Raw genomic sequence first — 46,918 nt, 5'->3', positions numbered from 1 at the left:
CGCGCACCCGATGCATCACTTGCGCGAAATCCAGCGTCTTGCCCTTGACCACTCCAGCCATGACAGCCTCTGTCAGAAGTCTCTACGCCTCCAGTTTGCTCTCGTTCGGCCAAATTGAGAATTGCTGGGAAACCCCCACGATACGCCGGTTGGCACACATGCTCCTCCCCTATTTCGGAGGGCAACTTCGGGCATCAGAAAGTTGCACATCGCGTGAAGCTCCGACCTCGGCCAGCGGCCTTCATCGGCCCTGGGCTGTCGACAACCCGGCTGCGGCCGGGTTCGTTTTTGGGGCGCGGCCGGCGTCGCGCAGGTCCTCTTTCGCGCGCTGGTGATAATCGGGCCATGAACACGAGATGGAAACCCAGCGTCACGGTCGCCGCGATCATCGAACGCGACGGCCGCTACCTGCTGGTCGAAGAACACACCCCGGAGGGCCTGCGGCTGAACAACCCGGCCGGCCACCTCGACCCTGGCGAAAGCCCGGTGCAGGGCTGCCGGCGCGAGACGCTGGAGGAAACCACGCACGCCTTCGAGCCCGAGGCGCTGGTCGGCATCTACCTGGCGCGCTCGGTGCTGCCAGGCGATGCCGGCGACGTGACCTATATGCGCTTCGCCTTCTGCGGCCAACTTGGCGACCCGGTTCCCGGCGCCGAGCTCGACTCGGGCATCGTGCGCACGCTCTGGCTGACGCCCGACGAGCTGCGCGCCAGCCGCGCGCGGCACCGCAGCCCGCTGGTGCTGCAGTGCATCGAGGACCACCTGGCAGGGCGCCGCTATCCGCTCGAACTGATCCACACCGACCCGTCGGTCACCGCATAAAGGAAACCCGATGGCCATCAAGTCCACCATCTTCAAGGCGAACCTGCAGATCGCCGACATCGACCACGGCTACTACGCCGACCACGGCCTGACGCTGGCGCGCCACCCGAGCGAGACCGACCAGCGCATGATGGTGCGGCTGGTCGCGCTCGCGCTCAACGCGCACGAGCTGCAGGATATCTGCGGCGGCGACGGCACCCTGGCCTTCGGCGCCGGCCTGTCCGACGTGACCGACCCGGACGTGCACCTGACCGACTTCACCGGCCGCAAGCGGCTCTGGATCGAGGTTGGCCAGCCCGAGGACAAGCCGCTGCTGAAGGCCTGCAGCCAGGCCGACGCGGTGCGGCTCTATGTCTACGCCCACCAGGCCGATATCTGGTGGAAGGGCATGGAGAGCAAGCTGAGCCGGCTCGACAAGCTGCAGGTCTGGCGCCTGCCGACCGAGGCGGCGCAGGAGCTCGAAGGTCTAGCCGAGCGCAGCATGCAACTGCAGGCCACGATCCACGACCAGGTGCTCACCTTGAGCAGCGACAAGGGCAGCGTCAGCCTGGAAGCTACGCGCTGGAAGTGAGTCGCCAACCAGGCGCTGAGCCTGGCGCCGGCTCAAGCGCCAGCCAGCGCGAGCGCGGCCAGCGCGGCGATCGCCGCGGTCTCGGCGCGCAGCACGCGCGGCCCCAGCGTCAGCGGCGCGTAGCCCTGCGCCAGCAGGGCCTGCTCCTCCTGCGGCGACAGGCCGCCCTCGGGGCCATGCACCAGCAGCAGCGGCGCGGCCGGATCGGTGGCCGCGACCTGCAGCAGCGGCCTGGAGCCCGGCGCCAGCGACAGCACGCCGCGCAGCAGGCCCTCGGGTGCTGGCTGGCACAGCCAGTCATCGAGCGTACGCACCGGATGGATCAGCGGCACGCGGTTGCCGCCGCACTGCTCGCAGGCCGCGACCGCGACCGCCTGCCAATGCGCCTGCTTCTTGTCGGCGCGCTCAGCCTTAAGACGCAGCACGCTGCGCTCGGTCATCAGCGGCTGGATGCTGGCGACACCGAGCTCGGTCGCCTTCTCGACCAGCCAGTCCATGCGATCGTTGGCCGGCATGCCGACCGCCAGATGCACGGCGCGCGCCGGTTCGCGCTCGAGCGCCTGGTGCGCGCCGACCTCGACCTCGACGCTGCTGCGGCCCATCCTGAGCACGGTGGCGTCCCACTCGCCGCCCGCGACCGGATCGCCGAACAGCGTGATGCCGTCGCCTGGCTGCAGGCGCAGCACCTGGACATGGCGCGCGCCCTCGGGCGTGAGTTCGAACCGCAGGTCGGCCTGCAGGGCCTGGGGCTGGTGGATGCGCGGCATCGTTGGACCTCTCAGACCCGACCGTAGGCGAAGCCGGTCGCGACTTCCCAGCCCTCGACCTTGTCGATCAGGCGCAGCAGGGGCCCAAGCTCGCGGTAGCGCAGCGCGGTGCTGCGGAGGTAGTGGATGAAGCGCGGCGCGTCGGCCAGGTACTGGGGCTTGCCGTCGCGCAGCGTCAGGCGCGCGAAGATGCCGGCGACCTTGAGGTGGCGCTGCAGCGCCATCCACTCGACCGCGCGGTAGAAGGCGCCGAAATCCTCGCTCCAGCCGTCGAAGTCGAGCAGGCCGGCCTTGCGCGCGCGCTCCCAGTAGCGGATCGTGATGTCGAGCACGAAATCCTCCTCCCAGCTCAGGAAGGCGTCGCGCGTCAGACAGGCGATGTCATAGGTGATCGGGCCCCAGACCGCGTCCTGGAAGTCGAGCACGCCGAGGCGCCGCGCCGGATCGGCCGGCTCGAAGCCCGCGCGCGGCAACATCAGGTTGCGCGGCATGAAGTCGCGGTGCACCAGCACCTGGGGCGCGGCCAGGTTGCGCTCGACCACCAGCGCGAAGGTCTTGTCCAGCGTCGCGCGCATCGCGTCATCGAGCGCAATGCCCTTGTGCCGGGTCAGGTACCAGTCGGGAAACAGCTGCAGCTCGCGCTGCAGCAGCGCGGCGTCGTAGGCCGGCAGCCAGTCCGGGCGCGCGATGCGCTGCAGGTCCAGCAGCGCGGTGGTCGCATCCTTGAAATAGGGCAAGGCGGCGTCCGGCTGCCTCGGGTCGAGCGCGCTCAGCAGGGTCCGGTCGCCGAGGTCGTCGAGCAGCATGAAACCCTGCGCCTGGTCCCAGTCCAGCACGGCTGGCACGCGCACGCCGGCCTCGCGCAGCAAGGCGGCGACCTGGACGAAGGGGCGGCAGTTTTCCTGCTCGGGCGGAGCGTCCATGATCACGCGCGTGCCACCCTCGGCCGCATCGATGCGGAAATAGCGCCGGAAGCTGGCATCGGCCGAGGCCAGGCGCAGGCTGACCGGCAACAGACCGTGCGCGGCGGCCGCGCGGTCCAGCCAGGCCTCGAAGGCGGCCTGGCGCCGCGGGTCGGTCCAGACAATGGAAGACGGATGGGCGGGATGGGCTTGTGACATGTATAAGCTGGAATCTGGCGCGCCGCAGGCCGGCGCTTGCGACAACGACCCGCGACGCGGGCCTCGTGGTTGACTACTCCCCGGCCTGAAGTGCCGGGGAGTTTATGCTCCCGACGGCGCTCCATTTCGGAGTTCCTTCTGCAAGACGCGCTAGTCCGCGCGCGAGGATGTTCTGGGCGGCGTTGGTATCCCGGTCGTGAACTGTTCCACACGCTTCGCACTGCCATCCCCTTATTCCAAGACCTGCGGCACCTTTCGGTCCCGTGCGGCTTGCACAGCACGAACAGGTCTGGGTGGTATACGCTTCGTTGACTTCCTCGAACCATACGCCTGCGTCATCGCACTTGTACTGCTGCATGGTTCTGAACTGGCTCCAGCCTGCGTCGAGCACGGATTTCGCCATCCGTGTCTGTGCCAGGCCTGAAGCGTTCACGTCGCCAACAAAGATCGCCCCATAGCTGTTGACCAGCCGGGTACTGAGTTTGTGCAAGGCATCTTTGCGACGGTTCGCGACCTTCGCGTGGAGTGCCTTGACACGGTGTTTCTTGCCTGCCCGCTGGGCAGTGGCAAGCTGGGGCTCCAGGTCGCGGTAGAAGCGATGCGCATCGACCGCCTCGCCGTCGCTGGTGGTCAGGAAAGCCTTGAGCCCCAGGTCAATGCCTACAGAGGTGATGGGTTTCGGGGCCGGCGGGCCGACGAGCTCAGGTGTTTTCACGGTCACGTTGAAGTACCAGCGACCGCGACTGTCCTCGCTGAAGGAGCCCGCGCCAAGCTCGTAGTGGCTCAAGCCGTGGGAGTCCCACAGCGACAGCGGCTGGCCGGCGTACCACACCTGCCCGACCTTGTAGCGCACCGCACTGGCCTTGAACGGGATCCAGCCCAGCGAGCGCCGAGCACCGCCTGAGACGCGCCAGCGCAGTTTCACTTTTTTGAACTGCTTGCGGCGCGTCACGTATTCTTCCTGAATGGTTTGCACCGTCTGCGAATGCAAGCCCAGCTCCTTGCCGGCGCCCTTGGTATAGGGCTGCATGTCGTGGGCCGACAGGAAGGCGCGCTGGCGCTCGAAGTGCTTGACCGACAGCTCGTTGCAGAAGCTCCACACGCAGTTGACCGCGCGCGCGTGTTCGAGCAGCAACGCGCTGTGCTTGTCTTTCAAGCGCAGGCGCAAGGTGCGAACCGTGTGCGAAACGTCGGGTTTCATGTTGATCCAAGTATAGTGAACGCCCAACGAACTGACCTCTTGACCCAAAGTATGGATCTGGAGCGCCTTATATCCTCCCCCAAGTCGGGCGCCTTCGGCTCCAGGGCTACCACCCGACCGACTTGGAAGAGGTCTTACGGCGCAGCGGATAATTGTCCAGCTATTCTACGAACGGCGCCGCGCGCCCCATCCAGTACGCCCATCCGTGCCACCAGAGTCCAACACCGCCGCCCCGCTGCAGATACCCCTGCGCCCCCTCAGCGCCGCTGCGCGCAGCGCCCTGCTGCTGGCGGCCGGCGGTGCGCTGCTGGGCCCGGCTGCCGCGCAGTCCAGTGGCGCCGAGCCCGGACTGGCGCTGCAGCCCAGCCTGCAATTGCAGGAGCGTCTGCCCGGCGGCCGCGAGCTGGCGGGACCGACCTTCCTGCTCGGCGACCGCATCGAGGGCCAGACCGACGTGCAGACCCGGGTCGAGGGTCATGCCGAACTGCGCCGCCACGACCTGGTGCTCAAGGCGGATCGGCTCGAACACCAGGTCGCCAACGATACCGTGCACGCCAGCGGCGGGGTGCGCGTCAACCGGCTTGGCAACATCTACCAGGGCAGCGAGCTCAAGCTCAAGCTCGACAGCAACGAAGGGTATTTCCTCCAGCCCCGCTTCACGCTGCTCAAGAACGGCGGGCAGGGCGAGGCGAGCCGGCTGGACTTCCTGGGGCCGAACCAGTCCAGCGCCGAACGCGCCGTCTACTCGACCTGCTCGCGCCCCGATTCGGGCCCCTGGAAGCCCGACTGGTGGCTGTCGGCCAGCCGGATGGAGTTCGACACCGCGACCGATACCGGGACCGCGCACGGCGGCGTGCTGCATTTCAAGGGACTGCCGATACTGGGGGCGCCCTATGTGGAGTTCCCGCTGTCCGACCAGCGGCGCTCGGGACTGCTGCCGCCCAGCCTCAACATCGCGACCCAGAGCGGAATCGAAGTCGCGCTGCCCTACTACCTGAACCTCGCGCCGCGGCGCGACGCGACGCTCACGCCCACGCTGATGAGCAAGCGCGGGGTCGACCTGGGCGGCGAGTTCCGCTACCTCGAATCCGACTTCAGCGGCGAGCTGAGTGGCGCCTACATGCCAGGCGACAAGCTGCGTGACGCCGATCGCTGGAGCGCCTCGATCCAGCACCGGCAAGGCTTTTCCAGCGTACCGGGCATCGACCATCTGGGCTTGAGGTTGAACCTGAACCGGGTCAGCGACGACAACTACTGGCGCGATTTTCCGCGCGCGGGCAAGGGCTTGGGGCTGACACAGCGCCTGCTGCCGAGCGAGGCGGTGCTGAACTGGGGCCGCGGCGACTGGTCGTTCTCGGCCGGCAGCTACAGCTGGCAGACGCTGCAGGATCCCGCTCCGGCGGCCCAGATCGTCGCGCCCTATGACCGCGTGCCTTCGCTGGCGGCGCGCCTGGCTCCGGCCCCCTTCAGTCTGGCCGGCAACCCGGACTGGGAAGGATCGCTGCAGACCGAGCTGACGCGCTTCGCGACCGACCGTACCATCCAGATCGGCGACGGCAAGAGCGCGACGGTGCTCGGTGGCGATCGTGCGCTCGTGCTGGCCCAGCTGAGCAAGACCTGGCAAGCGCCGGGCTGGTTCGTCAAGCCCGGGCTGCAGCTGCACGCACGCCAGTACCAGTTCGACCAGGCGATCGGCAGTGGCCAGTCCAGCCAGGGGCTGGCGTTGCCGACGCTCAGCCTGGACAGCGGCCTGTTCTTCGAACGCGACGCGCGCTTCTTCGGTCGCGATCTGGTGCAGACGCTGGAGCCGCGGCTCTACTACTCGCGCACGCCCTACCGTGAGCAGGGCTACCTGCCGAGCTACGACAACGCCCCGTTCGGCTTCAGCCTGGCGACCGTATACCTGCCCAACCCCTACGCCGGCAACGACCGCATCGCCGACCTCGACGCGCTGACGCTGGGCGCCACCACCCGGCTGCTACAGCCCGAAACCGGCGCCGAGCTGCTGAGCCTGGGGATCGCACAGCGCTACCGCTTCCGCGAACAGCGGGTCACGCTACCCGGCGAATCGACTGTTGCATCCGGCCTGACCGACCTGCTGCTGGGCGCACGCGTGCAATGGACACCGCAATGGTCGGCCAGCGCGGAACTGCAGTACAACCCGGAATCCGGCGAATCGACCCGCAGCACGCTGGGCCTGCGCTATCTGCCGGGACCCTACCGGGTGCTCAACGCCGGCTACCGCGTCAAGCAGCAGTCGCAGCAATCGGCCAGCGATGCCAGCCGCCAGCTCGACCTGGGCTGGCAATGGCCGCTGCAGGCCCTGTTCGGTACGACGCCGGCCGGCGTGGCGGGCCGCGGCCTCGGGCCGCAACAGTGGTACAGCGTGGGCCGGATCAACTACAGTCTGCCCGAAAGCCGGATCGTCGATCTGCTGGCGGGCTTCGAATACGATGCGGGCTGCTGGATCGGCCGGGTCGTGGTCGAGCGGCTGCAAAACAGCACCAGCAGTGCCAACCAGCGCATCATGTTCCAGCTCGAGTTCTCGGATTTCACCCGCATCGGATCGAGCCCGCTGCAGTCCCTGCGCAACAATGTGCCCCGCTATCAATACCTGCGTGAAGAAATCAACCCGCCCAGCCGGTTCGAGCGTTATGAATAAATCCCTTGCACTGGCGACCGCGCTGCTGCTGTCCGGCGGCCTGGCTGTTGCGGCGACCAAGCCACCGGCCAAGACCGTTGCCCAGCCTGCGGTGGTCCCCCAGCCGGTCCAACCCGTCGTGGCTGCCGGCCCGTCGGCGCCTGCGGCAGAGGCCATGCCGGCCGACCATGTCGTCGCGCTGGTCAATTCCGAGCCGATCACCAACCACGAGGTGCACGCCCGCCTCGCGCGACTGCAGCCTCCCACCGGCGGCGCCCAGCAGCCACCACGCGCCGAACTGCTGCCCCAGGTCATGGAGCGGCTGATCCTGGAGCGCGCCATGCTGCAGGCCGCGGCCGAGCAGGGGCTCAGGATCGACGCCGCCACACTGACGCAGGCCGAAGAGAACATCGCGCGCCAGAACGGTCTGAGCGTCGAACAACTGCACGTGCGCCTCAAGGCCACGGGACAGGATGCCGAGGCTTTCCGTGCCGACCTGCGCAACGAGATGCTGCTGCAGCGCTTGCGCGAGCGCGAGGTCGACAACCGGATCAGGATCGGTGAGCCGGAAATCGATGCCTACCTGGCCGAACACCAGAGCCCCGAGCTGGCCGAGATCAACCTGGCCCAGTTGCTGGTCCGGGTGCCCGAGGACTCTGACGACGCCACGGTCGAGCGCCTGCGCCAACGCGCCGAGCAGCTGGCCCAGCGCGCCCGTTCCGGCGCCGACTTCGCCGCGCTGGTGCGCGAGTCCTCCGACGCGGCCGACAAGGCCCGGGGCGGCGAGCTCGGCCTGCGCGGCATCGACCGCTACCCCGGCCTGTTCGTCGACGCCACGCGCTCGCTGCTGCCCGGCCAGGTCGCCGAGGTCGTGCGCAGCGGCGCCGGCTTCCATGTGCTCAAGCTGCTCGACAAGCACAGCGGCGGCCTGTCCGACGCGGTGGTCACCCAGACGCGCGTGCGCCACATCCTGCTGCGCCCGGGTGCCCAGCTGAGCCAGGACGCGGCACTGGCCCGGCTCCAGGAGATGCGCCAGCACATTGCCGCCGGATCGGCCCGCTTCGAGGAGCTGGCACGCCAGCACAGCCAGGACGGTTCGGCCAGCGCCGGCGGTGACCTCGGCTGGGCCCAGCCCGGCATGTTCGTGCCCGAGTTCGAGCAGGTCATGAACCAGCTTGCGCCGGGCCAGCTGTCCGAGCCGCTGGTGTCGCGCTTCGGCGTGCACCTGATCCAGGTGCAGGAACGCCGCCAGGTGCCCCTGAGCGCGCGCGAGCTGCGCGAATGGGTGCGCAACATCCTGCGCGAACAGAAATCCGAACAAGCCTACGAGACCTGGGCGCGCGAGTTGCGCGGCCGGGCTTACATCGAATACCGCGAGCCTCCCCAGTGAACGCACCCCACAAGGCGCGCAAGCGCTTCGGCCAGCATTTCCTGTCCGACCAGTCCATCATCGAAGCCATCGTCGACGCGATCGCCCCCAGGCCCGGCCAGTTCGTGGTCGAGATCGGCCCCGGCCTGGCCGCGCTGACCCAGCCACTGGTCGAACGCCTCGGCCAGCTGACCGTGGTCGAGCTCGACCGCGACCTCGCGGTGCGGCTGCGCGCGCACCCGCAGCTGACCGTGATCGAGTCCGACGTGCTCAAGGTCGACTTCCGCGCGCTGGCGGCCAGCCGGGCGGAACCGATGCGCGTGGTCGGCAACCTGCCCTACAACATCTCGACGCCGATCCTGTTCCACCTGCTCGGCGTCGCCGACGTGGTGCAGGACCAGCATTTCATGCTGCAAAAGGAAGTGATAGACCGGATGGTGGGCCGGCCCTGCACGGCCGACTACAGCCGCCTGAGCGTGATGCTGCAGTGGCGCTACGAGATGGAAAACGTGCTGTTCGTGCCGCCCGAGAGCTTCGACCCGCCGCCGCGCGTCGACAGCGCGATCGTGCGCATGGTGCCGCTGGCGACGCCGCCGCTGCTCGATGCCAGGCTGCTGGAGGAGCTGGTGCAGGTCGCGTTCTCGATGCGGCGCAAGCTGCTGCGCCACAGCCTGGGCCGCTGGCTGGAAGCGCGCGGCTTTGCCGGCCAATTCGACCTGCAGCGCCGCGCCGAGGAGGTGCCGGTGGCCGAGTACGTGGCGCTGGCCCAGGCCTGTGAAGCCGGCCAGAGCAGCTGATCCGGCCTTGGTGCGCAGGTGCGACTTTTCCGGCCCGCCAGACGGACCAAAGGCCCGCTTGCGACGGGCCTTTGGCTGGCGGGATCAGAAGTGGATCGGCCGGGGGGCGACTGAACGAGGCCCTGGCTGCCCGCCAGGAGCCTGGCCGTCAGGCCGCGCTGAGCCAGTAGCCGGCGTTGAAGGGGCTGCTCATGCGCAGCGCCTGCGGGCTGACGTCGACCAGCTTGTCGGTCAGGGTCGGCTCGTCGCTGGCGCCGAGCTCGGCCCCCTTGGTCGCGCGCGCCACCGAGAAGCTGTAGAAGCAGCGGAACGGCACCTTGCGGTCGTTCCAGTAGTCGGCGATGTCGCGGAAGATGTCGAGCAGCAGCTCGCGCGCTTCCTTGTCGAACTTGGGGCTGGTCGGGATATGCTCGAGCACGACGATGAAGCCGGTCTGCTGGCCCGACTTGTGCACCACGTCGGTCATGCAGTCGTAGAGCGCATCGAAGTTCTTGCCGAAGGTCGACGGCAGCGTGTACTGCTGGGCGATCAGGTCGAGCACGTCCTGCTTGTTGGTGGCGGTCGCCAGGTTGGCGTAGAGGAAATGGTGGCCGAGTTGCTCGGCCGCTGCCTGCAGGTCCTTGACCGTGAAAGCCCGGATCGATTGAACGATATTGCTGCGCACGTTACGAAGTGGCTGGTCCATCCGCAAGTCTCTTTCCAATTCAATGTTGTCGATGATGCGACCGCTCGCCCTATGCTGCGGCTCAGGCTCGCGCCGGCGGTCGGAGATGTGGCGACAGGATCGGGTATATTCGCGTTGCAGCGGTCTGTCGCGGGCTTCCTGCCCGCTTGATCGGGCGCAACCAAGCCCAGCTCAAGGGCTGCGCCCGAACCTCGATGCCTCTCGCTCACGGGCCAACCCGCACGAAAATCGTGAGGGTAAACCCTGAAATTCAAGCGCGCTAGTGTGCCTGAAGCGGCCCCAAAAAGCAAGAACCCTGGTGCAGCGCAACATGGCACCGCACCAGGGTCGGACCGGGAAATCGCGCGTCAGGCCTGCGCGGCAGCACCCACGGCACGCGAGCCGATGTTGGCCTCGGCCACCGTCAGCGCGGTCATGTTGACGATGCGGCGCACCGTCGCGCTCGCGGTCAGGATATGCACCGGCTTGGCCACGCCCAGCAGCATCGGGCCGATCGCGATGCCGCCACCGGCCGCCGTCTTGAGCAGGTTGTAGGCGATGTTGGCCGCATCGACGTTGGGGCAGACCAGCAGATTGGCATCGCCCGCCAGCGTGCTGTTGGGCATGATGGCGGCGCGCGCCTGCGCGTCGAGCGCCACGTCGCCATGCATCTCGCCGTCGACCTCGAGCCAGGGCGCCTGTTCGCGCAGCAGTTCGAGCGTCTGGCGCATCTTGACCGCCGACGGCTGATCGGAACTGCCGAAGTTCGAGTGCGACAGCAGCGCCGCCTTGGGCGTGATGCCGAAGCGCATGATCTTGCGCGCCGCCATCATCGTGATCTCGGCCAGCTGCTCGGCGCTCGGGTCGTAGTTGACATGGGTGTCGACGATGAAGACCGAGCGGCCCGGCAGCATCAGCGCGTTCATCGCGGCGTAGCAATGCGCGCCGGGACGCTTGCCGATCACCTGGTCGATGTAGTTCAGGTGCATCGAGCTAGTGCCCCAGGTGCCGCAGATCAGGCCATCGACATCGCCATTGCGCAGCAGCATCGCGCCGATCAGCGACAGGCGGCGGCGCATCTCGATCTTGGCCAGCTGCTCGGTCACGCCCTTGCGCGCCGCCAGCTGGTGATAGGTCTGCCAGAAGTCGCGGTAGCGGTCATCCTGCTCGACGTTGACGACGTCATAGTCCAGGCCCTCCTGGAGGCGCAGGCCGAACTTCTCGACCCGCTGCGCGATGACGGCCGGGCGACCGATCAGCGTCGGACGCGCCAGGCCCTCGTCGACCATCACCTGGCAGGCGCGCAGCACGCGCTCTTCCTCGCCCTCGGCGTAGGCGACGCGCTTGTGCAGCGCCTTCTTGGCGATCGCGTAGACCGGCTTCATCATGGTGCCCGACGCGAACACGAAGCTCTGCAGCTTCTCGCGGTAGGCGTCCATGTCCTGCACCGGGCGCTGCGCGACGCCGCTGTCGACGGCGGCCTGCGCCACCGCCGGCGCGATCTTCATCATCAGGCGCGGGTCGAACGGCTTGGGGATCAGGTATTCGGGACCGAAGGCCAGCGTCTCGCCCGAATAGGCCGCCGCCACCACGTCGCTCTGCTCGGCCTGCGCGAGGTCGGCAATGGCGCGCACCGCGGCCACTTCCATCTCGTCGGTGATGGTCGAGGCGCCGGCATCGAGCGCACCCCGGAAGATGTAGGGGAAGCACAGGACGTTGTTGACCTGGTTCGGGTAGTCGGTGCGGCCGGTCGCCATGATCGCGTCGTCGCGCACGGCCTTGACTTCCTCGGGCAGGATCTCGGGCGTGGGGTTGGCCAGCGCGAAGATCAGCGGGCGCTCGGCCATGCTCGCCACCATGTCGGGCTTGAGCACGCCACCGGCCGACAGGCCCAGGAAGATGTCGGCGCCGGCGATGATTTCGCGCAGCGTGCGCGCGTCGGTCGGCTGCGCGTACTGCGCCTTGTCGGCGTCCATCAGCTCGGTGCGGCCCTGGTAGACCACGCCGGCCAGGTCGGTGACATAGATGTTCTCGCGCGGCAGGCCGAGCTTGACCAGCAGGCCCAGGCAGGCCAGCGCGGCGGCGCCAGCGCCCGAGGTCACCAGCTTGACGCTCTTGATGTCCTTGCCGACCACCTTGATGCCGTTGAGCAGCGCCGCGCCGACCACGATCGCGGTGCCGTGCTGGTCATCGTGGAAGACCGGGATCTTCATGCGTTCCTTGAGCTTCTTCTCGATGTAGAAGCACTCGGGCGCCTTGATGTCCTCCAGGTTGATGCCACCGAAGGTCGGTTCGAGCGCGGCGATGATCTCGATCAGCTTGTCCGGGTCCTTCTCGTTGATCTCGATGTCGAACACATCGATGCCGGCGAACTTCTTGAACAGCACGCCCTTGCCTTCCATCACCGGCTTGGCCGCCAGCGGGCCGATGTCGCCCAGGCCGAGCACCGCGGTGCCGTTGGTGATGACACCGACCAGGTTGCCACGGCTGGTGTACTTGAAGGCGTTGTTGGGGTCGGCGACGATTTCCTCGCAGGGCGCCGCGACGCCGGGCGAGTAGGCCAGCGCCAGATCGCGCTGGTTGGTCAGCTGCTTGGTGGCGGCGATCGCCACCTTGCCCGGGGTCGGGAACTCGTGATATTCGAGGGCGGCGCGGCGCAGTTCGTTGCGCTTGTCTTCCTGTTGCGGCATGGGAATCGTCTCCATCTGATGAAATGAGCTGCCGCATGGTGCGGTCAGCTCCATGGCGCATTATTGCAGCAGCGCAAGCCCCTACAGCGAGGCGGCACCTGAGGCTGACCACAGGTGCGCGACGAAAGGCACGGCTTCACCAGCGCCCGGAAGCACCGCCGCCGCCGAAGTTGCCGCCGCCGCCCGAGGAGAAGCCACCGCCGCCGCCTCGGCCGCCCGATCCGCCACCCCAGCCACCGCCCGGCCCCCCTGGTCCGGAACCGCCGCCACGGGTTGGCAGGCGGGCCATCAGCAGACCCATGACACCGGCCAGCAAGGCCGCCGCCAGGGCGATGAAGAGCGAGCCGGTGAAGGACCAGACGATGCCGCCCACGATGCCGGTCGCCACCAGGCTGCCCAGGGTCCGGCCCAGGATGCCGCGCAACACGCGGGTGATGACGGGCGCCGCCAGTCCGATGAAGATCAGCAGTTCCTCCCAGTTGGTGCCCGGTCCGGCCTTGGCCTGGGCCGAGGGCAGCGGCAACGCCTCGCCCTTGAGCCGGGCCAGGATCTGGTCCACCCCGGCGTCGAGCCCCCCGGCAAAATCGCCCTGCTTGAAGCGCGGCGTGATGACCGCTTCGATGATGCGGCTGGCCATCAGGTCGGGGATCGCGCCCTCGACCGCCTTGGCGGTGGCGATGCGCAGGGTACGGTCATCCTTGGCGACCACCAGCAGCACGCCGTCGCCGACCTCCTTGCGGCCGATCTTCCAGGCGTCGCCCAGGCGCTGGGTGTAGCTGAAGATGTCCTCGGGCGCGGTCGTGCGCAGCAGCAGGACGACGACCTGGCTGCCACGCTCGCGCTCGAAGGCGGCCAGCTTGTCCTCCAGCGCCCGGCGCTGCGGCTCGGTCAGCGTGGCGGTCTGGTCGATCACGCGCGCGCTCAGCGGCGGAATGGCTTGCAGCGGCTGTGCCAAACCCGGCAGCGGCCAAGCCAGCAGGCTGCACAGCAGCCAGGCCCAGAGCCAGCGCAGGGTTGACATCACCTGGTGCCGAAATCGACCTTGGGCGGCACCTTGATCGCCGCCTCGTCGGCGACCGTGAAACCGGCCTTGGGGTGGTAGCCGAAGACCATCGCGGTCAGGTTGCTCGGGAAGCTGCGCGCGAGCACGTTGTACTCCTGCACCGTCTGGATGTAGCGGTTGCGCGCGACGGTGATGCGGTTCTCGGTGCCTTCGAGCTGCACGCGCAGGTCGCCAAAGGCCTGGTTGGCCTTCAGGGTGGGGTATTGCTCGGACACCGCCAGCAGCCGGCTCAGCGCGCTGCCGAGCTGGCCCTGCGCGGCCTGGAAGCGCTGCATGGCCTGCGGATCTTCGAGCATCTGCGGCGTGAGCTGGATCGCGGTCGCCCTGGAGCGCGCCTCGATCACGCGCGTGAGCGTTTCCTGCTCGAAGTTCGCCTCGCCCTTGACGGTCGCGACCAGATTGGGCACCAGGTCGGCGCGGCGCTGGTACTGGTTGAGCACCTCGGCCCAGGCCGAGCCGGTCTGCTCGTCGAGCCGCTGGAAGTCGTTGTAGCCGCAGCCGCTCAATGCGGCCGTCAATGTCAGGGCCAAGGCCCCGCGCCGCCATGCCAGAAATCTCATCGTGCTCTCCCCGGTTGAGCCGCCATTCTAGGCCGATGCGGGAGCTGGCGCGATGCGATCGAACCAACAGCAACGGACCCGCGAGAGCAAACGACTCCTACAATTGGCCGGTCAAACAGCTGTTGCACCAACATCATGAAATTCCTGCGTTTCTCCGACATTTGCGCCAGCGGCCAGGCCGCCGGCAAGCGAGTCTTCATCCGCGCCGACCTCAACGTGCCCCAGGACGATGACGGCAACATCACCGAGGACACCCGCATCCGCGCCTCGCTGCCCGCGATCCAGATGGCGCTTGACGCCGGCGCCGCCGTGATGGTGACCTCGCACCTGGGCCGCCCGACCGAGGGCGAGTTCAAGCCCGAGGACAGCCTGGCCCCGGTGGCCAAGCGCCTGGGCGAGCTGCTCGGACGCGAGGTGCCGCTGATCTCGAACTGGGTCGACGGCGGCTTCGACCTCGCGCCGGGCCAGCTGGTGCTGCTGGAGAACTGCCGCCTCAACGTCGGCGAGAAGAAGAACAAGCCCGAGCTGGCCGCCAAGCTCGGCAAGCTGTGCGACATCTTCGTGCACGACGCCTTCGGCACCGCGCACCGCGCCGAGGGCACGACCTACGGCATCGCCGAGACCGCGCCGATCGCCTGTGCCGGCCCGCTGCTGGCGGCCGAGATGGACGCGCTGACCCAGGCCCTGCTGGAGCCCAAGCGCCCGCTGGTGGCGATCGTGGGCGGCTCCAAGGTCTCGTCCAAGCTGAGCATCCTCAAGACGCTGGCCTCCAAGGTCGACCAGCTGATCGTCGGCGGCGGCATCGCCAACACCTTCCTGCTGGCCGCCGGCAAGCGCATCGGCGACTCGCTGGCCGAGCCCGAGATGGTGCGCGAGGCGCAGCAGGTGATGGACATCATGAAGGAGCGCGGCGCCGAAGTGCCGCTGCCGGTCGACGTCGTCGTGGCCGACGAGGTCTCGGCGCTGGCGCGCGCCAACCGCATCCCGGTCGAGGAGGTCGGTCCGCACGACCGCATCCTGGACGTCGGCCCCAAGACCTCGGCCAAGCTGACCGAGATCATCGCGCACGCCGGCACCATCGTCTGGAACGGCCCGGTCGGCGTGTTCGAGTACCCGCAGTTCGCGGGCGGCACCAAGATGATGGCTTCGGCGATCGCGCACTCGGAGGCGTTCTCGATCGCCGGCGGCGGCGACACGCTGGCGGCCATCGCCAAGTACCACATCACCGACGATGTGGGCTATATCTCGACCGGCGGCGGCGCCTTCCTCGAAGTGCTGGAAGGCAAGACCCTGCCGGCCTTCGAGGTGCTGGCCAAGCGCGCCTGAGCGCGAACGGGCGGGGCCGATGCGGCCCCGCCCGCGTCAGGCAAGAGCCGGCCGCGCGCCGGCTTTTTCGGCGGTCAATTCTTGCTATATTGCCAACGGAGAATTCAAGTTTGCTTGAGTAAGGAGCGCCATGACCCATACCAGTTTGCTGCCACCGGCAGGGGATCCGTTCTGGATCGACTCCCCCCTGGAGATCCGCCAGATCATGCGGGATCTGGCCAGGCGGGGGCCGATCGTGCAATGCTGGGGCAGTCTGCTGGCCGAGCCGGTGACGGCCACGATCCTTGAGGTCAGGGAGTCCGACGACATGGTGTTGCGCTTTGCCGCGGGACCGCTGCTGCGAGCCGGCCAGTCGGTCGCGGTGCTGGCCAATCTGCGCAGCGCGCGGACCTGCTTTCTGGTCGAAAACCTGCGGCCTGATGACTCCGGCGAAGCGCTGGCTCATGCGGCCAGGCTGCCGCTGCGCGTGCACCGGCTGCAGCGGCGCGAGTTCTTTCGGGTGCCGAGTCCAGCCTCACTGCTGTGCGAGCTGCCGCTGCGCCGCGCCATGACGGATGAAGGCGCCGCCAAGTTCGGCCGACTGATGCTGCGGCTGATCGACATTTCCGCAGGCGGGGTATGCCTGGCCCTGCCCGCGGGGACCCGCCTGCCGCTGGAACGGGAGACGGTGCTGCAGGGTTGCTCGCTCGAACTGCCCGGCTTCGGGTTGATCCGCTTCGGCCTCCAGTTGCTGAGCCGGCTGGAGGCCGAAGAAAAGAGCGGCGAGCAACTGCTGGGCGCGCGCTTCGTCGAAATGGACCCGCTTGACCAGATGCTGTTGCAGCGCTTTCTCTACCAGTTGCAGATCAGCGCGTGCGATTGAGCGCTCGGCGGCATCCCTTTCAAAAGCAACAGGCAAAAAAAACCCCGGTCTAAAGGACCGGGGCTGGGAAGCCTTTTTGCTGTCACACACTAAGGCGCCCGCTCAGGGAGGAAAAGCGGGAGGTTGTCGCAAAACAACCTGAAATAAATTATAGGCAAGCTGGCGCCATTGTCAACATATCTGACAAAAAAAATATTTCGGAAGCATTTATGCCGAATCGAAGGCTTCAAGGCCAATGCGGCTGCACCGCGATGCCGAGCGCCTGCAGACGCTTGCGGCAGGCCAGCACGGCCTTGTCCTTGCTCAACAGGGTCGCGCCCTGCTGCAAGGCCAGGTCGATGAAGCCCTGGTCGTCCGGATCGGCGCAGCGCACCGGCGCGCGCGGCGCGGGCTCGGCCCACTCGACCCGGCGCTCGAATTCGGCCAGCAAGGCGGCCGGCTCGCGGCCGCCAGCCTGCAAGCGTCTGGCCACCAGGGGATAACCGAGCACGCGCTCGAACTCGACGCGCATCGGCGGCGTGGCCAGCCAGCGCAGTGCGCCGGCTTCCAGCGCGGCACGCAGCGGCCGCGCGCGCGGGTCGTCGAACACCCAGAGGTCGAGCAGCCAGTTGGTGTCGATGACCAGGCGCGGCTGCGCGCTCATGCCCGGCCTGCAGCGTCGTCAGTGCCAGCGCCTGAGCCAGCCGCCGGGTTGCCGCGCGCCGAGCCGGCCAGCAGGTCGAAGCGGAACAGGCGACATTCGATCGGGCCGTTCCACATCGGCACCCGGCGCGATTCCTTGAAGCGCATCTTGCCCGGCAGCTTGAGGTCGGGCGTCAGCAGCCAGGCACTCCAGCCGGCGTAATGCTTCTTCCAATGCGAGGCGAGCTGGGCGAAGAAGTCGTTGTTCTCCAGTCCGTCGGCGGTCTGCGCGGTCTCGCGCCCGCGCAGCGTGGTCTCGACCGGGGCGCCGGCGCTGAAGACGCGCGCGCCGCCACGGCCGGCCGCGCGGCTCTCGGCGCGCTGGCCGGCGACGCCGGCGGCCGCGATGCGCTCGCCATAGGGCGGGTTCAGCAGCAGCACGCCCGGGGTCGGGGTCGGCGGCATGCGCTGCAGCGCGTCGCCGCCGCGCAGCTCGAGCACCTGCATGACGCCGGCGCGCTCGGCGTTGCGGCGCGCGAAGTCGACCATGCGGAAGGCGATGTCGCTGCCAAAGATGAAGGGCTGGGCCGGCAGCGGACGCTCGGCGTCCCGCGCCTCCTGCTTCAGCGCCTGCCAGACATGGGGCTGGAAGGGCAGCAGCTTCTCGAAGCCGAAGCGGCGCTGCCGGCCGGGCGCGATGTTCAGCGCCATCTGCGCCGCCTCGATCAGCACCGTGCCGCTGCCGCAGCAGGGGTCGTAGAGCGGCACCGGCTGGCCGTCCGGACCCGGCTCGCCGGTCCAGCCGGTGGCGGCGATCATGGCGGCGGCCAGCGTCTCCTTGAGCGGCGCGTCGCCCTTGTCCTCGCGCCAGCCGCGCTTGAACAGCGGCTCGCCCGAGGTGTCGATGTAGACCGTGCAGGCGTCATGGGTCAGGTGGGTGAAGACGCGCACATCGGGGCGCAGCGTGTCGACGCTCGGGCGCTCGCCGCGCTTGTCGCGCAGGCGGTCGCAGATCGCGTCCTTGACCCGCAGCGCGGCGAAGTTCAGGCTCTGCAGCGGGCTGTGCTGGGCCGTGATCTCGACCTTGATGGTCTGGCGCGGCGTGAACCAGATCTCCCAGGCCACCTCGTTCGCGATGTCGTAGACATCATGCTCGCTGCGGTAGGGCTGGTAGGCGAGCCGCACCAGCACGCGCTGGCTCAGGCGACTGTGCAGGTTGAGCTTCATCGCGTCGCGCCAGCTGCCGGGCAGCTCGACGCCGCCGCGCGAAGCCAGCATGCTGGCCTGCGGCAGGCCGGTGATGCGCTCGATCTCGGCGGCCAGATAGCCCTCGACGCCGGCGGCGCAAGGCAGGAACAGGGTCAAAGCATTCATGGCGGATCTCGGTGCTCGGGTGGACGGGGGCGGGCCGGGGAGTGTAAGCGCAACGGTCGGCTCAGAGCGCCTTGCGCAGGTTGGCCGGAGCGATGCGCAGCGCCTCGCGGTACTTGGCGACGGTGCGGCGCGCGCATTCGATGCCCTGCGCCTTGAGCAGCTCGGCGAGCTGGCTGTCGCTCAGGGGTTTGCTCGGGTTCTCGGCCGCGACCAGCTGCTTGATCAGCGCGCGCACCGCCGTGCTCGACGCACTGACGCCGGTCTCGGTGCCCAGGCCGGAGCCGAAGAAATACTTCAGCTCGTAGGTGCCGAAGGGCGTCGCCATGTACTTGGCGGTCGTCACGCGGCTGATGGTGGACTCGTGCAGGCCGAGCTCGTCGGCGATCTCGCGCAGCACCAGCGGGCGCATCGCGAGCTCGCCTTGCTGGAAGAAGCGGCGCTGGCGCTCGACGATCGCGGTCGAGACGCGCAGGATGGTATCGAAGCGCTGCTGGATGTTCTTGATGAACCAGCGCGCTTCCTGCAGCCGCTGCTGCATGCCCTGGGCCGCCTCGCCCTTGTGACCACGCATCGCGCGGGCGTAGATGTCGTGCACGCGCAGGCGCGGCATGACGTCGGGATTGAGCCGGATCTCGAAGCCCTGCCCCTCGGCGCTCACGATCACATCGGGCACGATGATGTTGCGCTGCACATCGGCGAAGCGCCGGCCGGGCTTGGGTTCGAGCCGCATGATCAGCGCCAGCGCCTCGCGGGCCAACGCCTCGTCGATGCCGCATTGCGCGACCAGGCGCTTGAGATCGCGCCTGGCCATCAGTTCGAGCGGCTGCTCGCAGATCGCCAGCGCCGCGCGCGCCACCGGGCTGTTGCGCAGCTCGAGGATCTGCAGTTTCAGGCATTCGGCCAGGTCGCGCGCGCCGACACCGGTCGGCTCCATGTGCTGCAGCCAGTGCAAGGCGGTCTGCAGCAGCTGCCGCAAGGCCTCCTGGCGTTCGAAACGCAGCGCCTCGGGCCAGGGCTGGCCGCGCGCCCGTTCCTCCTGCAGCAGCAGGGCCTCGACCAGCTCGGGCAGCGGATCGGCCAGGTAGCCATCGTCATCGAGCGACTCGATCAGGAAATGGAGCGCGGCGCCCTCCTCCTCGTTCAGGCGCAGCGACAGCGACTGCTGATGCAGGTGGGACTGCAGCGTGATCCACTCGCTCGCGAGGTCGATGGCGCTCGCCCCTTCCTCGTCGCTGCCCGAGCCCTGACGGGCCGGCGCCTCGCCGCCCCAATCGCCGTCGTCCGGGCTGAATTCGACCGTGCCGTCGCCCTCCCAGTCGGGCTCGGGTTCGAGCGCGCCGGACTCCTCGCCGCCGTCGAGGCCGGACTCGGCGGCCGGAGCAGCCGCCGCATCGGGCTCCGCGGCCGCGCCCGAGCTCGCGCCAGGCGGGGCGGACGCAAAGTCCGCCACCTCGGCCGAGGGGTCGCCCAGGCTGGACGCTGCCTCGGCCTGGGCCAGGTCTTGCTCCTCGCGCTCGGTGGCCTCGGCTTCGAGCTCCAGGAAGGGGTTTTCGTCGAGCATCTGCTCGACCTCCTGCGCCATCTCGAGCGTGGACAGCTGCAGCAGGCGGATCGACTGCTGCAGCTGTGGCGTCAGCGCCAGCTGCTGCGAGGTGCGCAGCGACAAGCCGGGTTTCATTGACATGGGTGCATCACATCCGGAAATGTTCGCCGAGATAGACCCGGCGCACGTCGGCGTTCTCGACGATCTCGGCCGGCGTGCCCTGGGCCAGCACCCGGCCCTCGCTGATGATGCAGGCGTGGTCGCAGATGCCCAGCGTCTCGCGCACGTTGTGGTCGGTGATCAGCACACCGATGCCGCGCGCGGTCAGGAAGCCGATGATGCGCTGGATCTCGATCACGGCGATCGGGTCCACGCCCGCGAAGGGCTCGTCGAGCAGGATGAAGCGCGGGTCGGTCGCGAGCGCGCGCGCGACCTCGACCCGGCGCCGCTCGCCGCCCGACAGCGCGGGCGCCGGCGTGGCGCGCAGGTGCTCGATGTGCAGTTCCTGCAACAGGGCCTCAAGCCGGCGCTCGATCTCGGCCTTGGACAGCGGCTTGCCGGCCGGGTCGGCCTGCAGTTCGAGCACGGCGCGGATGTTGTCCTCGACGCTGAGCTTGCGAAAGATCGATGCCTCCTGCGGCAGGTAGCCGAGCCCGAGCCGGGCGCGGCGATGCATCGGCAGGTCCTCGATCGGCTGACCGTCGAGCAGGATCTGGCCGGCGTCGACCCGCACCAGGCCCACGATCATGTAGAAGGAGGTGGTCTTGCCGGCGCCGTTGGGGCCGAGCAGGCCGACCACCTCGCCGCACTCGACCGAGAGCGAGACGTCCTTGACCACCATCCGGCTGCCGTAGGACTTCTGCAGCCCGCGCACCTCGAGCCGGCTGGCGCAGGACGCGCTCACGGCTTGCTCCTCAAGCCGGTGCTGGGCTGCAGGGGCACGGGCTTGGCCGGTTGCTCCTGGACCTGCGACCTGGGCGCGAGGGTCGCGCGCACTCGGCCCGAGGGGTTGCTGGCGGATGCGCTCGCCGGCCCGCCATCGACGCGGAACACCTCGGTCTGGTTGTCGTAGACGATCACGGCGCCAGCGGTCTCGTCGCTCAAGGTCGTGCCCCGGTAGCGGCGCAGCACCGCCTGGCCGATGAACTTGACCTGGTCGGCGCGGCCGTCATATTCGATCCGCTGCGCCTCGCCCTCGATATGCTCGTCGACGTTGTCGCGCTTCTGGCGGTAGCTGGCCGGCTGGCCGGGGCCGGCCAGCACGAGGCCGAACTGGTGACCCTGCGGGTCCTGCCTGACCTCGACCTGGGCGCCGCGAATCTGGATCGTGCCCTTGGTGATCACGACCCGGCCGCTGAAGACGCTGGTCTGGCGCGCATCGTCGTAGCGCAGCGCATCGGCCTCGGCGTTCATGGGCTTTTCACGGTCGGCGCGCTCGGCCAGCGCGGCGGGCGCGCCGCAGGCACAGACCAGCGCCAGCAGGGCGGTCAGCAGAGGGCGTGGGAATGAGGTCTGGGGCATGGTCAAAAGCGGCACGAAACTTGCATTCATTGTAGCGACAGGGTGCGATCCCGTCACGCGCCGCAAGCGCTCTGGCGTGAAACAGACACGAAAAAGCCTGCGCGACGGCAGGCCCCGAGTGTCAGACTCCCCCGCCTCAGCCCTTGCGGACTTCGGCGATCAGCGCATTGACGATCGGCAGCGTGCGCTCGGCCTGTCCCGGCACCAGGAAGCGACCGGCGACGCCGACCGCCGGCGTGCCCTCGACCTGGTACAGGTCGGCCAGCTGGGTGGCGCGCCTGACCTTGCCGGCGACGCCGAAGGACTGGTAGGCCTGCAGGAACTTGACGCGGTCGACGCCGGCCTTGGCCACCCAGTCGGCCACCGCCTCGGGCTTGTTGCTGGCCGGTCGCACCGAGTCGGTGAAGAACAGCGCGAACAGCTTGTCGTGCGCCGCCTCCAGCTGGCCCATGGCCTCGAGCGCATAGTAGGCGCGCTGCAGTGGCTCGGCGAACACCGGCACGCGCCGGAACGCCACATGGGCCGGCTTCTGCTTGAGCCAGGCCTTGACCAGGGGCTCGAACTGGAAGCAGTGGATGCAGCCGTAGGAGAAGAACTCCAGCACCTCGACCTGGCCGGCCGGGGCATCGACGGCCACGGGCTGCTTGAGGCGCTGGAAGTCCTTGCCCTCCTTGAAAGCGGACTGCGCCCGGGCGGGCAGACCCAGCAGGCCGGTACCGGCCAGGACAGAGCCCGCCAGCAGGGTGCGGTTGAATGATCGACGTGGTATCACGGTAAGACTCCTGATCCGGTGGGGAATTCAGCGCTGGCTGCGCACCAGCGTGACCTCGACGCCATGGTCCACGAGGCGCTCCTGCGCCTGATCGACCTCGGCCTTGCTGCGGAAGGGCCCGAGGCGCAGGCGGTAGACCAGCCGGCCGGCCTGCTCGCGCTCGCTGACCTTGAAGTCGAAGCCCTGCATCGCGAGCTTGGCGCGCTGGGACTCGGCCTCCTCGGGGGCGCGGAAGGCACCAGCCTGCAGGAAATAGATGAAGGAATCGGTCTTGGCCGCGTTCGCGGCATTGGCCTCGACGCGGGACTCGATCAGCTCGCCAAGCGAATCCTTGGCCTGGGGCTTGGCGACCGGCGCCGACTTGCCAGGTTCGACGACGGAAACGGGAGCCGATGCAGGTACGGATGCCGGTGCGGGCGTGGCGGTAGCCTCGATCGGCTTGGGCTGGGGCACGCTCTTGCTCGCCAGGCCCGCGTTCGGGTTCCAGTCCCGGTTGCGCTCCTGCTCCTTCGCGTCCTGCACGGCGCCGGGCGGCGGGACATACTTGACCAGCGTGTCCTGCCCCTTGTAGACATAGACCGCGACCGCGAGCGCGGCCCCGAGACCGACCAGCAGACCCAGGACGAATCCGAGCAGGGTTCCCCCCCTGTGCTTTTTCATGATTTACATTTTCCGTGGCGCGCTGACACCGAGCACGGCCAGTCCATTGTGCAACACCTGCGCCGTTGCTGCCACCAGGGCGAGACGGGCCCGTTTGACCGCCTCGTCATCGACCAGGATGCGCTCGGCGTCGTAGTAGCTGTGGTAGCTCGACGCGAGCTCGCGCAGGTAGAAGGTCACGTCGTGCGGCGCGAAGTCCTGCGCGGCGGCGCTCAGCATCTCGGGGTACTTGGCCAGCTGCAGCATCAGCGCCTGGGCCTGCGGACCTTCCAGCGCGGACAGGTCGACGTCCTTGAGGGTCGCGACATCGCCACCCCAGGCCGCCAGCACCGAGCAGATGCGCGCGTGGGCGTACTGCACGTAGAACACCGGGTTGTCGTTGTTCTGCTGGATCGCGAGGTCGACGTCGAAGGTGTATTCGGTATCGGGCTTGCGGCTCAGCAGGAAGAAGCGCACCGCGTCCTTGCTGGTCCACTCGATCAGGTCGCGCAGCGTGACATAGCTGCCGGCGCGCTTGGAGATCTTGACCTCCTCGCCGCCCTTGACCACGCGCACCATGGTGTGCAGCACATAGTCGGGATAGCCCTCGGGGATGCCGACATTGGCCGCCTGCAGGCCGGCGCGCACGCGCGCGATGGTGCCGTGGTGGTCGGTGCCCTGGATGTTGATCACCTTGCCGAAGCCGCGCTCGAACTTGGTGATGTGGTAGGCGACGTCGGGCACGAAGTAGGTGTAGCCGCCGTCGGACTTGCGCATCACGCGGTCCTTGTCGTCGCCGTAATCGGTCGAGCGCAGCCAGAGCGCGCCGTCCTGCTCGTAGGTCTTGCCGGCGGCCTGCAGCTTTTGCACGGCGGCCTCCACCTTGCCGCTGGTGTAGAGGCTGGATTCCAGGTAGTAATGGTCGAACTTGACCTCGAACGCCTTCAGGTCGAGATCCTGCTCGTGGCGCAGGTAGGCGACCGCGAACTGGCGGATGCCGTCGAGGTCCTCGACATCGCCGCTGGCGGTGAACTCGCGGTCGTCGGCCTTGACGGTCTTCCTGGCCAGGAAGTCGTCGGCGATGTCCTGGATGTAGTCGCCGTTGTAGGCGGCATCCGGCCATTCGGCGTCACCGGGCTTGAAGCCGCGGGCGCGCAGCTGGGTCGAGTTGGCCAGGGTCTGGATCTGCACGCCGGCGTCGTTGTAATAGAACTCGCGGTGCACGTTCCAGCCCTGGGTCTGGAACAGGTTGCAGATCGCGTCGCCCAGCGCGGCCTGGCGGCCATGGCCGACATGCAGCGGGCCGGTCGGGTTGGCCGAGACGAACTCGACCAGCACGCGCTCGTCGCGCGCGGCTCGCCGGCCAAAGGCGGCACCCGCTTCGAGCACCTCGCGCACCACCTGCTGCTTGGCGGCGGCTTTCAGCTTGACGTTGATGAAGCCCGGACCGGCGATCTCGAGCGCATCCACCCACTGCTGGTAGGGGGCGGTGGCCAGCAGGGCATCGACCAACTGCTGCGCGAGCTGACGCGGGTTGGACTTGAGCGCCTTGGCCAGCTGCATCGCGGCGGTGCAGGCATAGTCGCCGTGCGCGGCCACTTTCGGGTTTTCAAAAGCGGCTTTCGCGCCGGCGCCGGGGGAGAGTTGTTCCAGCTCGGCGGCCAGGGCGGCGAGCAGTTCGTTTTTGACGGTGAGCATGGAGCAGGATTCTACGGTTGCCACCGCCCTGACCTTACAGTTACGGTTTCAAGGCCCATCGCCACGCCTCCAGAAGGATCCCCATGAAAATCGCCATCGCCGGCACCGGCTACGTCGGTCTGTCCAATGCCGTGCTGCTCGCGCAGCAGCACGAGGTCGTCGCGCTCGACATCATCCCGGCCAAGGTCGAGCTGCTCAACGCCCGCCAGTCCACCATCGAGGACGCCGACATCGAGCATTACCTCGCGACCAAGCCGCTCAATCTGCGCGCCACGCTCGACAAGCGCGAGGCCTACCAGGGCGCCGACTACGTCATCATCGCGACCCCGACCGACTACGACCCGGCGACCAACTACTTCAACACCGGATCGGTCGAGGCCGTGATCCGCGACGTGATCGCGATCAACCCGGACGCGGTGATGGTGATCAAGTCGACCATTCCGGTCGGCTTCACCGAAAAGGCGCGCGCCCGGTACGGCACGGACAAGCTGATCTTCAGCCCCGAGTTCCTGCGCGAGGGCAAGGCGCTGCACGACAACCTGTATCCGAGCCGGATCGTGGTGGGCGAGGAGTCCGAGCGCGCGCGCGTCTTCGCCGGCCTGCTGCAGGCCGCCGCCCTCAAGCCCGACGTGCCGGTGCTGTTCACCGGCAGCACCGAGGCCGAGGCGATCAAGCTGTTCGCCAACACCTACCTCGCGCTGCGCGTGGCCTATTTCAACGAGCTCGACAGCTACGCCGCCAGCCACGGCCTGGACACGCGCCAGATCATCGACGGCGTCTGCCTGGACCCGCGCATCGGCGCGCACTACAACAACCCGAGCTTCGGCTACGGCGGCTACTGCCTGCCCAAGGACACCAAGCAGCTGCTGGCCAACTACCAGGACGTGCCGCAGACGCTGATCAGCGCCATCGTGAGCGCCAACAGCACGCGCAAGGACTTCATCGCCGATGACATCCTGCGCCGCCGCCCGAAGGTGGTGGGCGTCTATCGCCTGGTCATGAAGGCCGGCAGCGACAACTTCCGCGCCAGCAGCGTGCAGGGCGTGATGAAGCGACTCAAGGCCAAGGGCGTCAAGGTGGTGGTGTACGAGCCGGTACTGGAAGCCGACGACTTCTTCGGCTCCGAGATCATGCGCGACCTGGCAAGTTTCAAGCAGCAGTGCGACGTCATCGTCGCGAACCGCCAGACCGCCGATCTCGCCGACGTGAGCCAGAAGGTCTACACGCGCGATCTGTTCGGCAGCGACTGAGGCGATCCGCCCCAAACTGATACAGCTGGCAGGGGATAAAATCGGTTCCCCTCGTTTTCCGGCCCGCCTTGCCATGCCCGCTCCCTCGAAACCGGCGCCCAGCGCTTGCCCTGGCCAGGCGCCGCAGGCCATCCCCCGTCGCTGGTGGCTGGTGGCGCTGGCACTGATCGTGGCCGGCGCGCTGCTGCACGGCTCGCCCTGGAACCAGGCCGCCATGCTGTGGGGCAACGGCCTGGGACTGCTGCCCGATGGCGTCTGGGCCGGGCTGACGCTGCTGGCCTTCGGCTGGTCGGCCTTGATCCTGGTCAGCGTGGCCGACCGCGGGGTCGAAGGCGGCCGTGCCGTGCTGCTGGCCTTCCTGCTCGGCGGCGGACTGGCGCAGGCGCTCAAGCTGTGGTTCGCGCAGCCACGCCCGGGGCTGGTGCTGCCCGAGGGCGCGCTGCATTTCATCGGCAGCCCGGTGCTCAACAGCCCCGCCATGCCGTCGGGCCACGCGCTGGCCGCGTTCAGCATCGCGACGCTCTGGGTCTGCCTGCTGCGCCGCGACGGCAGGCCGCTCTGGCTGCGGGCGCTGGCCTGGGCGCTGGGCGCGCTGATGGCGCTCTCGCGCGTCGCGGTCGGCGCGCACTGGCCGGCCGACATCCTGGTCGGCGCCGGCCTCGGGGTCGCGGTCGCCGCGCTGGGCTGGCAGCTGCAATCCCGCTGGCTGCGCCAGGGCATCTGGATGTCGGTCTGGGTTGCGCTGGCGGTCGAGCTGCTCGGCGCGCTGGCCGCCTTCACGGCCCGCGAAGGTTACCCCCAGGCGGAAGCGCTGCAATGGGCGCTCGGTCTGGCCGCGCTGGCCAGCGCCGGCTGGCGGCTGGCGACCTGGCTGGGTCAACGCCGCGCCCGCGGCTGATGGCGGCTGATAGCTGAACAAGGCAGCGATGAGCAAGAAACACAAGCCATCAGGCAAGAAATTCTGGATCACCGTCCTGGTCACGCTGGCGGCCGTCGTCGCGCTGGGCTGGATGCTGCGCCAGGTCGACTGGCGGCAGGCGGCGCTGGCCGGGGCACGCGTACCGGTCCATGTCTGGCTGCTCTCGACGCTGGGGCTGGCCTCCAGCCACCTGCTGCGCGCCGGCCGGGTGCGCGCCGAATGGCGCGGCCCGCTGCGCATGGGCTGGCGCGAGGCCTGGGGCCTGATGGTGCGCCACAGCGCCTGGGTGGTGCTCGTTCCCATGCGCGGCGGCGAGGCGATCTATGTCTGGGCGCTGCACCGCCAGGGTGGCGTGCCGCTGCGCCAGGCGGGCTTGAGCCTGCTGCGCCTGCGCTTGCAGGACATGGCGGTGCTCGCGGTGCTCGCGCTCGCGCTCTTCGCGCCCTTCGGCTGGCCCTGGCGCCTGCTGCTGCTGGCGGCCATGCTGGTGACGGCGATCTGGCTGCTGCCCGCGGTCTGGTTCATCGTGCAGGAGCGCGCCGCGCGCCGCAGCGGCGAGAGCGGTCGCCAACTGCCGCCGCCGGCCTGGGCCAGCTGGGCCTATGCGGTCTCGAACTGGATCGTTAAACTCGCGGCCATCGGCTGGCCATTGCCGAGCCTGCTGCCGATCGACTTCGACGCCGCGCTCAAGGGCGCGACCGGCGGCGAGCTGGCCGCCGCGCTGCCGGTACAGCCGCCAGCCGGCTTCGGCCCCTACGAGGCCGGTGTCATCGCCGCCATCCGCAGCGCGGCCGAAGCGCCCTGGAGCGAGATCGCGCTGGCCGCGCTGGTCGTGCACCTGCTGGCGCTGGCCGTCACGGTCGGCTCCTCCATCGTCGCACGCCTGCTGGGCTGGAGCCACCGCGACCTGCGCCGCCACCCGTCCGGACCAGGTCCGGCCTGAAACCCAACAAGATCACCACATGTCCGAGCCGACCTTTCCCCTGCCGCCGCACCGCCTGTCGGTGGTGGTACCGATGTACAACGAAAAAGACAACGCCCGGCTGCAGATCGATGCGGTGCAGGAGGCGCTGCGGGACTACCCGCAACCCTGGGAGCTGATCGTGGTCGACGACGGCAGCACCGACGGCACGCCGCGCGAGTTGCGCCAGCGTGCCGCCGAGCTCGGCAACCATGTCCATGTGGTCGAGCTGCGCCGCAACTTCCGCCAGACCGCCGCGATGCAGGCCGGCATCGACACCGCGCGCGGCGACGTGATCGTGACCATGGACGGCGACCTGCAGAACGACCCGCGCGACATCCCCAGGCTGGTGTCGCGCCTGCTGACCGAGGACCTCGACATGGTCGCGGGCTGGCGCCAGAAGCGCCAGGACGGTTTCCTGCTGCGCAAGCTGCCCTCGATGATCGCCAACCGGCTGATCCGCAAGGTCTCGGGACTGGAATTCAAGGACCTGGGCTGCAGCCTGAAGGCCTTCCGTGGCGACGTGCTGCGCCAGGTCCGGCTCTACGGCGAGATGCACCGCTTCATCCCGGCCTGGCTGGCGACGGTGACCTCGCCGGGCCGCATGGCCGAGGAGCCGGTGCGGCATCACGCGCGCCGCATGGGCGAGTCCAAGTACGGCATCTCGCGCACCTTCCGCGTCATCGTCGACCTGCTGGCGATGCATTATTTCCTGCGCTTCGGCACCCGCCCGGGCCATTTCTTCGGCGGCTTCGGCCTGATCCTGTCCGCGATCGGCGGCCTGATGCTGGCCTATCTCGGCGTGCTCAAGCTGCTCGGGCAGGATGTCGGCGGCCGGCCGCTGCTCTGGCTGGGCTTCTTCTCGGTGCTGGCCGGGGTGCAGATGCTGACCACCGGCGTGCTGGCCGAGATCCTGATGCGCAGCTACTTCGACCAGAGCGGGGCGCGTTCCTACCAGGTGATGCGACCCGACCCGCGCGCTGTTCAAGAGGGCTGGCATGGCCAGGGCAAGACCGATGCCGCCGTCTGAGCGGGCAGCGCCCCGGCTCTGGGCCGTGGCGCTCGCGCTGGTGCTGCTTTACCTGTGGCGGCTCGGCGCGGCGCCGTTGTTCGACGTCGACGAGGGCGCCTTCTCGGAGGCCACGCGCGAGCTGCTGAGCTCGGGCGACTGGGGCCACACCACCCTCAACGGCACCGACCGCTTCGACAAGCCGATCCTGGTCTACTGGTTGCAGGCGGCGTCGATGGCGGTCTTTGGCGTCAACGAATGGGCGACGCGACTGCCATCGGCGCTGTGCGTGCTGGCCGCCACGCTGGCGGCGGGCCGCTTTGCCACCCGGCGCTGGGGTCAGCAGACCGGTGCGCTGGCCGCGCTGGTGCTCGGCAGCGGCCTGGGCCTGCTGGCGATCGGGCGCGCCTCGACCGCCGACGGCCTGCTCAACGCGCTGCTGGTGGCGATCTCGCTCTCGCTCTGGCGGTTCGCCGAAAGCGGCCAGCGCAAGCCGCTGCGCTGGGCCTATTTCTGGTGCGGCCTCGGGCTGCTGGCCAAGGGGCCGGTCGCGGTGGTGGTGCCGGGTGGGGCGCTGGTGCTGTGGTCGCTGTTCAGCGACCGGGGCCGCACCGCGCTGCGCGCGGCCTGGGATCCGCTGGGCTGGCTGATCGCGCTGATCGTAGCCCTGCCCTGGTACCTCTACGCGCTCCAGCGCCACGGCCAGGCCTTCATCGACGGCTTCTTCCTGAAGCACAACGTCGAGCGCTTCACCGGCACCCTCGAAGGCCATGGCGGCGGCTTCGTCTATTACCTGATCGCACTGCCGCTGCTGCTGCTGCCCTGGTCACCGCTGCTGATCGCGGTGCTGGCAAGGGCGCGCGTGCTGTGGCGCGATCCGCTGTCACGCTTCCTGCTGCTGTGGGCCGGCTTCGTGTTCGCGCTGTTCTCGGCCTCGGGCACCAAGCTGCCGCATTACATGCTGTATGGCGTGGCGCCGCTGGCGCTGCTGATGGCGCGCCAGCTCTGGGCGATCGGCCGCTTCGGCCGCGCCGCGCTCTGGACCGTGCTGGCCTTGCAGCTGGCGCTGGCCGCCGCGCTGCCGACCCTGCTGCCCGCGCTGGCGCCCCAGGTCAAGGATGTCTGGGTGCGTGGCCTGTTCGAGACCGCGCCCGGCGCCGGCCCGCTGCCACTCTGGACCGGGCTGGCTGGCGCGCTGGCCCTGGCGGCGCTGCTGCTGCGCCGCTTCGACTTCGGCCCACGCTTTGGCGCGGCCGTGCTGGCGGTCGCGCTGCTGTGGGTCGGCGCCGTCATCCCCTGGCTGTCCGACACGCTGCAGGGGCCGTTCAAGGCGGCCGGACTGTGGGCACAGGGACGCTCTGAGACCGTGGTCCAGTGGCGCATGCACCAGCCCAGCTTCGCCTATTACCGAGGCATCCCAGCCGTGCAGCGCGATCCCGCTGTCGGCGAACTGGCACTGGTCAAGCGGCATCGGCTGGGCGATTTCCCCTATCCGCATGAAGTCGTCTTCGAGCAGCGCGGCCTGCTGATCGTGCGCCGGCTCGCGGAGCCGCGACCATGATCGGCGGCAAGCTCCGGCCCGCGCTGGCGGTTCCGCTGGCGCTGGCACTGCTGCTGGCCTGGCGACTCTGGCAGGTTGCGCACAACGGCGCCGGCCTGCATGTCGACGAGGCCCAGTACTGGTACTGGTCGCAGGCGCTCGAATGGGGCTATTTCTCCAAGCCGCCGCTGCTGGTCGGGCTGATCCGGCTCTCGACCGGGCTGTTCGGCGACGGCCTGCTCGGCGTCAAGGCGCTGGCGATGGTCGCCTGGCTGCTGGCCTCGGCGGTGCTCTGGCGCCTCGGCAAGGCCATGGGCAGCGAGCGCGCCGGCGTGGCCGCCGCCGCGCTGCTGGCCGCGACACCGGCCTCCGGGCTGCTGGGCTTGAGCGTGACCACCGACTCGGTGCTGATGCTGTTCTGGTCGCTCGTCATGCTGGGAGCCTGGCGCGCGGCGCACGCCGAGGGCGCGGCGGCCTGGTGCTGGTGGACGCTGACCGGGGTCGCGCTCGGGCTGGCGGTGCTGTCCAAATACACCGCCGGCGCCTTGAGCCTGTCGGCGCTCTGGCTGCTGTGGCGCTGCCCACCGGCCCGGCGTGGCCGGCTGCTGGCCGGCCTGGCGCTGGCCGGTGGCATCGCGGCGCTGCTGCTGCTGCCGCACCTGTTCTGGAACATGCACAACGGCTGGCCGACGCTGCACCACACGCTCGACATCACGGTGCACGGCGGCGCCGCGAGCGCCACGGACCGCGCCGCTGGCCTGGGCCACAAGCTGGGCTCGGCGCTGGAATTCGGCCTCGGTCAGCTGCTGCTGCTCGGCCCGGCCGGACTGGCCATGCTGGCGCTGGCCTGGAAGCGCCGCCGCCAGCCAATCGATCAGCCCGCCGCAGGGAATCCCACGCTCTGGGCCGCTCTATCCTACGCCTGGGCTTTCGCCTGGCCGCTGCTCGCGCTCGGCCTGCTGCAGGCCTTGCGCGCCAAGGCCCAGGTCAACTGGGCGCTGCCGGCCCTGCTGGGTGTCTGCCTGGCGGCCGGCTGGCTGACCTGGCGCAGCAAGATCTCGTGCAAGACGCTGGCGACCTGGGTACTGGCCGGCCTGGCGCTGTCGGCGGCGATCGCGCTCGGCGGCGACCTCAGGCGCTGGATCGGCGCGCCGGTGGCGGCCGGCAAGCCGGCCTGGGACATCTGGAGCCGCATGCGCGGCTGGCACGAGGCGCTGGGCGCGCTGCGGCCGGTGCTGGCACCACAGCGCGATCTGCCCTGGGTGCTGGACGACCGCACCCTGCTGGTGCAGACCGGCTACGAACTGCGCGCGCTGCAGCCGACCCTGCGGTCCTGGAGCGCCGACGGCCAGGTGCGCCACCATTTCGACTGGAAGCAGCCCTTCCGGCCCGATCGGAACCCGCAAGGCGCGATCTTCCTCGGCCAGGGCGAGCCACCCGCCGGACTGCTGGCCCGCTACCCCGGCTCACGCTTGCTGGCCCAGTCGGATTCAGGCCGGCTACACCTGCAGGCCTGGCTGCTGCAAGGCAGACCGGCCGCCCAGGCGGGCCGCGAGGCAATCAGCCGATGAACGCGACCCGACGCGAAACCCGAGCCTGGCTGTCGCTCTTCATCGCGCTGCTGCTGATCTACCTCGCCTGGCCGGCACTCGACCTGCCGGTCAGCGCCTGGTTCTACCGCCCTGACAGCGGCTTCTGGATCGACGACCAGCCCTGGGTGCAGGTGGTACACCACACCGTGCCCTGGGTCGGCCGGCTGCTGCTGGTCGGCTCGCTGGCTGGCTGGCTGCTGGGGCGTTACACGCGCCAGCCCGGACCGCGCCGGCTGACCCGGCCCGCCGCCGCCCTGTTCCTCGGCCTGGTGTTCGGCCTCGGCCTGCTGGCCCATGGCGTGCTGAAGGAGCACTGGGGCCGCGCGCGCCCGGTGCAGGTGACCCAGTTCGGTGGCTCGACCAGCTTCACCCCGCCCTGGCAACCGGCTGCGCAATGCCGGCGCAACTGCTCCTTCGTCAGCGGCCACGCCGGCACCGGCTTCGCGCTGATCGCGCTCGGGGCGCTGGCCGCACCGCGCCGCCGCCGCTTCTGGCTGGTGACCGGCTGGAGCGCCGGCCTGCTGCTGGGCGCGCTGCGCATCGCGCAGGGTGGGCATTTCCTGTCCGACGTGCTGTTCTGCGGGCTGCTGCTGTGGGGCACCAGCCTGGCCATCCGCGCGTGCTGGACCCGCTGGCGCCTGCGGCGCTGGCACAAGTTGCGGCAGCAAGCCGCCTGAAAGGCTAGACATGAGAATTCTGCTCACCGGCTGCGCCGGCTTCATCGGCATGCACGCCGCGCTGCGCCTGCTCGAGCGCGGCGACGAGGTGGTCGGCATCGACAACCTGACGCCCTATTACGACGTCCAGCTCAAGCGCGACCGCCTGGCGCAGCTGATCGGCTACCCCAACTTCCGCCTCATCGAGCAGGACCTGGCCGACCTCGCGGGCGTGCAGGCCGCCCTGGGCGACTGGAAGCCACAGCGCGTGTTGCACCTGGCCGCGCAGCCCGGCGTGCGCTACTCGATCGACCACCCGCACAGCTACGCCCAGGCCAACCTGGTCGCCTTCCTCAACGTGCTGGAGCTGTGCCGGCATTGGCAGGTCGAGCACCTGGCCTACGCCAGCAGCTCCAGCGTCTACGGCGCCAACGCCAAGCTGCCGTTCAGCGAGGACCATTCCGTGGACCACCCGGTCAGCCTCTACGCCGCGACCAAGAAGGCCAACGAGCTGATGGCGCATACCTACAGCCACCTGTACGGCATCCCGACCAGCGGCCTGCGCTTCTTCACCGTCTACGGTCCCTGGGGTCGGCCCGACATGGCGCCGTTCAAGTTCGTCAAGGCGATCTCGGAAGGCCAGGGCATCGACATCTACAACCACGGCCGCCAGATGCGCGACTTCACCTATGTCGACGACATCGTCGAGTCGACGCTGCGGGTGCTCGGCAAGCCCGCGACGGCCGATGCGGACTTCGACCGCCAGCACCCGCGCGGCTCGACCAGCTTCGCGCCCTACCGCGTCTTCAACATCGGCAACTCCGACCCGGTGCAGCTGATGGACTTCGTCAGCACGATCGAGCAGGCGGTGGGCCACGAGGCCGACAAGCGCATGCTGCCGGCGCAGCCCGGCGATGTCGAGGCGACCTACGCCGACACCAGCGCGCTGCGCGACTGGGTCGGCTTCCAGCCCGCCACGCCGCTCAAGGATGGGGTCGATCGCTTCGTGGCCTGGTACCGGGACTACTACCGCCGCGGATCTGCCGCATAATTTTCCCCATAACCGAGGAAAAAATCATGAGCAGCATAAGTGGCGTGGGCGGTGGAAGCGCCTGGATGACGCAGGACATGCGCGGGATGCACAAGATGCCGCCCCCGAACGTGACCGAGATGGCGGACAAGGTCTTCTCCCGGCTCGACAGCAGCGGAAAAGGCTATATCGACCAGGCCGACCTGCAAGCGGCGACCCAGCAGCTGACATCCGCTGCCGCGTCCCAGGATGCTTCGTCGGATGTGGGCAAGCTGTTTTCGGCGCTCGACCCCGACAGCAGCGGCCAGGTCAGCAAGCAGGAATTCAGCGACTCGCTGCAGAAGATGGCCGATCAGCTCGACCAGCAGCGGCAAAGCAGCCGGATGGAGAACGCGATCGCAGAAGCGGGTCTGGGCGGACAAGCTGGCGCGGCAGGGGCGCAAGGCATGGGTGGCGGCAGCAAACCGTCGAACGGGGTGCGGAGCTTCGAGGCCGCCGACCTCAACCAGGACGGCAAGGTCAGCGCCGAGGAGGCACGGGCCTACCAGCAGACCCAGGCCAGCCAATCGATGGAGCAGGCCGGCGGCAGCACCAGCAACCAGGCTGGAACGGCCGCCACGGACTCCAGCCTGTCGCCGGCCCAGGTGTTGATGCAGGTCAGCAGACTGTTCCAGGCCTATGTCGTCAACCACGACAGTGGCAGCCAGGCTTCCCTGTCGGTCAGCGCCTGACCCCTCCGGCGGCGGCCCGGCCTGTTATCAGCCCGTCATGTCCGCCCCGGATAATGACATCGCATCGTCACTGAAACGACACGCGATCCGACCAACGTTTTTCTCCCGGAACCACCCCATGCCCCAGCGCGCCACCAAGATCGTCGCCACCCTCGGCCCCGCCTCCAGCGACCCCGCCCTGCTCGAACAGATGATCCGTGCCGGCGTCAACGTCGTGCGGCTGAACTTCTCGCACGGCAAGGCCCAGGACCACATCGACCGCGCCGAGATGGTGCGGGCGGCGGCGCGCCGCGCCGGCGTCGAGGTCGCGATCATGGCCGACCTGCAAGGCCCCAAGATCCGGGTCGGCAAGTTCGCCGACGGCAAGGTGATGCTGGAGGACGGCGCGGCCTTCGTGCTCGACGCCGCGCGCACCGAACCGGGCGACCTCGAAGGCGTGGGCCTGGACTACAAGGACCTGCCGCGTGACGTCAAGGCCGGCGACCGGCTGCTGCTCAACGACGGCCTGATCGTGCTCGAGGTCACCCGCGTGGCTGGCGAGGCGGTGCACACCGTGGTGGTGATAGGTGGCGAGCTGTCCAACAACAAGGGCATCAACAAGCAGGGCGGCGGCCTGACCGCGCCGGCGCTGACCGGCAAGGACATGGACGACATCAAGACCGCGATGGGCCTGAAGGCCGACTATGTCGCGGTCAGCTTCCCCAAGAACGCGACCGACATGGAACTGGCGCGCCAGCTCTGCCAGGTCGCGGCGCCGGCCGGCCACAAGCCGGGCCTGATCGCCAAGATCGAGCGCGCCGAGGCCATCCCCGAGCTGGAGAACATCCTGCGCGTCTCGGACGGCATCATGGTCGCGCGCGGCGACCTGGCGGTCGAGGTCGGCAACGCCACGGTGCCGGCGCTGCAAAAGCGCATGATCAAGCTCGCGCTGGCCAACGACAAGGTCGTGATCACCGCGACCCAGATGATGGAGAGCATGATCACCAACCCGGTGCCGACCCGCGCCGAGGTCAGCGACGTCGCCAACGCCGTGCTCGACGGCACCGACGCCGTGATGCTGAGCGCCGAGACCGCCGCCGGCAAGTACCCGCTGCAGACCATCCAGGAGATGGCCAAGATCTGCCTGGCGGCGGAAAAGGCCGACAGCTACGAGCTCGAATCCGACTTCACCGGCAAGACCTTCGACCGCATCGACCACACCATCGCGATGGGCGCGCTGTTCACCGCCAGCCACCTCGGCGCCAAGGCCATCGTGGCGCTGACCGACTCGGGCTCGACCGCGCTCTGGATGAGCCGGCACAAGGTCGCGATGCCGATCTACGCCGTCACCTCCAAGCTGTCGGCACAGCGCAAGATGGCGCTCTACCGCAACGTGCGCCCGCTGCTGATGGACACCAGCGCCGACCGCGACACCGCGCTGCAGCAGGCCGAGCAGCATCTGAAGGAACGCGGCATCGTGCAAAGCGGCGATGTCTACGCCATCACCTGCGGCGAACCGATGGGCACGCCGGGCGGCACCAACATGCTCAAGATCTGCCGCGCGCAGTGATCCTCTGGCTCGCCATGCTTCAGGCGTGAACCCCCACAGCTCAAGGGCTGCTGGGGATCATTGCCCTGATGTCCTTCAGCAGCAGGAAAAGATGCAAGGAATCCGTGGCGCTGGGCTCGAATTCCCACTGCAGGTACCAGTCTCTGGCGGCCTCGTCCTTCGCATGGACCAGCAGCGCCCGGATGCCCGCGATGTCGGCCGCGCGGGCGGTCCGGATCAAGGCATCCTTGAGCAAAGCCCGGCCGAGACCGATGCCCTTGTGCCCGGCATCGACGGCGAGTCTGGCCAGCAGCATGACAGGTATCGGGTGTTGCGGCATGCCCTTGACGACCCGGGGTGCTGCAGCGCCGGGTTCGACGCTCCCCACGGCCAGGCTGTAAAAGCCGGCCACGGCACCCTCGCAGCAGGCCACATAGGTCTGTGAACTGTTGGCTTTCTGGTTGCCCAGCGCAAAGCGCCGCAGGTACTGGTTCAGGGCCGGCTGCCCGCAGTCGAAACTGTCGAGTTGATCGGAAGCCTGCAGCTTGCAGATCGGCTCGTATGCCCGCGCCATCAACCCAGCAACCCCGGCTCGCTGAGCAGCTTGTTGAGCTTGGGTTTGGCCGTCACGGGTTGATCAAGCGCGGCCTGGAACGCGTCCCACTGCTCTGGTGACAACTCGAAGCGCAGACGATCGGCCAGCATCTGGTTCGCGGCCAGGATGCCGGCGTCGAGCAGGAACTCACTGACGTTCTTGTGCGCGGCGCGAGCCGCCTCCTGCAGCAACTGCTTGACTGGAAGGGTAGCTCGAACGTCGATACGCTCGGATTTTGACAGGATGGCTGCTGGCATGACGATGACCTCTATGCTTGGTACCTTGAATCATACCGTCCGGACAATGTACTGACAAGTGATCCATACCTGGAGCTTTCGCGCCAGGCACCGTCGCCTTGGGCGTGGACAATGTCGGTCTGACTGAAGATGGCATAAGCAAGGGGTAGTGGTTTGAGCTGGATTTTGCAATGCGCCGCCTGGTGTAAACAGGTGAAGTTCCTGAACGATGAGTTGATATGGACGGAGAAACCCAGTCGCAGCACCTACCTGCAGGCGAGCAGCGCCCTCCTCGACGCGCAGAAACAGGCGATCCCCTACCTGAGCTTCAAGGGCGAATACCGGCCTGGCAAGCACGGAGACCAGATGTCCTACGGCCTGATGTATCGGCACGGGCGCGAATCCCGACGCGTCTTCATGCTTGAGGTCTATCCTGATCACGTCCGGTCACATATCGAGCCCGACAGGACCGAGATGTTCGGCCCTCACATCCATCTTGGCGATGAACGCCTGGAGCAAGTCACGCGGGAAGTCATCACCCAGATCGGGATGGCCACGGCTCAGAAGTGGGTTGAACGATTCAGGCGCCACGCTAGAATCAAGGACTACTTGAACGCCAAGTTGCTTTCGCCTGTCGGTGATGATCTTTTCAGGTGACCGAGGGATGGATACTTTGCACTGCTGCAGTGACTACTTCAAGCAGGCCGGCTGGCACTGCTCGATGCTCGGCGATGCCCACGGTAGTGGTGCGCTCTACATCAGTACGCCCATCGTGCTGAGTGGAGGCAAGCCACTGGACTTCTACGTCCAGCAACAAGGTTCCAAGGTCTTGCTGACGGACGACGGCATCACCCTGTTCGCGTTGCGCAGCCTGGGCTTTGACTTCAGCGACAAGCGCCACTGGAAGGGCTTGGAGAAAATCGCCAGGCGTCACCACTTCACGCTCAGCGACGATGGGGCCTTCCAAGCCGAGTTCGATGCCAAGCAGGACGCGGCATGGGGCAGCGAAATGCTGCTGCTCTGCGCCGAGATCCACGCCTGGGAAAAAGAACATTCGAGCCAGGGGGACATGGACTTCTCTCTGTCCGATCATGTCGAATCCATTCTCAAGAAAATGAGCCCGGACCGGGAACTGCAGCATCCCGTCACGGTAGAGGTAGGCCGCGCCCTACTGGAGTTCGACTTCAAGTGGGGAGACCTCTTCATCGATGCGATCCGCCCGAGCAATCAGGCGGTCAATGCCAGGCTGAGAAAAGGCATCCTGATGCAGCGCATCGGGGAAGACGCGAACGTCCTGTTCATCGTGGATGACCGCTTCAACGCCGAGAAGGCTCGACAAGAGCTGTCCGTTCTCGGAGGGGTTGCCCCAGCCATCGCGCTGACAGACTTCGAGCAGCGGGAAGACTACGCAGCCTGAAGTCACCTAACCCAAGAGTCCAGACTTTCAGCAGCCCGGCGCACGCTGGGGGGGGTCATTCAGTTACCGTAAAACCTGCTCAATTCTTCTCTTTCATGTTCATACCTGCTCACGCACTGTGACGGCATGACGGGAAGAACTGCAGGCCTGTTCAAGCCGTGCGGGTTCGTGCCAGAATCATGCCGCCATGCTGATCGCGCACAAAATCGCCCTCGATCCGAACAACGCGCAGGCTACCTATCTGGCCCGCGCGGCGGGCGTGGCGCGCTTCGCCTACAACTGGGCGTTGGCCGAGTGGAAGCGCCAGTACGAGGCCCACAAGCTTGATCCGACGCTGTCCAAGCCCTCCCAAGCTGCCTTGCGCCGCCAACTCAACGCCGTCAAGCGCGAGCAGTTCCCGTGGATGCTCGAAGTCACCAAGAACGCGCCGCAGATGGCGATCATCCAGCTGGGTCAGGCATTCCAGAACTTCTTTGCCGGCCGCGCCCGCTATCCGCAGTTCCGCAAGAAAGGCCGGCACGACCGCTTCAGTCTCAGCAACGACCAGTTCAGTCTCGACGACTCGCGCATCCGCATCCCCAACCTGGGCTGGGTACGGATGCGCGAGACGTTGCGTTTCGCGGGCAAGCTCCTGTCAGCCACGGTTTCCCGCGTGGCCGATCGCTGGTATGTCAGCCTTGCCGTCGATACCCAGGACGATTCACCTCTACCCCCAGCCGAGAACCAAGGCGCGGTGGGTGTGGATCTGGGTGTCAAGGCGTTGGCGACGCTCTCGACGGGAGAGACGATCCCCGGTCCCAAGCCCCACAAGGCGCTGCTGTACCGCCTGCAACGGCTGTCACGCAGCCTGTCCCGCAAGCAGAAAGGATCGGCCAATCGCAACAAGGCCAGGGCCAGGCTGGCCAAGCTCCATGCGCGCATCGCGGCGATCCGTTCCGACGCCCTGCACCAGCTCACGACGGACCTCACGCGCCGCTTCCACACCATCGGCATTGAGGACCTGAACGTGCGCGGCATGGTCCGGAACCGTCGACTGGCCCGCTCGATTGCCGACATGGGTTTCTTCGAGTTCAGGCGGCAGCTGGACTACAAGGCCGCGATGCGCGGCGGGCAGGTGGTGGTGGCGGATCGCTGGTACCCCAGCAGCAAGACCTGTTCGGGCTGCGGGCATCGACTCGACGAGCTACCACTGTCGGTGCGCAACTGGACCTGTCCTGCCTGCGGCGCTGTCCACGACCGCGACGTGAATGCGGCTGTGAATCTCAAGAACATGGCCGTGAGTTCCACGGTTTCAGCCTGTGGAGAGGAGGGCTCTGGCCGCCGTCGCAAGACGGGGGCGAAACCAGCCTCGGCGAAGCAGGAAGTCAGCTTTGTTCATGTTTGCACATGAATGAGCAAGTCTGACGGAACGGAAATCCTCGTCCTGCTGACCGACGACCCGACTGGACGGGGACAATGTGTCCCCAGACCAAAGAGAGACTCCCAACATGCCCTTCCTCGACTGGGTGAACAAGACCCAAGCCGTGACCGTGGCGGGCGCCGTGCCCTACCACCTGCTGAACTTCGAGTCCGCGCATGGCGACCCGAGCGCCGACAACCTGCTGATCCAGGGCGACAACCTGCTCGCCTTGAAGGCGCTGCTGCCGTTCTACCGGGGTCGGGTGAAATGCATCTTCATCGACCCGCCCTACAACACCCAGAGCGCGTTCGAGCATTACGACGACAAGCTGGAGCACAGCCAGTGGCTGAGCATGATGCACCCGCGCCTGGTACTGCTGCGCGAGCTGCTGGCCGAGGATGGCAGCATCTGGGTCACGATCGACGACAACGAGGCGCATTACCTCAAGGTGCTGATGGATGAGGTGTTTGGTCGACCTTGTTTCCAGACCACAATCGCCTGGCAAAGCCGCTACTCGCGGTCAAGCGACGCCACTTTCTCGATTTCGCATAACTCCATTCACGTCTACACGAAGTCGCCTGAGAAATGGCGAGCGGTTCGAAACAGACTGCCACGTAGCGCCGAACAAGCGAAGCAATACACAAACCCGGACAGCGATCCCAGGGGGCCATGGCGCGCGATTCCGTGGGATGCACCAAATCTCAGGGCAAACCTTTCGTACCCCATCGTCACCCCGTCCGGAGTCACCCGCTTTCCACCACAGGGACGTTGCTGGTCAAGAACGGAAGAGCAATGGCAAGAACTGGTGCGCCAGGGTTTGGCTTACTTTGGTCGTAACGGCAGTGGAGCTCCAGCCTTCAAACAGTATCTCGACGACGCACCGGCCATCGTCCCGAATACTTGGTGGGCACACGAAGATGCAGGACACACGGATGAGGCGAAAAAAGAACTCCTCGCACTCTTTGGCAGAGATAGCGTCTTTGCCACACCCAAGCCTGAACGCCTAATTCAACGCATTTTTCAAATAGCAACGCAACCTAGCGACATCGTCCTGGACAGTTTCCTCGGCTCCGGCACCACGGCTGCCGTCGCGCAAAAAATGGGCCGCCGCTGGATCGGCATCGAGATGGGCGAGCACGCCCGCACCCATTGCCTGCCGCGTCTGGAAAAGGTCATCGCTGGCGAGCAGGGCGGCATCTCCGAGGCGGTCGGCTGGGAGGGTGGCGGCGGCTTCCGCTTCCACACCCTCGGCGAACCCGTGTTCGACGCCGACGGCGGCATCAACCCGCAGGTCAGGTTCGGCGCGCTGGCGGGCTATCTCTGGCATTTCGAGACCGAAGAACCGGCGGCCCGCAGCTTCGACTCGCCGCTGCTGGGCGTGCATGAGGGCACGGCGGTGTTCCTGCTCTACAACGGCATCCTGGGCGACCGCAAGCCGGCCGGTGGCAACGTGCTGACCGGCCCGGTGCTGGCGCACCTCGACCAGCTGCTCGCTGCCGCGACGCCCGCCGGCCAGCCCCTGCCCGCGCGCAAGGTGGTCTACGGCGAGACGACGCGGCTGGGCGACCAGCGACTGGAGGAAGCCGGCGTCACCTTCCGCCAGATCCCCTACGACATCCGCGCGCGCTGACCAGAAACCGAGCAGGCAGAATAACGATGACCACCTTCTCGCTGAAACGCTACCAGCAGCACACGCTGGATGCGCTCGAAACCTTCTTCCGTCGCGCTCGCGTGGCGGACCATGTCGCGGCCTGGGACGAGGCCATGGCCCGCACTGGCCAGAAGACTTCCTACGACACCGCGACGATGGGCGACGTGCCGGCGGTGTGCGTGCGCATCCCGACCGGGGGCGGCAAGACCACGCTGGCCGCGCATGCCGTCGCGCGGGTCGGCCAGGCCTACGCCGACACCGACGCGCCCGTGGTGCTGTGGCTGGTGCCTTCCGACGCCATCCGCACCCAGACGCTGGCCGCGCTGCGCGTGCCGGGCAATGCCTGCCACGCCGGCCTGGCCGAGCATTTCGGCGACCGCGTGCGCATCTGCGCGCTCGACGAACTCGCGACGGTCGGCCCGCACGAGGTCGGCAGCGCGGCGGTGATCGTGGTGGCCACGATCCAGTCGTTCGCGGTGCGCGACACGACGCTGCGCAACGTCTACTCGTTCGACGAGTCGCTGGCGCCGCATTTCCAGGGCCTGACGCCGGAACAGACCGGGCATCTCGACAAGGTCACCGAGGCCGACTTGCAGAAGCAGCCCTACCTGTCAGCGTCCGACCTGGGCCGGGTCAAGCCCTCGCTGGCGAACTGGGTCGCGCTGAACCGGCCGATCCTGGTCGTGGACGAGGCACACAACAACCGCACGCATCTGGCCTTCGAGACGCTGCGCCGGCTGGCGCCGACCTGCCTGGTCGAGATGACCGCCACGCCGGTCAAGGGCAGCAACGTGATCTTCCACGTCGGTGCCCAGGAGCTGCAGCAGGAGGACATGATCAAGCTGCCCATCGTCCTGATGGAGCATCCCACCGGCTGGCAGGACGCGGTACGCGACGCCATCCTGACCCGGGATCGGCTGGAGCTGGCAGCTGCCCGGGAAAAGGACTACATCCGCCCAGTGCTGCTGTTCCAGGCCCAGGCCAAGGGTGGCGAGGTGACGGTCGAGCGGCTCATCCAGCATCTGACCAATGCCGACGGCGAGCAACTGCCGCGCGAGCAGATCGCCGTGGCGACGGGCGACCAGAAGGAGCTCGATGGTGTCAACATTGGCTCGCCGACCTGCCCGGTGCGCTATGTCGTCACCGTGGAGGCGCTCAAGGAAGGCTGGGACTGTCCCTTCGCCTACGTGCTGTGCAGCCTGCAGAACGCCCACAGCGCCAAGGACGTCGAGCAGCTGCTCGGTCGCATACTGCGCATGCCCTACGCCCGTGTCCGTCAGCAGCCGGAGCTGAACCGGGCCTACGCACACATCGTGTCGGCGAATTTCGTTCGCGTCGCCGACGAGCTGACCGACCGGCTGATCAAGAACATGGGCTTCAATGCCTACGAGGCCGCAATGGCGATCGTGCCGGCCCAGGTCGTGCTGCCGGGCACGACAGACAGCGCGGGCGCGGGTGGCTCCGGGGCCATCACCAAGCCCAAATTGCCCGAGGCCATCGTCAGCTTGCCCTCGATGCCCGCGACGACGCTGCCCGTGACACTGGCGCAGCTCGTCGAGCTGCGGCCAACGACGAACGGCGCGACCGCGATCGTGCGCGGCGAGCTGGACGACGAGGTGGCGGCTTTCCTGCTCGGCGCCTTCAGCGGCAAGGCCCAAAAAGCCGTCAGCGCAGCGATCGAGCGCGAGCGCCTCCGGCAGGACGCGGTGAAGGCGCCGGCCGCGCGCGGCGTGCCGTTCGCCAGGCTGCCGCAGATTTGCCTCGATTTCGACGGCGAGCTGCAGCCGCTGGACCGCCGACTCTGCTCGGAGCTGGGCCATTTCGACCTCTTCGCCGAGCCGGTCCGACTGGATGGCTTCCATCTGCGCGAGAGCGGCAAGTCGTACGAGATCGACGTCGACGGCGGCCAGGTCGGCTACAAGGTGGCCAAGCCCGAGCAGCTGGGCCTGAACACCGTCCCGACTCACGCCGACGAAAATGATCTCGTCCGTTGGCTGGACCGTGAATGCCGGCAACGCGACATCGTGCAGGCGGTCATGCTGAAGTGGCTGCTGGCCCTGGTGCGGCATCTGCGACGGGATCGCGGCTTCACGCTGACCGCGCTGGTCCGCGCCAGGAACCCGCTGGCCGAGGCGGTCCGTCGTGAAATGGACGCGCGCCGCCAGCGCGCCGTCGTCCACGGCTTCCAGCAGGCGCTTGCCGGTCTGACCGCGGCACCCGTGCTGGCGGACAGCTTCCGCTACCACTTCACCTTCCACCCGGATCGCTACCCGGGCCGGCCGCCGTTCTACCAGGGCAGCTACCGTTTCCAGAAGCACTACCACGGCAGCCACCGCATCCACGATCTGCGCTACCGCACCGACGGCGGCAAGCTCTCCGAGGAATTCCTGTGCGCCCGCGCGCTCGACGAGGAGCGGCGCGTCAAGCACTGGGTGCGCAACGTCGAGCGCGACGAGCGCTTCTCGTTCTGGTTTCCCACGTCAACCGACTACTTCTACCCGGACTTCGTAGCCGAACTGGACGACGGTCGCGTGCTGGCGGTGGAGTACAAGGGCAAGCATCTGCTGGGCAGCGACGACACCCGCGAGAAAGCACAGGTCGGCCAGCAATGGCAGGCCAGCAGCGGCGGGCGCTGCCTGTTCCTGCTCGCGGTGGCGCCGGATGCCGACCCGGCAGGCCGGTCGCTGGAGCAACAGCTCGAGGAAGCGATCCTGCGGCGTTGAAGTCGATCACATCCCGGGCCGCATCGGTAGAATCAAAAGATTGCCTGGCCCCGGATGCCAATGCGTTCTGGTCAGAACTGCTTCTCAAATTTCACAGGAAAAATCCCATGGCTCTCGTCTCGATGCGCGAACTGCTGGACCACGCCGCCGCCAATGGCTACGGCATCCCGGCCTTCAACGTCAACAACCTGGAACAGGTCCAGGCCGTGATGGAGGCCGCCAAGGAAACCGGCGCTCCGGTGATCCTGCAGGCCAGCGCCGGCGCGCGCAAGTACGCGGGCGAGTCCTTCATCAAGCACCTGATCCAGGCCGCCGTCGAGGCCTATCCCACCATCCCGCTGGTCATGCACCAGGACCACGGCCAGAGCCCGGCGATCTGCCAGGGCGCGATCGACCTGGGCTTTTCCTCGGTCATGATGGACGGCTCGCTGCTGGAAGACGGCAAGACCCCGGCCAGCTTCGAGTACAACGTCGACGTCACGCGCCGCGTGGTCGAGCTGGCGCACAAGCTCGGCGTGTCGGTCGAGGGCGAGCTCGGCTGCCTGGGCAACCTGGAAACCGGTGAAGCCGGCGAGGAAGACGGCATCGGCGCGGCCGGCAAGCTCGACCACAGCCAGATGCTGACCGACCCCGAGGAAGCCGCCGCCTTCGTCCAGGCGACCCAGCTCGACGCGCTGGCGATCGCGATCGGCACCAGCCACGGCGCCTACAAGTTCAGCCGCAAGCCCACCGGCGACATCCTGGCGATCTCGCGCGTGAAGGAAATCCACGCCCGCATCCCCAACACCCACCTGGTGATGCACGGCTCGTCGAGCGTGCCGCAGGACCTGCTGGCGATCATCAACCAGTACGGCGGCCAGATGAAGGAAACCTACGGCGTGCCGGTCGAGGAAATCCAGGAAGCGATCAAGTACGGCGTGCGCAAGATCAACATCGACACCGACATCCGCCTCGCGATGACCGGCGCCGTGCGCAAGTTCCTGTTCGAGAACCCGGACAAGTTCGACGCCCGCGAATGGCTCAAGCCCGCGCGCGCCGCCGCCCAGGCCCTGTGCAAGCAGCGCTTCCTCGAATTCGGCTGCGAAGGCCAGGCCGGCAAGATCAAGGGCCACAGCCTGCAGGTCGTCGCCGCCCAATACGCCGCCGGCCAGCTGGCCCAGGTGGTCAACTGAGCCAGACGCTGGAGCAGCTGCGCGCCGGCGCGCTCGCCGGTGTCAGCCGGCTCACGCTGCGCGCGGGGCTGACCGAGTTCCCGCGCGAGATCTTCGAGCTCGCCGACCAGCTCGAAATCCTGGACCTGTCGGGCAACGCGCTGACCAAGCTGCCCGATGACCTGCCGCGCCTGCACCGGCTGCGCGTGCTGTTCTGCTCGGACAACCCCTTCACCGAGCTGCCCGAGGTGCTGGGCCGCTGCGAACAACTCGAAATGGTCGGCTTCAAGTCCTGCCGGATCGAGACCGTGGCGGGTGCCGCGCTGCCGTCCCGGCTGCGCTGGCTGATCCTGACCGACAACCGGATCGAACAGCTGCCGCCCGAGATCGGCCGCTGCGACCGGCTGCAAAAGCTCGCCCTGGCCGGCAACCGGCTGCGGGCGCTGCCGTCCGAAATGGCGGCCTGCCACAACCTGGAGCTGCTGCGCATTTCGGCCAACCGCCTGGCCGAGCTGCCCGGCTGGCTGCTGGCGCTGCCCAGGCTGAGCTGGCTGGCCGGTGCCGGCAATCCCTGCTGTGCCGACGCCGAACAGGCGACGCTGGCGAACAGCCCGATCGCCGCCATCGCCTGGCAAGAACTGCAGCTGCAGCAGATCCTGGGCCAAGGGGCCTCCGGGGTGATTCACCGGGCCGAACATCGGCAGACAGACCCGGCCCGGCCGGTGGCGGTCAAGCTGTTCAAGGGCGAGATGACCAGCGACGGCCGGCCGGAATCCGAAATGGCGGCCTGCCTCGCGAGTGGCGCGCATGACCACCTGATCCCGCTGCTGGGCCGGATCGAGGCTCATCCGCAAGCCGTGCAGGGTCTGGTGATGGCGCTGGTCGGGCCGGAATTCCGCAGCCTGGCCGCTCCGCCCAGCCTGGAATCCTGCACCCGGGACATCTACCCGGCCGACAGCCGCTGGAGCCTTGGGCAGGCGCTGCAACTGGCCAGCGGCCTGGCCTCGGCGCTGGCGCATCTGCATGCCAGGGGCGTGCTGCATGGTGACTTCTACGGCCACAACATCCTGCACGACGGCAACGGCCGAGCGCTGCTGGGCGACTTCGGCGCCGCGACCCTGCTGGCCGGTGTGCCGCAGGAACTGGCCTCGGCGCTGCAGCAGCTGGAACTGCGCGCCTTCGGCTGCCTGCTCGAAGAGCTGATCGAGCGCATCGACCCCGCACAGGGCGACGATCCGCGACTGGCCGGACTGGCGGCGCTGCGCGACGCCTGCCTGGACCCGCTGCCCGCGCGTCGCCCCGGCTTGCCGGCCATCGTCGCGGCCCTGGCTCGGCTGCGCGCCAGCGGACGCTGAGTCGGCGCCACGGTCTGGCCCATCCGGTCGACCAGCCAGCGTACGACAGGCAAAAAAAAGCCCCTCAAGGGGGCTGGGAAAGCCTTCCGGCTCGCCGCCAGGGAGGTAAGCGACGGGGACGAATCCCGGACCTGAATTTACTACAAATCCTTTCCATTCGCCAGCGATCTCATTTCATTTTTTCAGGGTATTCACATTGATCATTTACGATGCAATGAAACCGGCCTGCGGGCATGGCTGAGCCAGCACGGACGCGCTGGGCTGGAAACGCAAGACTTGCGATAATCGAGCACTTTATTCTGGCACCCTTGTCCATGACCCACGCACTCCACACCTCCGCCCTCAAGTCCCTGCCCTTGCTCGCACGCGGCAAGGTGCGCGACAACTACGCCGTGGGCGACGACCGCATCCTGATGGTCGCGTCCGACCGCATCAGCGCCTTCGACGTCATCATGGGCGAGCCGATTCCCGGCAAGGGCGAGCTGCTGACCCGCCTGAGCCTGTTCTGGTTCGACCTGCTGGGCCCGAACGGCCAGAACATCTGCCCGATCCA

41 protein-coding genes and 1 pseudogene are annotated in these 46,918 nt (G+C 67.9%); 25 read left to right on the top strand and 17 right to left on the bottom strand.

From position 1 onward, the window contains the following. The first annotated feature begins 345 nt into the window (after window positions 1–345). Together PHR85_RS12005 and PHR85_RS12000 are read left to right on the top strand one after the other, a co-directional pair. Window positions 346–822 carry an NUDIX hydrolase gene (locus tag PHR85_RS12005; protein ID WP_300054588.1) on the top strand — a complete coding sequence of 159 codons (477 nt, stop codon included), beginning with the start codon at window positions 346–348 and terminating at the stop codon, window positions 820–822. A 10-nt stretch (window positions 823–832) separates the two neighbouring features. After that, on the top strand, window positions 833–1,393 hold the full coding sequence (locus PHR85_RS12000; RefSeq protein WP_300054587.1) for a YaeQ family protein: 561 nt from the start codon (window positions 833–835) through the stop codon (window positions 1,391–1,393). A 32-nt stretch (window positions 1,394–1,425) separates the two neighbouring features. On the opposite strand, the gene PHR85_RS11995 is transcribed toward PHR85_RS12000, so the two are convergent. The 3 genes from PHR85_RS11995 to PHR85_RS11985 all read right to left on the bottom strand — a co-directional run bounded on the left by PHR85_RS11995 (window position 1,426) and on the right by PHR85_RS11985 (window position 4,482). Next, complete coding sequence (locus PHR85_RS11995; RefSeq protein WP_300054585.1) at window positions 1,426–2,160, bottom strand: 16S rRNA (uracil(1498)-N(3))-methyltransferase; 735 nt, start codon at window positions 2,158–2,160, stop codon at window positions 1,426–1,428. A gap of 11 nt (window positions 2,161–2,171) precedes the next feature. Further along, a complete protein-coding gene (locus PHR85_RS11990; protein WP_300054583.1) occupies window positions 2,172–3,281 on the bottom strand; it encodes a phosphotransferase in 1,110 nt (369 codons plus the stop codon). Between the two features lie 73 nt (window positions 3,282–3,354). Further along, entirely contained in the window at window positions 3,355–4,482 is a 1,128-nt protein-coding gene (locus PHR85_RS11985; protein ID WP_300054581.1) for a transposase, read from the bottom strand. A gap of 205 nt (window positions 4,483–4,687) precedes the next feature. Here PHR85_RS11985 and PHR85_RS11980 point away from each other — a divergent pair, with 205 nt between their 5' ends. Genes PHR85_RS11980 through rsmA form a run of 3 tightly spaced genes read left to right on the top strand, consistent with a single transcriptional unit; the run spans window position 4,688 to window position 9,289 of the window. Continuing rightward, the gene (locus PHR85_RS11980; protein ID WP_300054579.1) at window positions 4,688–7,144 is read left to right on the top strand and encodes an LPS assembly protein LptD; all 2,457 of its coding nucleotides are present in this window, start codon (window positions 4,688–4,690) and stop codon (window positions 7,142–7,144) included. Next, window positions 7,137–8,513, top strand: coding sequence for a peptidylprolyl isomerase (locus PHR85_RS11975; protein ID WP_300054577.1), 1,377 nt, complete (start codon window positions 7,137–7,139; stop codon window positions 8,511–8,513). The genes PHR85_RS11980 and PHR85_RS11975 overlap by 8 nt, the downstream gene beginning before the upstream one ends. Next, window positions 8,510–9,289 carry a 16S rRNA (adenine(1518)-N(6)/adenine(1519)-N(6))-dimethyltransferase RsmA gene (gene rsmA, locus PHR85_RS11970; protein ID WP_300054576.1) on the top strand — a complete coding sequence of 260 codons (780 nt, stop codon included), beginning with the start codon at window positions 8,510–8,512 and terminating at the stop codon, window positions 9,287–9,289. Before PHR85_RS11975 ends, rsmA begins: the two co-directional genes overlap by 4 nt. A 289-nt stretch (window positions 9,290–9,578) precedes the next feature. Here rsmA and PHR85_RS11965 read toward each other — a convergent pair. The 4 genes and pseudogenes from PHR85_RS11965 to PHR85_RS11950 form a co-directional block, all read right to left on the bottom strand. Beyond that, window positions 9,579–9,974, bottom strand: a pseudogene (locus PHR85_RS11965) (barstar family protein); the annotation flags it as partial. A 347-nt stretch (window positions 9,975–10,321) separates the two neighbouring features. Next, the gene (locus PHR85_RS11960) at window positions 10,322–12,643 is read right to left on the bottom strand and encodes an NADP-dependent malic enzyme (protein WP_300054575.1); all 2,322 of its coding nucleotides are present in this window, start codon (window positions 12,641–12,643) and stop codon (window positions 10,322–10,324) included. Between the two features lie 136 nt (window positions 12,644–12,779). Continuing rightward, window positions 12,780–13,664 carry a TPM domain-containing protein gene (locus PHR85_RS11955; RefSeq protein ID WP_300054574.1) on the bottom strand — a complete coding sequence of 295 codons (885 nt, stop codon included), beginning with the start codon at window positions 13,662–13,664 and terminating at the stop codon, window positions 12,780–12,782. Continuing rightward, the gene (locus PHR85_RS11950) at window positions 13,664–14,266 is read right to left on the bottom strand and encodes a LemA family protein (protein WP_300054572.1); all 603 of its coding nucleotides are present in this window, start codon (window positions 14,264–14,266) and stop codon (window positions 13,664–13,666) included. The genes PHR85_RS11955 and PHR85_RS11950 overlap by 1 nt, the downstream gene beginning before the upstream one ends. A gap of 135 nt (window positions 14,267–14,401) precedes the next feature. Here PHR85_RS11950 and PHR85_RS11945 point away from each other — a divergent pair, with 135 nt between their 5' ends. Then, window positions 14,402–15,592, top strand: coding sequence for a phosphoglycerate kinase (locus tag PHR85_RS11945; RefSeq protein WP_300054570.1), 1,191 nt, complete (start codon window positions 14,402–14,404; stop codon window positions 15,590–15,592). Between the two features lie 130 nt (window positions 15,593–15,722). Further along, window positions 15,723–16,454 (top strand): PilZ domain-containing protein, encoded by a 732-nt coding sequence (locus PHR85_RS11940; protein ID WP_300054568.1) that lies wholly within the window; start codon window positions 15,723–15,725, stop codon window positions 16,452–16,454. A gap of 226 nt (window positions 16,455–16,680) precedes the next feature. Here the strand turns inward: PHR85_RS11940 and PHR85_RS11935 are convergent, their stop codons facing one another. The 8 genes from PHR85_RS11935 to argS form a co-directional block, all read right to left on the bottom strand. After that, window positions 16,681–17,097, bottom strand: coding sequence for a putative toxin-antitoxin system toxin component, PIN family (locus PHR85_RS11935; protein WP_300054566.1), 417 nt, complete (start codon window positions 17,095–17,097; stop codon window positions 16,681–16,683). Next, window positions 17,094–18,449 carry a THUMP domain-containing protein gene (locus tag PHR85_RS11930; protein ID WP_300054565.1) on the bottom strand — a complete coding sequence of 452 codons (1,356 nt, stop codon included), beginning with the start codon at window positions 18,447–18,449 and terminating at the stop codon, window positions 17,094–17,096. Before PHR85_RS11930 ends, PHR85_RS11935 begins: the two co-directional genes overlap by 4 nt. Before the next feature lie 61 nt (window positions 18,450–18,510). Next, complete coding sequence (rpoN, locus tag PHR85_RS11925) at window positions 18,511–20,127, bottom strand: RNA polymerase factor sigma-54 (RefSeq protein WP_300054591.1); 1,617 nt, start codon at window positions 20,125–20,127, stop codon at window positions 18,511–18,513. Between the two features lie 13 nt (window positions 20,128–20,140). Continuing rightward, window positions 20,141–20,896: an LPS export ABC transporter ATP-binding protein gene (lptB, locus tag PHR85_RS11920; protein ID WP_300054564.1), complete on the bottom strand. Its 756-nt coding sequence runs from the start codon at window positions 20,894–20,896 to the stop codon at window positions 20,141–20,143. Then, complete coding sequence (gene lptA, locus PHR85_RS11915; protein WP_300054563.1) at window positions 20,893–21,513, bottom strand: lipopolysaccharide transport periplasmic protein LptA; 621 nt, start codon at window positions 21,511–21,513, stop codon at window positions 20,893–20,895. Before lptA ends, lptB begins: the two co-directional genes overlap by 4 nt. 136 nt (window positions 21,514–21,649) lie before the next feature. After that, entirely contained in the window at window positions 21,650–22,285 is a 636-nt protein-coding gene (locus PHR85_RS11910) for a thiol:disulfide interchange protein DsbA/DsbL (protein WP_300054562.1), read from the bottom strand. Window positions 22,286–22,312: 27 nt separating this feature from the next. Beyond that, complete coding sequence (locus PHR85_RS11905; RefSeq protein WP_300054561.1) at window positions 22,313–22,945, bottom strand: SPOR domain-containing protein; 633 nt, start codon at window positions 22,943–22,945, stop codon at window positions 22,313–22,315. 3 nt (window positions 22,946–22,948) lie between these two features. Continuing rightward, window positions 22,949–24,622, bottom strand: a complete 1,674-nt coding sequence (argS, locus tag PHR85_RS11900) for an arginine--tRNA ligase (protein WP_300054559.1) — start codon at window positions 24,620–24,622, stop codon at window positions 22,949–22,951. An 83-nt stretch (window positions 24,623–24,705) separates the two neighbouring features. On the opposite strand from argS, the gene PHR85_RS11895 reads away from it, so the two are divergent. The 10 genes from PHR85_RS11895 to pyk all read left to right on the top strand — a co-directional run bounded on the left by PHR85_RS11895 (window position 24,706) and on the right by pyk (window position 35,859). After that, window positions 24,706–25,872: a nucleotide sugar dehydrogenase gene (locus tag PHR85_RS11895; protein WP_300054557.1), complete on the top strand. Its 1,167-nt coding sequence runs from the start codon at window positions 24,706–24,708 to the stop codon at window positions 25,870–25,872. Between the two features lie 73 nt (window positions 25,873–25,945). Continuing rightward, window positions 25,946–26,770: a phosphatase PAP2 family protein gene (locus tag PHR85_RS11890; RefSeq protein WP_300054556.1), complete on the top strand. Its 825-nt coding sequence runs from the start codon at window positions 25,946–25,948 to the stop codon at window positions 26,768–26,770. Window positions 26,771–26,798: 28 nt separating this feature from the next. After that, window positions 26,799–27,734: a lysylphosphatidylglycerol synthase domain-containing protein gene (locus PHR85_RS11885; protein ID WP_300054555.1), complete on the top strand. Its 936-nt coding sequence runs from the start codon at window positions 26,799–26,801 to the stop codon at window positions 27,732–27,734. Between the two features lie 19 nt (window positions 27,735–27,753). After that, the gene (locus PHR85_RS11880) at window positions 27,754–28,782 is read left to right on the top strand and encodes a glycosyltransferase family 2 protein (RefSeq protein WP_300054553.1); all 1,029 of its coding nucleotides are present in this window, start codon (window positions 27,754–27,756) and stop codon (window positions 28,780–28,782) included. Beyond that, complete coding sequence (locus tag PHR85_RS11875) at window positions 28,751–30,322, top strand: glycosyltransferase family 39 protein (protein ID WP_300054552.1); 1,572 nt, start codon at window positions 28,751–28,753, stop codon at window positions 30,320–30,322. Before PHR85_RS11880 ends, PHR85_RS11875 begins: the two co-directional genes overlap by 32 nt. Then, window positions 30,319–31,872, top strand: coding sequence for a glycosyltransferase family 39 protein (locus PHR85_RS11870; protein ID WP_300054550.1), 1,554 nt, complete (start codon window positions 30,319–30,321; stop codon window positions 31,870–31,872). Before PHR85_RS11875 ends, PHR85_RS11870 begins: the two co-directional genes overlap by 4 nt. Beyond that, the gene (locus PHR85_RS11865; protein WP_300054548.1) at window positions 31,869–32,570 is read left to right on the top strand and encodes a phosphatase PAP2 family protein; all 702 of its coding nucleotides are present in this window, start codon (window positions 31,869–31,871) and stop codon (window positions 32,568–32,570) included. The genes PHR85_RS11870 and PHR85_RS11865 overlap by 4 nt, the downstream gene beginning before the upstream one ends. A 10-nt stretch (window positions 32,571–32,580) precedes the next feature. Beyond that, on the top strand, window positions 32,581–33,600 hold the full coding sequence (locus PHR85_RS11860) for an NAD-dependent epimerase (protein WP_300054546.1): 1,020 nt from the start codon (window positions 32,581–32,583) through the stop codon (window positions 33,598–33,600). Between the two features lie 26 nt (window positions 33,601–33,626). Continuing rightward, on the top strand, window positions 33,627–34,310 hold the full coding sequence (locus PHR85_RS11855) for an EF-hand domain-containing protein (protein ID WP_300054544.1): 684 nt from the start codon (window positions 33,627–33,629) through the stop codon (window positions 34,308–34,310). Window positions 34,311–34,428: 118 nt separating this feature from the next. Further along, window positions 34,429–35,859 (top strand): pyruvate kinase, encoded by a 1,431-nt coding sequence (pyk, locus tag PHR85_RS11850; protein ID WP_300054542.1) that lies wholly within the window; start codon window positions 34,429–34,431, stop codon window positions 35,857–35,859. Window positions 35,860–35,899: 40 nt separating this feature from the next. Here the strand turns inward: pyk and PHR85_RS11845 are convergent, their stop codons facing one another. Beyond that, complete coding sequence (locus PHR85_RS11845; protein WP_300054540.1) at window positions 35,900–36,412, bottom strand: GNAT family N-acetyltransferase; 513 nt, start codon at window positions 36,410–36,412, stop codon at window positions 35,900–35,902. Further along, complete coding sequence (locus tag PHR85_RS11840; protein WP_300054538.1) at window positions 36,412–36,690, bottom strand: DUF1778 domain-containing protein; 279 nt, start codon at window positions 36,688–36,690, stop codon at window positions 36,412–36,414. Before PHR85_RS11840 ends, PHR85_RS11845 begins: the two co-directional genes overlap by 1 nt. Window positions 36,691–36,882: 192 nt before the next feature. Here PHR85_RS11840 and PHR85_RS11835 point away from each other — a divergent pair, with 192 nt between their 5' ends. From PHR85_RS11835 to PHR85_RS11800, 8 genes are all read left to right on the top strand, one after another. Next, entirely contained in the window at window positions 36,883–37,326 is a 444-nt protein-coding gene (locus PHR85_RS11835; RefSeq protein WP_300054537.1) for a hypothetical protein, read from the top strand. A gap of 7 nt (window positions 37,327–37,333) precedes the next feature. Continuing rightward, complete coding sequence (locus tag PHR85_RS11830) at window positions 37,334–38,086, top strand: DUF1828 domain-containing protein (RefSeq protein WP_300054536.1); 753 nt, start codon at window positions 37,334–37,336, stop codon at window positions 38,084–38,086. Between the two features lie 187 nt (window positions 38,087–38,273). Further along, window positions 38,274–39,476 carry an RNA-guided endonuclease TnpB family protein gene (locus PHR85_RS11825; RefSeq protein WP_300054534.1) on the top strand — a complete coding sequence of 401 codons (1,203 nt, stop codon included), beginning with the start codon at window positions 38,274–38,276 and terminating at the stop codon, window positions 39,474–39,476. Window positions 39,477–39,573: 97 nt separating this feature from the next. After that, on the top strand, window positions 39,574–41,115 hold the full coding sequence (locus tag PHR85_RS11820) for a site-specific DNA-methyltransferase (RefSeq protein WP_300054533.1): 1,542 nt from the start codon (window positions 39,574–39,576) through the stop codon (window positions 41,113–41,115). 26 nt (window positions 41,116–41,141) lie between these two features. Then, a complete protein-coding gene (locus tag PHR85_RS11815) occupies window positions 41,142–43,859 on the top strand; it encodes a DEAD/DEAH box helicase family protein (RefSeq protein WP_300054532.1) in 2,718 nt (905 codons plus the stop codon). A 107-nt stretch (window positions 43,860–43,966) separates the two neighbouring features. Beyond that, window positions 43,967–45,031, top strand: coding sequence for a class II fructose-bisphosphate aldolase (gene fba, locus PHR85_RS11810; RefSeq protein WP_300054530.1), 1,065 nt, complete (start codon window positions 43,967–43,969; stop codon window positions 45,029–45,031). Beyond that, window positions 45,028–46,365: a leucine-rich repeat-containing protein kinase family protein gene (locus PHR85_RS11805; protein ID WP_300054589.1), complete on the top strand. Its 1,338-nt coding sequence runs from the start codon at window positions 45,028–45,030 to the stop codon at window positions 46,363–46,365. Before fba ends, PHR85_RS11805 begins: the two co-directional genes overlap by 4 nt. A 314-nt stretch (window positions 46,366–46,679) precedes the next feature. After that, on the top strand, window positions 46,680–46,918 hold a 239-nt coding region (locus tag PHR85_RS11800; protein WP_300054529.1), incomplete at its 3' end, for a phosphoribosylaminoimidazolesuccinocarboxamide synthase.

It is taken from the genome of Malikia sp. (assembly GCF_028687635.1).
GTDB lineage: Bacteria > Pseudomonadota > Gammaproteobacteria > Burkholderiales > Burkholderiaceae_C > Malikia.
The sequence above is the reverse complement of the archived record's forward strand: the minus strand, read 5'-3'. Positions and strand labels throughout refer to the sequence as shown.

Coding starts and splice junctions, on each gene's coding strand:
- PHR85_RS11830 (WP_300054536.1), top strand. CDS start 37,334: ATGGATACTTTGCACTGCTGCAGTGACTACTTCAAGCAGGCCGGCTGG.
- pyk (WP_300054542.1), top strand. CDS start 34,429: ATGCCCCAGCGCGCCACCAAGATCGTCGCCACCCTCGGCCCCGCCTCC.
- PHR85_RS11990 (WP_300054583.1), bottom strand. CDS start 3,281: ATGTCACAAGCCCATCCCGCCCATCCGTCTTCCATTGTCTGGACCGAC.
- PHR85_RS11995 (WP_300054585.1), bottom strand. CDS start 2,160: ATGCCGCGCATCCACCAGCCCCAGGCCCTGCAGGCCGACCTGCGGTTC.
- PHR85_RS11955 (WP_300054574.1), bottom strand. CDS start 13,664: ATGTCAACCCTGCGCTGGCTCTGGGCCTGGCTGCTGTGCAGCCTGCTG.
- PHR85_RS11825 (WP_300054534.1), top strand. CDS start 38,274: ATGCTGATCGCGCACAAAATCGCCCTCGATCCGAACAACGCGCAGGCT.
- PHR85_RS11860 (WP_300054546.1), top strand. CDS start 32,581: ATGAGAATTCTGCTCACCGGCTGCGCCGGCTTCATCGGCATGCACGCC.
- PHR85_RS11820 (WP_300054533.1), top strand. CDS start 39,574: ATGCCCTTCCTCGACTGGGTGAACAAGACCCAAGCCGTGACCGTGGCG.
- PHR85_RS11885 (WP_300054555.1), top strand. CDS start 26,799: ATGAGCAAGAAACACAAGCCATCAGGCAAGAAATTCTGGATCACCGTC.
- PHR85_RS11840 (WP_300054538.1), bottom strand. CDS start 36,690: ATGCCAGCAGCCATCCTGTCAAAATCCGAGCGTATCGACGTTCGAGCT.
- argS (WP_300054559.1), bottom strand. CDS start 24,622: ATGCTCACCGTCAAAAACGAACTGCTCGCCGCCCTGGCCGCCGAGCTG.
- PHR85_RS11865 (WP_300054548.1), top strand. CDS start 31,869: ATGAACGCGACCCGACGCGAAACCCGAGCCTGGCTGTCGCTCTTCATC.
- PHR85_RS11935 (WP_300054566.1), bottom strand. CDS start 17,097: ATGAGCGCGCAGCCGCGCCTGGTCATCGACACCAACTGGCTGCTCGAC.
- PHR85_RS11905 (WP_300054561.1), bottom strand. CDS start 22,945: ATGAAAAAGCACAGGGGGGGAACCCTGCTCGGATTCGTCCTGGGTCTG.
- PHR85_RS11945 (WP_300054570.1), top strand. CDS start 14,402: ATGAAATTCCTGCGTTTCTCCGACATTTGCGCCAGCGGCCAGGCCGCC.
- PHR85_RS11895 (WP_300054557.1), top strand. CDS start 24,706: ATGAAAATCGCCATCGCCGGCACCGGCTACGTCGGTCTGTCCAATGCC.
- PHR85_RS11985 (WP_300054581.1), bottom strand. CDS start 4,482: ATGAAACCCGACGTTTCGCACACGGTTCGCACCTTGCGCCTGCGCTTG.
- rpoN (WP_300054591.1), bottom strand. CDS start 20,127: ATGAAACCCGGCTTGTCGCTGCGCACCTCGCAGCAGCTGGCGCTGACG.
- PHR85_RS11930 (WP_300054565.1), bottom strand. CDS start 18,449: ATGAATGCTTTGACCCTGTTCCTGCCTTGCGCCGCCGGCGTCGAGGGC.
- PHR85_RS11855 (WP_300054544.1), top strand. CDS start 33,627: ATGAGCAGCATAAGTGGCGTGGGCGGTGGAAGCGCCTGGATGACGCAG.
- PHR85_RS12005 (WP_300054588.1), top strand. CDS start 346: ATGAACACGAGATGGAAACCCAGCGTCACGGTCGCCGCGATCATCGAA.
- PHR85_RS11960 (WP_300054575.1), bottom strand. CDS start 12,643: ATGCCGCAACAGGAAGACAAGCGCAACGAACTGCGCCGCGCCGCCCTC.
- PHR85_RS12000 (WP_300054587.1), top strand. CDS start 833: ATGGCCATCAAGTCCACCATCTTCAAGGCGAACCTGCAGATCGCCGAC.
- PHR85_RS11950 (WP_300054572.1), bottom strand. CDS start 14,266: ATGAGATTTCTGGCATGGCGGCGCGGGGCCTTGGCCCTGACATTGACG.
- PHR85_RS11845 (WP_300054540.1), bottom strand. CDS start 36,412: ATGGCGCGGGCATACGAGCCGATCTGCAAGCTGCAGGCTTCCGATCAA.
- PHR85_RS11875 (WP_300054552.1), top strand. CDS start 28,751: ATGGCCAGGGCAAGACCGATGCCGCCGTCTGAGCGGGCAGCGCCCCGG.
- fba (WP_300054530.1), top strand. CDS start 43,967: ATGGCTCTCGTCTCGATGCGCGAACTGCTGGACCACGCCGCCGCCAAT.
- PHR85_RS11815 (WP_300054532.1), top strand. CDS start 41,142: ATGACCACCTTCTCGCTGAAACGCTACCAGCAGCACACGCTGGATGCG.
- lptA (WP_300054563.1), bottom strand. CDS start 21,513: ATGCCCCAGACCTCATTCCCACGCCCTCTGCTGACCGCCCTGCTGGCG.
- PHR85_RS11870 (WP_300054550.1), top strand. CDS start 30,319: ATGATCGGCGGCAAGCTCCGGCCCGCGCTGGCGGTTCCGCTGGCGCTG.
- PHR85_RS11880 (WP_300054553.1), top strand. CDS start 27,754: ATGTCCGAGCCGACCTTTCCCCTGCCGCCGCACCGCCTGTCGGTGGTG.
- PHR85_RS11940 (WP_300054568.1), top strand. CDS start 15,723: ATGACCCATACCAGTTTGCTGCCACCGGCAGGGGATCCGTTCTGGATC.
- PHR85_RS11975 (WP_300054577.1), top strand. CDS start 7,137: ATGAATAAATCCCTTGCACTGGCGACCGCGCTGCTGCTGTCCGGCGGC.
- PHR85_RS11890 (WP_300054556.1), top strand. CDS start 25,946: ATGCCCGCTCCCTCGAAACCGGCGCCCAGCGCTTGCCCTGGCCAGGCG.